The 57,671-nt window shown below is 54.3% G+C and carries 39 protein-coding genes and 4 pseudogenes (1 of these 43 only partly in view); 18 read left to right on the top strand and 25 right to left on the bottom strand.

Going from position 1 to position 57,671, the window contains the following annotated elements:
- From K3762_RS19020 to K3762_RS19005, 4 genes are all read right to left on the bottom strand, one after another.
- On the bottom strand, positions 1 to 2,184 hold the 5' portion of the coding sequence (locus K3762_RS19020; protein WP_260013070.1) for a glycosyltransferase. 195 nt of this gene lie to the left of the window's left edge; only the first 2,184 of its 2,379 coding nucleotides appear in the window; its start codon is at positions 2,182 to 2,184; its stop codon lies off the left edge, out of view.
- Between the two features lies 1 nt (position 2,185).
- Positions 2,186 to 3,211: a bifunctional 2-polyprenyl-6-hydroxyphenol methylase/3-demethylubiquinol 3-O-methyltransferase UbiG gene (locus tag K3762_RS19015; RefSeq protein WP_260013067.1), complete on the bottom strand. Its 1,026-nt coding sequence runs from the start codon at positions 3,209 to 3,211 to the stop codon at positions 2,186 to 2,188.
- 46 nt (positions 3,212 to 3,257) lie between these two features.
- Complete coding sequence (locus K3762_RS19010; RefSeq protein ID WP_260013065.1) at positions 3,258 to 4,586, bottom strand: HlyD family type I secretion periplasmic adaptor subunit; 1,329 nt, start codon at positions 4,584 to 4,586, stop codon at positions 3,258 to 3,260.
- A gap of 109 nt (positions 4,587 to 4,695) precedes the next feature.
- Positions 4,696 to 6,423 carry a type I secretion system permease/ATPase gene (locus tag K3762_RS19005; RefSeq protein WP_260013063.1) on the bottom strand — a complete coding sequence of 576 codons (1,728 nt, stop codon included), beginning with the start codon at positions 6,421 to 6,423 and terminating at the stop codon, positions 4,696 to 4,698.
- Positions 6,424 to 6,943: 520 nt separating this feature from the next.
- On the opposite strand from K3762_RS19005, the gene K3762_RS19000 reads away from it, so the two are divergent.
- Both K3762_RS19000 and K3762_RS18995 read left to right on the top strand, forming a co-directional pair.
- Positions 6,944 to 8,152 carry a DUF4214 domain-containing protein gene (locus tag K3762_RS19000; RefSeq protein ID WP_260013059.1) on the top strand — a complete coding sequence of 403 codons (1,209 nt, stop codon included), beginning with the start codon at positions 6,944 to 6,946 and terminating at the stop codon, positions 8,150 to 8,152.
- A gap of 397 nt (positions 8,153 to 8,549) precedes the next feature.
- Entirely contained in the window at positions 8,550 to 10,241 is a 1,692-nt protein-coding gene (locus K3762_RS18995; protein WP_260013057.1) for a hypothetical protein, read from the top strand.
- Between the two features lie 444 nt (positions 10,242 to 10,685).
- Here K3762_RS18995 and K3762_RS18990 read toward each other — a convergent pair whose 3' ends face one another.
- The 5 genes from K3762_RS18990 to K3762_RS18965 all read right to left on the bottom strand — a co-directional run bounded on the left by K3762_RS18990 (position 10,686) and on the right by K3762_RS18965 (position 13,806).
- Entirely contained in the window at positions 10,686 to 11,105 is a 420-nt protein-coding gene (locus tag K3762_RS18990) for a hypothetical protein (RefSeq protein WP_260013054.1), read from the bottom strand.
- Position 11,106: 1 nt separating this feature from the next.
- On the bottom strand, positions 11,107 to 11,679 hold the full coding sequence (locus tag K3762_RS18985; protein ID WP_260013052.1) for a hypothetical protein: 573 nt from the start codon (positions 11,677 to 11,679) through the stop codon (positions 11,107 to 11,109).
- A 435-nt stretch (positions 11,680 to 12,114) separates the two neighbouring features.
- The gene (locus K3762_RS18975; protein ID WP_260013049.1) at positions 12,115 to 12,507 is read right to left on the bottom strand and encodes a hypothetical protein; all 393 of its coding nucleotides are present in this window, start codon (positions 12,505 to 12,507) and stop codon (positions 12,115 to 12,117) included.
- Between the two features lie 158 nt (positions 12,508 to 12,665).
- Complete coding sequence (locus K3762_RS18970) at positions 12,666 to 13,019, bottom strand: hypothetical protein (protein WP_260013047.1); 354 nt, start codon at positions 13,017 to 13,019, stop codon at positions 12,666 to 12,668.
- A 427-nt stretch (positions 13,020 to 13,446) separates the two neighbouring features.
- On the bottom strand, positions 13,447 to 13,806 hold the full coding sequence (locus K3762_RS18965) for an H-NS histone family protein (protein ID WP_260013044.1): 360 nt from the start codon (positions 13,804 to 13,806) through the stop codon (positions 13,447 to 13,449).
- Between the two features lie 281 nt (positions 13,807 to 14,087).
- On the opposite strand from K3762_RS18965, the gene K3762_RS18960 reads away from it, so the two are divergent.
- The 3 genes from K3762_RS18960 to K3762_RS18950 all read left to right on the top strand — a co-directional run bounded on the left by K3762_RS18960 (position 14,088) and on the right by K3762_RS18950 (position 21,258).
- A complete protein-coding gene (locus tag K3762_RS18960) occupies positions 14,088 to 14,570 on the top strand; it encodes a DUF995 domain-containing protein (protein ID WP_260013043.1) in 483 nt (160 codons plus the stop codon).
- Positions 14,571 to 15,274: 704 nt separating this feature from the next.
- Positions 15,275 to 18,724: a glycosyltransferase gene (locus tag K3762_RS18955; protein ID WP_260013042.1), complete on the top strand. Its 3,450-nt coding sequence runs from the start codon at positions 15,275 to 15,277 to the stop codon at positions 18,722 to 18,724.
- Positions 18,721 to 21,258, top strand: a complete 2,538-nt coding sequence (locus tag K3762_RS18950; RefSeq protein ID WP_260013041.1) for a DUF3131 domain-containing protein — start codon at positions 18,721 to 18,723, stop codon at positions 21,256 to 21,258. The genes K3762_RS18955 and K3762_RS18950 overlap by 4 nt, the downstream gene beginning before the upstream one ends.
- 387 nt (positions 21,259 to 21,645) lie before the next feature.
- On the opposite strand, the gene K3762_RS18945 is transcribed toward K3762_RS18950, so the two are convergent.
- The 5 genes from K3762_RS18945 to K3762_RS18925 form a co-directional block, all read right to left on the bottom strand.
- A complete protein-coding gene (locus K3762_RS18945) occupies positions 21,646 to 21,786 on the bottom strand; it encodes a hypothetical protein (RefSeq protein ID WP_260013040.1) in 141 nt (46 codons plus the stop codon).
- 586 nt (positions 21,787 to 22,372) lie between these two features.
- Positions 22,373 to 23,713, bottom strand: coding sequence for an HlyD family type I secretion periplasmic adaptor subunit (locus K3762_RS18940; protein ID WP_260013038.1), 1,341 nt, complete (start codon positions 23,711 to 23,713; stop codon positions 22,373 to 22,375).
- Positions 23,706 to 25,859 carry a type I secretion system permease/ATPase gene (locus K3762_RS18935; RefSeq protein ID WP_260013366.1) on the bottom strand — a complete coding sequence of 718 codons (2,154 nt, stop codon included), beginning with the start codon at positions 25,857 to 25,859 and terminating at the stop codon, positions 23,706 to 23,708. Before K3762_RS18935 ends, K3762_RS18940 begins: the two co-directional genes overlap by 8 nt.
- Before the next feature lie 147 nt (positions 25,860 to 26,006).
- The gene (locus tag K3762_RS18930; protein ID WP_260013036.1) at positions 26,007 to 28,115 is read right to left on the bottom strand and encodes a type I secretion protein ATPase; all 2,109 of its coding nucleotides are present in this window, start codon (positions 28,113 to 28,115) and stop codon (positions 26,007 to 26,009) included.
- Positions 28,116 to 28,259: 144 nt separating this feature from the next.
- On the bottom strand, positions 28,260 to 29,975 hold the full coding sequence (locus tag K3762_RS18925) for a hypothetical protein (protein WP_260013034.1): 1,716 nt from the start codon (positions 29,973 to 29,975) through the stop codon (positions 28,260 to 28,262).
- Between the two features lie 673 nt (positions 29,976 to 30,648).
- Between K3762_RS18925 and K3762_RS18920 the strand changes: the two genes are divergently transcribed.
- The 6 genes from K3762_RS18920 (at position 30,649) to K3762_RS18895 (ending at position 36,884) form a co-directional block, all read left to right on the top strand.
- Positions 30,649 to 31,410 (top strand): response regulator transcription factor, encoded by a 762-nt coding sequence (locus tag K3762_RS18920; protein WP_260013031.1) that lies wholly within the window; start codon positions 30,649 to 30,651, stop codon positions 31,408 to 31,410.
- Positions 31,410 to 31,913 (top strand): hypothetical protein, encoded by a 504-nt coding sequence (locus tag K3762_RS18915; RefSeq protein WP_260013029.1) that lies wholly within the window; start codon positions 31,410 to 31,412, stop codon positions 31,911 to 31,913. Before K3762_RS18920 ends, K3762_RS18915 begins: the two co-directional genes overlap by 1 nt.
- A gap of 196 nt (positions 31,914 to 32,109) precedes the next feature.
- Complete coding sequence (locus K3762_RS18910; RefSeq protein ID WP_260013027.1) at positions 32,110 to 33,135, top strand: UDP-glucuronic acid decarboxylase family protein; 1,026 nt, start codon at positions 32,110 to 32,112, stop codon at positions 33,133 to 33,135.
- Entirely contained in the window at positions 33,132 to 34,130 is a 999-nt protein-coding gene (gene galE, locus K3762_RS18905; RefSeq protein WP_260013023.1) for a UDP-glucose 4-epimerase GalE, read from the top strand. Before K3762_RS18910 ends, galE begins: the two co-directional genes overlap by 4 nt.
- Positions 34,131 to 34,191: 61 nt before the next feature.
- Complete coding sequence (locus K3762_RS18900; protein ID WP_260013020.1) at positions 34,192 to 35,964, top strand: glycosyltransferase family 2 protein; 1,773 nt, start codon at positions 34,192 to 34,194, stop codon at positions 35,962 to 35,964.
- Positions 35,961 to 36,884: a glycoside hydrolase family 26 protein gene (locus K3762_RS18895; RefSeq protein WP_260013017.1), complete on the top strand. Its 924-nt coding sequence runs from the start codon at positions 35,961 to 35,963 to the stop codon at positions 36,882 to 36,884. The genes K3762_RS18900 and K3762_RS18895 overlap by 4 nt, the downstream gene beginning before the upstream one ends.
- A gap of 670 nt (positions 36,885 to 37,554) precedes the next feature.
- Here the strand turns inward: K3762_RS18895 and K3762_RS18890 are convergent.
- On the bottom strand, positions 37,555 to 38,082 hold the full coding sequence (locus K3762_RS18890; protein ID WP_260013014.1) for a hypothetical protein: 528 nt from the start codon (positions 38,080 to 38,082) through the stop codon (positions 37,555 to 37,557).
- Between the two features lie 424 nt (positions 38,083 to 38,506).
- Here K3762_RS18890 and K3762_RS18885 point away from each other — a divergent pair, with 424 nt between their 5' ends.
- Both K3762_RS18885 and K3762_RS18880 read left to right on the top strand, forming a co-directional pair.
- Positions 38,507 to 38,758: a helix-turn-helix domain-containing protein gene (locus tag K3762_RS18885; protein WP_260013010.1), complete on the top strand. Its 252-nt coding sequence runs from the start codon at positions 38,507 to 38,509 to the stop codon at positions 38,756 to 38,758.
- Positions 38,758 to 40,077 (top strand): type II toxin-antitoxin system HipA family toxin, encoded by a 1,320-nt coding sequence (locus tag K3762_RS18880; protein ID WP_260013009.1) that lies wholly within the window; start codon positions 38,758 to 38,760, stop codon positions 40,075 to 40,077. Before K3762_RS18885 ends, K3762_RS18880 begins: the two co-directional genes overlap by 1 nt.
- A gap of 283 nt (positions 40,078 to 40,360) precedes the next feature.
- Here the strand turns inward: K3762_RS18880 and K3762_RS18875 are convergent.
- Positions 40,361 to 40,549 (bottom strand): annotated as a pseudogene (locus tag K3762_RS18875) (helix-turn-helix domain-containing protein); the annotation flags it as partial.
- 158 nt (positions 40,550 to 40,707) lie between these two features.
- Here K3762_RS18875 and K3762_RS18870 point away from each other — a divergent pair.
- Together K3762_RS18870 and K3762_RS18860 are read left to right on the top strand one after the other, a co-directional pair.
- Positions 40,708 to 41,859 (top strand): annotated as a pseudogene (locus tag K3762_RS18870) (ABC transporter substrate-binding protein).
- Between the two features lie 157 nt (positions 41,860 to 42,016).
- Positions 42,017 to 42,724 carry an IS6 family transposase gene (locus K3762_RS18860; protein ID WP_260013007.1) on the top strand — a complete coding sequence of 236 codons (708 nt, stop codon included), beginning with the start codon at positions 42,017 to 42,019 and terminating at the stop codon, positions 42,722 to 42,724.
- 755 nt (positions 42,725 to 43,479) lie between these two features.
- Here K3762_RS18860 and K3762_RS18855 read toward each other — a convergent pair.
- The 8 genes and pseudogenes from K3762_RS18855 to repA all read right to left on the bottom strand — a co-directional run bounded on the left by K3762_RS18855 (position 43,480) and on the right by repA (position 53,849).
- Positions 43,480 to 44,122 (bottom strand): annotated as a pseudogene (locus K3762_RS18855) (SMC-Scp complex subunit ScpB).
- Between the two features lie 2 nt (positions 44,123 to 44,124).
- Complete coding sequence (locus K3762_RS18850; protein ID WP_260013365.1) at positions 44,125 to 45,009, bottom strand: DUF1403 family protein; 885 nt, start codon at positions 45,007 to 45,009, stop codon at positions 44,125 to 44,127.
- Between the two features lie 145 nt (positions 45,010 to 45,154).
- Positions 45,155 to 46,210, bottom strand: coding sequence for a TniQ family protein (locus K3762_RS18845; RefSeq protein ID WP_260013363.1), 1,056 nt, complete (start codon positions 46,208 to 46,210; stop codon positions 45,155 to 45,157).
- Positions 46,210 to 47,148 carry a TniB family NTP-binding protein gene (locus tag K3762_RS18840; protein ID WP_260013004.1) on the bottom strand — a complete coding sequence of 313 codons (939 nt, stop codon included), beginning with the start codon at positions 47,146 to 47,148 and terminating at the stop codon, positions 46,210 to 46,212. Before K3762_RS18840 ends, K3762_RS18845 begins: the two co-directional genes overlap by 1 nt.
- Entirely contained in the window at positions 47,139 to 48,785 is a 1,647-nt protein-coding gene (locus K3762_RS18835; RefSeq protein WP_260013001.1) for a transposase family protein, read from the bottom strand. Before K3762_RS18835 ends, K3762_RS18840 begins: the two co-directional genes overlap by 10 nt.
- A 1,563-nt stretch (positions 48,786 to 50,348) precedes the next feature.
- Entirely contained in the window at positions 50,349 to 51,476 is a 1,128-nt protein-coding gene (repC, locus tag K3762_RS18830; RefSeq protein ID WP_260013348.1) for a plasmid replication protein RepC, read from the bottom strand.
- A gap of 193 nt (positions 51,477 to 51,669) precedes the next feature.
- Positions 51,670 to 52,647 (bottom strand): plasmid partitioning protein RepB, encoded by a 978-nt coding sequence (gene repB, locus K3762_RS18825; protein ID WP_260013346.1) that lies wholly within the window; start codon positions 52,645 to 52,647, stop codon positions 51,670 to 51,672.
- A complete protein-coding gene (repA, locus tag K3762_RS18820; RefSeq protein WP_260013345.1) occupies positions 52,647 to 53,849 on the bottom strand; it encodes a plasmid partitioning protein RepA in 1,203 nt (400 codons plus the stop codon). Before repA ends, repB begins: the two co-directional genes overlap by 1 nt.
- Before the next feature lie 437 nt (positions 53,850 to 54,286).
- On the opposite strand from repA, the pseudogene K3762_RS18815 reads away from it, so the two are divergent.
- Positions 54,287 to 54,502: pseudogene (locus K3762_RS18815) on the top strand (type II toxin-antitoxin system ParD family antitoxin).
- A gap of 272 nt (positions 54,503 to 54,774) precedes the next feature.
- Here the strand turns inward: K3762_RS18815 and K3762_RS18810 are convergent.
- Entirely contained in the window at positions 54,775 to 55,872 is a 1,098-nt protein-coding gene (locus tag K3762_RS18810) for a tyrosine-type recombinase/integrase (RefSeq protein ID WP_260013344.1), read from the bottom strand.
- A gap of 158 nt (positions 55,873 to 56,030) precedes the next feature.
- Here K3762_RS18810 and K3762_RS18805 point away from each other — a divergent pair, with 158 nt between their 5' ends.
- Positions 56,031 to 56,972: a DUF1403 family protein gene (locus tag K3762_RS18805; RefSeq protein WP_260013343.1), complete on the top strand. Its 942-nt coding sequence runs from the start codon at positions 56,031 to 56,033 to the stop codon at positions 56,970 to 56,972.
- A 2-nt stretch (positions 56,973 to 56,974) separates the two neighbouring features.
- Complete coding sequence (locus K3762_RS18800; protein WP_260013342.1) at positions 56,975 to 57,559, top strand: SMC-Scp complex subunit ScpB; 585 nt, start codon at positions 56,975 to 56,977, stop codon at positions 57,557 to 57,559.
- Positions 57,560 to 57,671 lie beyond the last annotated feature (112 nt).

Genomic DNA, 57,671 nt, shown 5'->3' with positions numbered 1-57,671 from the left:
CAGGGGCAGAATGACATTGGTATGAACTAGATAGCCTGTGTCATTGATCCATTCCGCCAAAAGAGCCGTTGCTTGATTGCCCGCAGCAGGCCACCAACCCGAAGAAGTGTTTTGGGCGGTGATTTGCGTAAGTCCGGTGTCGGCCTCGTCCTTGGTCAGAACCAGTTTACCTGACAGCCGTGCAGGATCGCCGTGATAGAGCCCAGGCGGCGGGGCGCTTGGCACCCCTGTTTTCCGCCCCACAAAGACAATCGTTTCTCCGCGCAGATGTAACGCGTCCTCGCGGGCGATCATGAGAGCTGCGGTCGCTGGATCCACATGAGTGTCATAGACGTCTGCTGTGCCTAAGAAATGGGTTTCAAATCCGGCTCCATGGGCCAGAGCCTCTACCTCACGGGGGGTGTATTCGCGGTTGTGCCGCCCGTAGACCCCGCCGGTAGGGACAAAAAGGCCGAAAGAGTAGGGGGACTCGCGATCAAGCATCTTTCGCACACCGCGGTGGCTGCCGACATTAGGTGTGGTGAGGATGATATGCCCTCCGGGCCGCAACACGCGGGCCGCTTGGGACAGGAAGAAATGCGGATCCAGAGCGAGGTGCTCAAAGATCTCCATGCCCAGCACCATGTCGAACTCTGCATCCCCATAGGGCATTACATCGCGCTCGATGTTGGCAGGGCGCAGCTCGATGTTAAAATCAGGGTAGGCCGGGTTCAGGCTTTTGACCGACTGCGCATAAGGATGTGGTCCTTCCCAGACCCCGCTCATTTTGACGTCTTCAAGCGCGTTGACGACCATAGCCTCAAAGGCCAAAGGCGGGAAGACTCCAACATCCAGAATGTCGCGCGGGGCACAGTCCACAACATGGTGCAAAGTGGTTAAGTAGCGCGTCCAATGGGAGCCCAGATATTGCGCCAATCCAGGTTCAACCGGCGCGGGCCCCGCTCCATTTTCCTGAGGCATGGTGTCAAAAGCATAGGCCTCCAGTACGTCGGTGATGGAGGCAAAAGGCAAGGCCGGCGCGGGCGGCGGCGCCACGGCGGCCTGCACCCGGGCCACCGCTTCTTCGGCCGGCGTGGCCGCGGCTTTCGCTTCAAGGGCCGCGATCTGTGCGGGCCCCGGGGCCGGCTTGGCCGTCTCTCCGGTCAGCGTTTCCACCACATGCTCCCAAGAGATGTTCAGGCTTTGATAGCGCTCGAGCCCGGCCTGGCCCATGGTCTCGGCCAAAGTGGTATCTTCATAAAGGGCGGTGAACGCCTTCGAGAGCGCCTCGGCATCAGGAGCGGTGATCAATCCTTCCTGCTCGTGAGAAATAAACTCTAACGGCCCCCCGGCATCGGTGGTGGTGATCACCGGCTTGCCCGAGAGCATGGCCTCCAGCGTGATATAGCCCAGATCTTCATCTTGCGGCGTAAAGACGACGCCACGGGCCTGGGCATAGTGCCGGATCATCGTGTCATTATCGATGCCGCCTAGCCACTCGACACGCCCCGAAACCCCCAAAGACGCGGCCAAGTTGCGCAATTCGTCTAAATAGGCGGGGTTTTCTGGCACGCCGGCGATGACCAGGCGCATTGGCCCCGGTGTCTTGGCCAATGCACGTAGCATCAGATCGACCCGCTTGGAGGGGTTCAGGCGTCCCGGTGCGAAGAGATAGTCGCCAAACGTGCCTTGGATCATCCGGTCCGCAAGCGGTGGCGGATGGTACAAGGGCGTAGAGGGCAGCCCAAGGTACGTTTCCAGCCGTCCGGCGACATTTTTCGAGTTCGCATAAATGGGGCGCGTGCTGCGTGCGAAAGCTGCGCGGTCTTCCGCCCGGATCATATCTCGCGCCATCATCCCGTCAGAACTGTCCAGCAGATCCGACGTGCCGGCATTCCACATGTCATAGGCCTGCCGATGTTGATGGATCAGCCAAAAGACCGGATTGGGATGTCGTGCGAGATAGGCGGGAAATTTAAGCCCGATCATCATGTCGATGGGCACCCCTTCCGCCTCTGACAGATCCGTCAGTCGCGCGGCGAGGATGCTGTCAGTCAATGTCTCCACAGGATACCATTTGAAGGGCAGGGTGATTTCGCAGGCCTCATGGCCATAGTGGCGCAGAGCGCTCACCAGACCGGCCGCATGACGCTCCGCCCCGCCGGTAACAAAAGGCACTTGGGTCCGGACAACACCAACCCGCATCTTAAGCCTCCTGAAGAGGTTTGTGGCCGAGAACGGCGAGGTCCTGGGCGCCGAACATCAAATTGGCAAGCTCTGGGTCAAATCCTGGCTTGGCCATGAACTCGGCGAGCCTTTCATGGGGGTGCAGTCGGCGCGTTTCGATGGGCTGGAATCCCATAGTTTCGAAGAGAACGGTGAGAACCGGATCGGTCATCGGGTGCAAATGCGTAGGGTCATTGTGAAACGACGTCGCGCCCACCAGAACGTTGCGCACATTGGGTGTCTCGAACAAGAGCAAGCCACCTGGCGCCAGCACACGCATGGCTTCTCGGGTGATCCAGAGAACTTCTTCAAAGGGCAAATGCTCGATTAGGTGGTGCGCGGTGATGCAGGCCAAAGAGTTGTCTTCCGCCTCACTCAGCGCGCTGCGGGCATTCCCCTGCCGCGCATCCAGCCCTTTTTCTTGAGCTTCGCCAATTTGCACCGAATTGGTATCAATACCGATGGCAGTAAGGCCTGCATCGTTCAGCAGTTCCAGCCATTCCCCCCGGCCACAGCCAATGTCCATGACCGGTTTGCCGCCTGTGCGAATGACAGCGCTTTCCACATCAGGCAGATAGACGCGCAACCTGTTGCGGATGTCGGAGACAGAGCCACGGTATTTGTTTTCCAGCCTATGATAGAAACTGTCCATGACAGCCTCAAGGCCCCCTGCCTTTTGGGCGGCCGGGGTGGTGTGTGGGGGCTGGTTTTGCTCACCTTGAGAGGCGAGCAAAACCTGATCTAAGCGCCGAGACAGTTCAACAAAGTTCCGTGCAAGTTCTGCATTGCGGGCCATCAGGACTTGGGTTTCGCCCTGAACCATCTGTTTGATCCCGTCCCGGAGGCGTCGCTCACGGGCTTCCCATCCATTAAGACGTTCTATGCTGCGTTCTATTTCTTGGATACTGCGACGGGCTTCTTTGGCCAGCCGCTCTGTGCGCCCGAGCTTGAAGATTGCCGCTATGTAATCGCCAAAACGTTTGACCCCGCTCACATCATCTCCCATCGACTTTTAGCCTTTTCACTAAGAGTACACCTTCTTTGCTCTGCGGTTACTCTTCGCGCAAACTTTTGAAAATTGCTTCGGACAGCGGGTCTAGCATGTACTGCAACACGGTCCGTTCACCTGTTAGGATCACCACATCTGCAGGCATGCCCGCAGTCAAACCATCGCGTATTTCATCTGTTAGGTTCTCGTCCGGCACCTTGATCCGCGCGAGGTAATAGGGCGCTTCGCTAGGGTCTTTGGTGGTGACCACATCCGTCGAGATCGACAGGACTTCTCCTAACACCAACTTTGACAGGCGGGCCTTAAAGGCCGAAAATCGCACTTCGGTTTCGAGCCCGGGGCGTACGTTGTCCACATCCACAGGTGCGATCTTGGCGTCGATGAGGAGTGTCTCATTGCTGGGGACGATCTCCATCAGGATCTCACCTGAGCGGATCACAGAGCCGCGGGTGGTAACGGCGAGGCTTTGCACCTTGCCGGTCGTAGGGGCCAGAATGGTTGTTCGCCGCATCCGATCAGCGGCCACGGTCAACTTTTCATTGATCTCGGAAAGCTCGGAGCGCGCGGTCTTAAGCTCACTGTTGGCGCGTTCGCTATATTCTTGCTTGAGCTTGAGAATATTGAGACGTGCCTCTCCCGCTGCCGCTTTGACTTGAGCAATATCCGACATGGCCGTCCCAATGCTGGCTTCAATCTGGATCACCTCATCTTGCATCTCAGAGAGGCGGTTGCTTTCGATTACGCCCCGCTCTTCGCCTGTGCGCATCCGTTCGAAAAGCTCGTTGCGCAGCGCATGGCGTCGTTCCACAGCGGCGAGCTGGACCTCATAGCCTTCCGCTTGACCGTTCAGCTGCTCTGCGCGGAACTCGAGAATTTCAGTTTGCGACAAGAAGATTGATCGACGGTCTTCAAAGATGTTGCGTTGAGCTTGCACCGCGCTTTTCACATGAGGATCTTCAGCATTAAGCAAGTCAGGAGAAAAATCGATCTCTTCGGCAAAGGTCTGCTCTGCAACTAACCGAGCGATCAGGGCTTCAGAGGTGGCACGGCGCTGTTCAAGCACCGTTATTTCCGAATTGACCTGAATGTTGTCGAGCACAAGCAAAGGGTCGCCTTGCTCCACAAAATCAGCTTCGCGCACCAAGATCTCCTGGACGATACCGCCCTCAAGGTGCTGGACAACTTTGCGGTCGCTTTCCAGCGCCACCACCCCAGGGGCCACAACCGCGCTGGCGATGATCGCGAAATAAGCCCAGGTGCCCAGGATGCCGAAGGTGATGAACAAGATGACATACCCTGCAAAGGAGTACTTTCGCGGGTTTGCCATTTTTTTCAATTGGCCCGCAATCAGGGTTGATTGTGCTGTTGCCACGGTTGAATCCTAAATCTCTGGTCGCTTTGTGTGAATGAGAGCTGTTTTGTCATTTTGACAAGGATCGGACCAGCGCCACCTGTGGGCCTCGGTCAAATCCTGCCAAAATTTACAGCTTGGCCGTGGACAGCGACATGGTCTGGGGCTGCTGCGGCTTTTGTTGTTGCGGTTGCTGCTGGGGCTGTAACAGCTCCTTTGTGGCCACAAACCGCTGCACCGTTCCTTCCCTCAGGATCAAGGTGAAGTCGGTGGCACTCAGAATATTCGCCTTGTGGGTCACCAAGACAATCGTCTTGCCTTCACTTTTCAGTTGCGTGAGGCAACGTGCCAGGGCTTCTTCGCCTTCACTGTCCAGGTTCGCATTGGGCTCATCAAGCACCACAAGAGAGGGGTTGCCGAAAAGCGCCCGGGCCAGTCCAACCCGCTGCCGTTGACCGCCAGACAAACGGCCGCCGCCACTTCCGATTTGGGTGGCATAGCCGTTGTTCAGCCCGGAAATCATTTCGTGGGCTCCAGCAAGCTTGGCGGCTGCAATAATGTCGTCGTCGGTGGCATCGTCCATAAATCGAGAGATGTTTTCGGCGACGGTGCCCGCGAACAGTTTTACGTCTTGCGGCAGATAGCCGATGGTTTTGCCCAGCTGATTGCGGTCCCAATGGGAAAGTTCCACCTGATCAAGACGGATCGTGCCATTGATCGGGTCGCCTACACCGACCAGATGACGCGCAAGCGTAGACTTTCCCGACCCACTGGGGCCAATAAGAGCCAACGTCTTTCCGGCTGGCAAATCAAAGCTAACGGCCCGTAGGATCGTATCGCGGGTGCCGGGGACAACAGTCGTAACACCTTCAGTACTGAGATGCCCTTTCGGCTGGGGCTGTTGAAGGCGTGTAGGCTCTTCTGCAACAGCTTCAAAGAGCTTTTTCAGTCGTGCATTGGATTGGCGGGCAGCAACGAATTCTTTCCACTGTCCGACGGCCTGCTCAACTGGAGCCAAAGCACGGCCCATCACGATAGAGGCCGCGATCATGACGCCTGCGGAGATCTCCCCTTGCATGGCAAGATAGGCGCCCGTGCCAAGGATCGCGACTTGGAGAGCCATTCTGACGAATTTTGAGCTCGACATGACCGCGCCAGCCCAGTCACTGGCTGTTGCTTGCGAGACGAGCATCCCATTGCGCTTGACCTGCCACCGTTCTGCCAAAGCGTCTTGCATTCCCATTGCACGAATGACTTCCGCATTCTGCATTGTGGCCCCCGCAAATTCGGACGCTTGCTGACCTTCTGTATTGGCCGACTGCAGCGCATTACGGGTCAGATATTCATTGAGGAGCGCGAGGGTGAAGATCACGATCGTACCGCCCGTGGCCACCCATCCCAGCCAGGGATGGAAAGCAAAGCACAGCGCAAGAAAGATCGGGGTCCAAGGTACATCAAAGAAGGCCAAGACGCCTTGCCCGGTAATGAAACTGCGGACCTTGTCTGCATCACCCAGAGCGGTGCGCGCGCCGCTGGTAGGGTTGACCAGCTGCATTCGTGCCACGCGGTCAAACAGAGGCCGTGAGAGGATGCTATCAAACTGTAAACCGGCACGCACCAGCATACGTGAGCGGACAAATTCCAGCGTGCCATAGGTGATGAGAAGGGCCACGGCGATCACGGTGATCACAGCGAGTGTCATCTCGTTTCGGCTGGACAGCACCCGATCATAGATCTGGAGCATATAAAGGGGGCCTACGAACATCAGCAAGTTCACAAAGAAGCTGAACAGGATCGTCGCCCCGAAAATGGCGCGGAACTTCCGATAGGCCTGCTGAAGCGGGTTACTGGCACTCATTGGATAAACATCTTTCACAGCCAAACATGGTCGTCTCGCTATAAACGCTTTTTTAATGAAGGTCACGCCCAGTATACGCGGGCCCGATTACTAGGAAAGGCTTCAATTAAAACCGGAGCAGAAGATGGCGTGGCGCCCAATCCGTTGTATCGTTGGCTTAGACTGGTGTTCGAAAAGGGGGGGGGCGTCGTGATGGGAGTTGCCAGCGTGACCACCAACAAGGCTATCTGAGAGAAGGGAGTTCGCGTCTAGGAGCTTGAGCGCCCGTTAGGCCGCAAGACACTGGGAAACGCTGGATAAATCACGGGTAAAGCCATCGCCATACTTTAATCTCGCAATATAGGCCGATGGAGCAGCAGGATAACTTTCTATATTGGCAGGCAAAGTACCATCACGGCATTGCTTTGAGCTTTTGTGAATAGCGTTGATCGAATCGCTTTCTTATCGGAGAATTCCAAAATTACCGCGGTCCAGCCTGTGAAGGCTCTTAGGCCGAATTTTTATAAAGAGGATTTTATCTATGGCTACCGCAACCGTATTTGTGCCAACCACCATGCCGGATCTTTCAGTCTGGTATGGGGATATTGTGATGGCAACATCCTCAAAAATTATTATTGATGATGGCTATGGCCGAAGGGCGGAGTACACAGGAAGTTTCTCGTATACGTCCTACTCATATGAGGTTTATGGAACACTAGATACTGTCGAGGAATTCCGCAACGGGACAAAGATTTACTCTGTCGATAATATTGGGGCCGATGCCTATCAGATGTATCAGGCTGTGATGGTCTATTCAGATGCCGATCTTGCTGCCCGCCTACTTTTGAACGGGAGCGATGATATCTCCGGGTCCGCGGGAGCGGATATCATCAGTTCTTATGCTGGCAATGATATCATTCGTGGTCTCGGAGGCGATGACAAGCTCTACGGTATGAGGGGCAATGATACGATAGATGGCGGGGCAGGGACCGACAGCGCCCTATATGCTGGTAACTCTAGTAACTTTAAGCTGACTTTATCGGCGTCCACTGTCGTGATTGAAGATAAAAGAGCGAGTCGCGAAGGTGTAGATCAGTTGATTGATGTGGAGCTCCTTGAGTTTGGCGAAACGGGTCAGACAATTAACCTGGCGCAGCTGGACGGTCCAACTGGCTTGTCTGAAGAGGCCTTTGAGAGTTTTATTGAGCTCTACATCGCCTACTTCAATCGCGCCCCAGATGCCCTTGGTTTGAATTTCTGGGGAACCGCTTACGCCAACGGCACCACGCTAGAAGAGATGGCAGGTCTGTTCATCGATCAAGACGAAACGCGCGAAACCTACCCCGCCTCGCTAACGAATGAAGAGTTTGCGACAGCAGTTTACAACAATGTTCTCGGTCGAGTTCCAGACCAAGAAGGGTTTGATTTCTGGGTCGACGTGTTGAACTCGGGCACTCAGGGTCGAGACCAGTTTATTCTTTCTGTTTTGGGCGGCGTGCAAAATGGAAGCCCGGATCGCGCTTATCTTGATGCCAAGATTGACGTCGGTGCTTATTTTGCCGTGCACAAGGGGATGTCTGATGTTGCAAATGCATCTGCGGCAATGGATTATGTTGATGGAACTGACGCCGGGGTCGCAAATGCCGTGGGCGTGATCGACGGTTTCTATCACGATGCTATCGATCCCTATAGCGGAGAATTCATTCTGCAACTGGTTGGTGTTTTGGACAACCCATTCGAGATATCTTGAGGGTCGCCACAATTCGGGGGTATGCGCACAATAGCGTCGGTGAGGCTTATATCTGTGTCCACATCCGGCGAAGACGTTTTGAAATAGATGCTTGTTGTGTTGATTTTGCCATCACGTCCCTTAAGTGAAGCTGGAGAAGAGCCAGAATCTGGTTGGCCGGATGGTCATGGTCGCGCAGGGGGCTGTTTGTTGGCGCGCTGCCACTTTGATGCCCCCCTTTGATCGGCAGTTTTGTGAATGCTGGAACTGCCATTGCTCTCTGCGCATCTCCGCGATTTTACCTATAATCACCTGATTTAACTAAGATTTTCTAAAACATCACGTCTTGCAGAGTTATCCACTATAATATCTTGGACTTTACCCCCAAAATGATATGGTGGCGTAAAGGATTTACTTGATGTCTGATGTTATTCGGTTTCCACGGTCTCTTAGGTCGACTGCTCTGGCCGTCTCTGGTCTGACCGAGGCTGAGGATGCGCCCGGCAACTTCAAGATGTCAGACCTCTATGGCAGAGTAAGAGAAGATGCGGCTGTCGATGATGCCAGCCCTGAGCCTGACACCAACGTTTCCTTTCTCCAACAGCCTAGCAGCCTGCCTGCACCGGTCACAGGGTGGTCCAACCAAGAGTTAGCAGACCTTTACCGTACGCAACGGATACTGGCACTGGCCGGAGTGACGACCCAAGTGGATCGCGGGGTCACCGATGAAGGAGACCCGTGGTTTGTCTTCATGGACAGCCAAGACGAAGTGCTGGTTCATTTCAGCCGTTTCGACGGGGCCTATATGGTTACTAGTCAGATGCAGGACGCCCCCATCAGAGGCGACAGTCTACAAGATCTGGTTGCTGAGTTCTCTCGCCGCGTGAAGCCGGTGACACAGGCCGGACAATTGGGGCAAAATGTCGTCTCGATCGCAAAGCGCAACCGCGATGTGGTTTTCATACACCCTGCAGCGGCTTTGGCAGCATTGGTGTGGTCAATCTACCTGATGTCAGATGAGCTTATTGCGGCAACTTCCATAATTACTGCAGGAGAGGCTGAAGACGTAGGGCTTACTTCCGTGGAAAAGGGCGCAGTTGGTGACCTTGATCCTGTTGCAGATCACGCAAATGAGCTGCCGCCCGTTGCTCAAAAAGCAGCTCTGCTTCCTGCTGACCAAGACCTGACAAAACAGGGGGCAATCGCGTCTTCTAGCCGTGAAAGCTTAGCGTTAGGTTTCTCTGGACATGGCGCTAAAGCTATAGGGGCCAGCCTAAGCCTTGTTGCTCTTGCCGTGGGCCTGCCTTTGCCTGCGAGCAACGCTCTAGAAGTTGCGGATGAGAATGGCGCTTTACAAAAACTAAACTTGGCAAGCCTGTCCGCAGCACTCACTCAGGTTAAAGCCAAAGAAGCTGCCCTTTTGGTGGCCTCAGAGGTCACTCAGTTGCAGCAGCGAGAGATCGATGCGGCAGCACCGCCTGATAGCGAAGGGGAGGCAGAGACGTCTATCATTGAGACGACCGCAGACACGCCTGCGGCGTTCGAGGCCGTACAACCAACGCATAGCACTAAAATTACAATTCTTTCCACTCATGCACCGGAGGTCGCCCCGAGTTCTATGGCGCGCGATGACGTCTCCGCTCAGGCGTTAGAGAGTACTAAAAGAATGAAAGAGGTCACGCCGGCATCTTCTGCAGATACCGCAGGTGAGACTGTTAAAGAAATCAGTTTCCTGCAGAGCTTTGACGCGGCCTTCGAGAGCTTCGAAATCACCAGCCTCGACAAAATTGCTGAAACTGAACTCACTCAATTGTTTGACCCCGAGGACACGAAGGATACGCCAAATCCGCTAAGCCCGATCCAAAGCATCCAGGGCTTTGAGACTTTTGATCAAGATGCGCGGGTTTTCCTAGATTTCTTGCTGCACACCTATAGCAATATCAAAGTCGTCAATTTGGCCACAGAGATCATATTCATCCATATGGATGCCTTTGAGGGAAACGACAGCGCGCATGAAATCTACGCCAAAAGTTGGTCTTTTGATGATGGCGGAACAGTTTCCACCATCGGGTTCAAGAGTGATATGGCTCAATTTGATCTCATCGCCTGAGGGGCGCGGGCCCGAGGCTCCTGCCGAATAAGAAGCAGGCAAGGGTACGTTGTCCCACATTTTTTTCTTTGGGGCAGGTTCTGCCCATTTTGTTGATACATCACAGCCAGCATATCTTATGAGTGAGCAGACGGCGATGCGATCCTCTTCGGTTACATGTGACGGGACAGACATGGTCGACAAACCACAAATCTCAGCCACCGCACTAGAAGATCTGCATCTCCTGCAGAAGCGCGACAGCTTTGTCGGCAGCCAGCAGCAGTGATCACAGCGCAAACTCGTTCTAGTTATTGTCCGCCGGGACAAACGTTGCGACCGGCCATTCATTCTGCCGCAAGCCAGTACGGGCGATCCATCCGATGTCATCCCCAAATTGAGCACCACACCAGACACCATCTGAGGCGAGAAGACATTCACTCACCGTGGTTTTTGCAACACGTGGGATCATCCCGATAACTGGCGCTTCATAGCTGCTCTATTTTTTGGGGCGGGGCTTATAATAGTCGACGTTTCGGCGATCAAGCGCCCCTCATAGATCACGGTAAGGCGCGCTTCGAGACTGTCGAGAGGGCCTCCCCCGAGACTTATTGTGCTGACGTTCTGCGGCGTGCCGTCCATCAGTACAACCTGCGCCGATTGCTGCGTACGTGCGGAGGAGCCGTTCGCTTCGCGCAGTACAGTCAATTCAACGAGGACCGTCTCACCGCCTTTGCCAGCGACAGATGCAAAGAGATTAAGACCCTCTCCGGCGAGCTCAACGCGCAAAATCGGCATCGCAATCACACGGATTTCCTCGGCAACGCCGGCATGCGGAAAAAGCAAGAGCGCGGCCGACAACGGCTTAGCGCTGTGTAAGCGTCCCACGTTAATTTCCGCCGTTTAGAGACTGCCGCATGGTGATGCTGCCGCCGCTGTGGGTCACAACAGAGGCGGGATTGGCCGCCGTTACACCACTGCCGACCACTTCGTAAGTGATATTGGAGCCAGTGGTGGCATCTACATTCAGATCTGAATTGTTGTTGCTACGTTGAATCAACGCTCCAGTAAGGTTGTCACCACTGACGTTTACTAGGCCAATATTCTCACTGTCGATTTGCTGCAGGCCCGCATGTGAGTTAAAGCCAGACACTTCCAAGGTGGCCCGGTTTAAGTCGCCATCTTGATCTAGCTTGGCCAAAAGTGGTGCGCCGCTCGCCCCACCGATCATTTCGATCAAGGCTGTATTGCCGTTTCCCGAGTGAAAAGCCAAAGAAAGCCCTGCGCTACTGGACGCATGCGAGAAACCGCTGACTGCTTCGGAGTGATCAGCGTTCAGCTCATTTACTGAGCCTTTTTGTTCAATATGAATTTTATTATTGAATGTATTTTGAGCCTGCACTGGCGCTGCGAAGAATGCAGCAGAAAGGAGTGCAGAACAGGAAAACCGCCGTCCCACCATGGTAATAATCTCCATAAACTATGGTAAGACTATCATATGCCTTGGGGAACCACTACGCCGTTCTGCTGTGAAAGTGGCGGTGTTTCCTTGACTTGCCTGCAGAAGGGCAGCCTGGTTGAGTTGGCCTTCAAGCAAACCATTGATAGAAATACAAGCGATGTATTAGCTGTGTCGGTGGCGTCGTCGGCGATACTGTTCCTGAGCGGACCTGAGGCCCGCCTCACATTCTCTTTAATGACGACAAACTAGAAGCGCATAGGCAGTGAGCCTCCATAGGCGGCCAAGGAGATGTAGAATAAGCGCGCATTGGGGCAATACCACAACCCTTCTATTGCCTGCCCAAAGATTCTAAGCAGCTGCTGGCCGGTTATTCTGACATGCCGCAAAATCTTATCAACGCAATCGTGAAGGCCAGCCGCACCCGCTCCAATTATATCAGTGCTGCACAAAAGTATGCTTTTTAACGACCCCAAAAAAACTGCAGGTAGGGCCATTAAACTTCGAGCAGCTCTGTTGGGGCATGATTTTTATCAATCCCTGACTCGAATCGCGCAGCACAAGCGCGCAGCGATCTCCATCCAAGTTCTGGCTGAAGATGAGTTGTCCGTCTGATAAGGGTCTCAATTCCCCTTCGATTTTGCCAGAACACTCCTCCCCTCTAATGCGAAGTACCGCTTGGCCCTGGAAAACCTTCAGCGTTCCTGTGCCGCCGTCCTGGTCGGTTTCATAGCTGCCATCTGAAAGCTCAAGCGCCTGAAGGTCTTGGGGCGCGCTCAAAAATACGCAGGCTGCAGCCAGCAGCCCAATGTAAGAAGCGTTAATCTTCATGGTTCACCTTTTTTTGTCCACTAAAGGGGTTAACCCCTTCAGTGAATCGCCTGCTGCTCTTTTTATTAAGTGTGCGGCCAGTTAGATCGTATCAGCCGCATCACGCTCGGCCCCCATGCGCCTTAAGCATGGGGGACAAAGATGCGACCTGACAAGCTCTACATATACAAAATTTTTAGTGATCCATTGAGCGAAGCGCTAAAGACACAATCTTTGTTTCCGTCTTTTGAGGCTTGGCCCCCGAAAACTGACTGTAGAATTTGAGTTTGAAAGGGAGCTTGCAGGTAGATTCCATGCGTTGTCGGGATGGCAGCGATCAACCCGCCATCCCGACTAAAGGCCCCTAGAAAAGGCATCCGTTGAGTGAACGCGTTTGCCGGAGCAAAGGTATCGATCGTACTTCCCTCGTAAAGATCGAGCCAAAAATCGAAACCAGTAGCATCCAGTTGGCTGTTGCCAAGCAGAGCATCATAGGCCGTTTTGGCCAGGCCCGCGCCATCCTCGATGGCCAAAAGAATGTGCTGTCGGTAAACTCAAGACGCTCCAAGCCCACAAGTTTCTAAGGCTCCTGTAGTTTTCAGATCACCAAAACGGCCTATGAAGCAATTCTTGCGGAGCAATTGTCATTCGGATGTGCAGCAGTATATTTGCCACTTGTCGCCCACCTACAACACAGTTGCGCATGCATAAAGCCACTCAAATTATACTCACTGCTTCGGGGCCCCATTTGGCCCCGGTCTATGACGTAATCTGCGCGAAGCTGCGCTTGTCGCGCTATATCCCAGCTTGATCCTCCACCGGGCGAAAAGCTTTGCCGAGCGCGCTTTGAGTGTCGTCTCTTGACCGAGCCTTTGTCTGCTCGTTCAGGCAGCAGGGTCCAAGCCTGAATATATGGCCAGTAAAGTTTTAAAGGCCCTCGCCGTTGCGAGGGCCAAAGCTTCATTGGTTTGCAATGCGCATTGCCTCAGGCGCGGTTCCCGCGGCAATCTGATCGCGGTACCAGTTGGGCTGCCGTCCTTTTCCGGTCCAAGTTTGTGCATTGTTTGCAGGATTGGCAAAGGCGGGTTTTGAAGGCTTTTTCGCGGTTTTTGCCTTTTTCTTTGCTTTCCCAGGCGGCAGGCTTGCAGGTTCTGCAATTTCGCCTAGCGAAAAGCCAAACTCGGCGGCCGCCTTGGAGGCGGCCTTTTTTGCCTCGCGATGATCCTTCGCTTTTGCAGATGTTAAAGCCTTTTGAACATCATTCGAAAGCTTTTCAAGTTCTTTGCGAGACATCTTCCTCAGTTCACTTTTATCGATCATATGTGATTTCCATTTTTCTTTCGAGCTAAACCTCTAACGAACCTTAATATGCAAGCGATTAGGCCTGTTCAAGTTATGACTGTAAAATTAATCCTTTAGGCCTCGAGCTCAGGATTTGCCCAAATGTTGAAAAAGCAGGACTTATGCTATTTTTTCGATCATCAAACACGCATCATGTGCAAAATTATTCGAACAAAAAGCCTGCGGGATAAACATTGACATGAGACCATAAATCCGTTGAGCATATCAATCACGGTTCCTTCTATTGAAAGGGTTCTCCCATGTTTGGTCGAAAATCTTGGCTTGTTTGTTGTGTCATCGCAGCTCTTCCGCTCGGTGTGATGGCAGACCCGTTGCCTTATAAGGCTAAGACCCCCGCACCCAGCCAAGTCATTGCAGCTTATATTGGCAAAACCGAACAATGGGGCGCAGACTGTGACGGTGGCATTTACTTTGGTCCGAACAATCAAGCTCGGGCGTGGTGCGCGCAAAGCAGCGATAGTTTGGGGGCGGGCTCATGGACCGTCGATAGCCAAGGACGCATGTGTCACAACCTCACATGGTACTGGCCCAATAGCGGTCGCGCCGGCAGCTCTCCGGGAGAAAAAAGCTGTATCCAGCATGTAGTTGATCGTTTCGACCGTGTCTGGCGCAGCTATCCAGGAGAGACAGAATGGTGGCCAGTTAAAGGGGACGCGAGTTTAACCCGCGGCTACATATACCAAAATGAAGTCGCTAGGCTCAAAAAGAAGCTTGGAATATAAGGCCCGGTGAGCATTGCTTTCTGCTATCACCTTCGCAGATAAAACTTGGGCCCGGTCGGTGCAGGCGGGTTCGAAGTAATCCACATTGAGAACTAAAAACTCAATGCGGATCATTGCAGGTGCTTGAAAGAGTGCGCTCATCTGACTGAAAATAAAAAACGGCTACAGCCGAAGCTGCAGCCGTCTCTGGGTTAATCGTGTGCTGTAGGGAACACGATCATTTTACAGTTGCTCAAAAAAATTCAATTTGGTCAACGATTCTTAATGAGATGATGGTCTAAAAAAGGCAAAGCCGCGCTGATGGCGGCGAATCGCAAAGCCACCTCTTTTTTAATTGGCATATCCTTCTCAATTTTTTTGTCACCAATTCAGCCCTATAGACTGCAGAGTTCCATGACGGGAAACAATGCCGCAACCTCAAGTTGAAAATCAGGCTAAAACCTGGCAACTTGATGACACACTCTCGCCTTTATCTATAGTTGTTGCTGTATAGATTTTGTGGCTACGTAAAGCATTTGGATTTCGAACGAGTTAGCGCGCGCCTATGCGATATAGGTGATCGCAAGCCAATTAGGATAGCGTCCGACTTGGTCGTGCTCCTTTAACTTTCAAACTCTGATCCGATCCCTCCTGCTTTAGCGCCGGGCTTCGGTCCTGCGCCGCAAAACACTCCTATACGACAGGTTGTAGATGCGAAGGCGTGAATGCGGAATATTTGTCGTCCAAAGAAAAACGCCGATAAGGCCGTGAGGAGCGAGCGAGGCTACCATAAGCCCCGCACGAACCGTGGGCTGTCAGATCGGGTATTTCTGGACCCCAGCCGTCGCAGGAAAACGCGCGTTCTTTTTTCGCTAGGGACTGTTGTTTTCGGTGCCATTGTTTGGCTGATGCTTTTTGCCATGACGGTGGGCTCGGATGGCGGCTTGGAAGCGGCCCTGCCTGAACCTATCAGCGTGTTAAAAGAGCAAAGCATGCGGTCTCACCCGCGACGTCTCCCCATGCAGGGGGACAATGAACCGCCAAACCTTGCAGCGATCGAGCTTCATGCGCAGCAAGAAGGTCTGAGATACCAGTGTTTGACAGGAGATGGCCCGGCGCAAAGGCAAAAGGTTTATGCGGTTGTCCCTGCCAAGCTCCCTTGGGCGGCAAAATCCCTCCGACAAAGCTGCGATACCCTTCATGTGGTCTTGCCCACCTGGTTTCATATCACTGTGGCCGCGGGGGAGGCACAAGTTGTTGGCGTAAGCTCAGGTACCCGTGATCCGCTGCTGGAGTATGTTGAAAAGAGTCCTCGAGTGAGCATTATGCCTCTGCTTCAGCTGGACGCCACCGCGACGAAGTTTTTGACGGCCCCGAACGGACCCATGCAAATGGCTGCGGTTCTGTCAGATTTCTTTGACCGCCCCTCTCAGGATGATGCCGTGACCGGGTATTGCCTGGACGCAAGCTCTTTGGTCCCTTTGACTATCGAAACCTTCAGCACCCTAGGTCGACAAGTAGCGACTGCATTAAGCAGGCAGGGCCTTACATCTTGCGTGAAACTTCCAAGCAGCACCCCGAACAGTCTTTTGGTCTTAGCGAACCGGTTCTTTGATACGGTCATCGTCAATGGCTACCAAGAATATTGGATCGGTTCCGCACCTCAGCCACTGGCAGATAAGAATTGGTTTGCAGCGCATGTGACGTCCCTTCAAAAGCATGTAGTACCTGAGAAGCTGGTCATTGAATTGGGGACCCACGCAGTCGATTGGGTCTCAGGCCGACCTCGGCCGGAGACCCAGTCTTTTGCGCAAACCATGTCTGCGCTGGCGGGAGAGGGGGGGAATGCAGAGTTTGCCCCCCAGGCCGGAAACACCCGGGCAAGCTATATCGATGCTAAGGGATTACAGCACCGGGTCTGGATGCTTGACGCCGCTTCGGTACAAAATCAAGTTCTTACCCTACAAAACCAAGGCGTCACTGCAATTGGTCTCAGTGGGCTCGGGTATGAAGACCCAGGAATTTGGGCGGTTCTCGACCAGACCACGCGCGACGCGGCACTCTCCGGCGAAAGCCTCAAAAACATCGTTCTATCAGACTACGTTGAGCTTTTAGGTCAAGGCCCCTTTGTCGCGCCGATTTCCATGCCACGTGTAGGCAAACGTACCGTGCTGATTGACCCCACCACCCATGAAGTCACCTCTGTAAGTTATAGCGAGATACCGCAGGCAGGGGCGGTGCGGCTTTACGGCGCTGGCGCGCCTAATAAGGTGGTTCTGACCTTTGATGATGGCCCTCATCCTCAGCACACCCCTGCCGCTTTGGATATTTTGCGCGAAACCCAAACGCCCGGCGCATTCTTTGTTCTAGGCAACAGCGCGATCGCCGCTCCAGATTTGGTAAAGCGCATTCTTGCAGAGGGTCATGAGTTGGGTTCGCATACCTATTCACACCCAAATATGGGCGAGGTCTCCGCCTCCCGGGCCCGGGTGGAAGTCAACTCCACGCAGCTATTGATCAACGGCATAACTGGCAAAAACATGCGGCTCTATCGCGAACCCTATATGCGCAGCGGAGGCCCAATTACCTCCAAGGAGGTCGCGTCTCTTATTCCTCTTGAGGATGCCGGATACATTATTGCCGGGATGGATGTTGTGCCGCGCGACTGGATCACTCAAACCGCTGATGAGCTGGCAGATGAGATTATCAGGCAGGTAGAGTTCAATGCTGGGGGCGTCGTGCTGCTTCATGATGGTGGCGGGGATCAGAGCCAAACCGTTGCGGCTCTCCCGCGGGTGATTTCTGAACTGCGGGGGAAAGGCTACACCTTCACCACCCTTGCGGACCTTCTGGGGGTTTCTCCCGACATGTTGCTGCCGGAGGGAAGCCGCGTAACATCGACTTTCGGCAGCATGTCCTTTTTGGCCGTGGGCAATAGCTGGTCTCTTCTTAAAATTACTTTCTGGACCGTATTCGGAATTGGCATTTTCCGCTCAGCTAGTCTTCTCCTTTTGGCGTCAAGACGCCGGCGCCATGTGGCATCCCCTTCAAAGCACGAGCCTTCGGTCACAATCGTGATCCCCGCCTATAACGAAGCGCGCGTTATTGAAAAATGCATCCGCAAAGCCCTTTACTCCGAGTATGGGGACTTTGATATCATCGTGGTGGACGATGGATCGACAGATGACACCTACGAGAAAGCGATCAGCTTTGCGTATCATCCGCTGGTTACCGTCCTAAGGCAGCCCAACCGTGGCAAAGCTGCAGCGCTCAACGCAGCTCTTGATGAGACACAAAGCGAAATCCTGATTTGCATTGATGCGGATTCCCAAATCGCACCTGACGCCGTGGGCTTGCTGGCTGCGCACTTCAAAGACCCTAAAGTGGGGGCCGCGGCCGGTCGTGTGGTGGTGGGCAATCGAGACAACCTCCTCACCCGCCTCCAAGCACTTGAATATATCACGGCTCAAGCTGTTGAGCGCCGGGCCAAAGAATATCTCAACGCCATTACCGTTGTACCCGGAGCGATTGGGGCATGGCGCACGACAGCTCTAATGGAAGCAGGCATCTTCTCCACTGAAACGCTGACAGAAGACGCCGACATGACGATGGCGATGATACGGTCGGACTATGAGGTGATCTATGAAGATCATGCGGTTGCAACAACCGAAACGCCAAGGTCTCTCAGTGCATTGATGACCCAGCGGCTGCGTTGGTCGCTCGGCATGATGCAAGCTGGCTGGAAGCATCTCGGCGCGACAGTAGAGCGTCGCCACTTAGGTCTCGTGGCCTTGCCGGACTTGGCGATTTTCGGGTATTTGATGCCCCTTATTGCGCCTTTGGCAGACCTATTTTTGGTGATCCTCATATTAGAGTTTTTTGCGAACTTTGACGCGACTGATCATGATTTTGCAAGCATCATAGCCAACCCGTTGCTTATCGCCTACTTGGCCCTGCCGGCGTTGGAAATCGCAAGTGCCATCATTGCCTTTCGATTAGACCCTACAGAAGATCGACGTTTGTTGCTCTTGCTTCCGGTGCAGCGGATCTTCTACCGTCAGGTCTTGTATGTCTCAGTCATCCGGGCGCTCTGGCGGGCCGCGACGGGATCTTTGGCCAGTTGGGGACGTGTAACGCGCGTGGGCTTTCAATTTGACCAAGCAAAGTTGACATGATCGAGCGCCGAACCTTTTTAAGGTGGGGAACGGCAGCACCGCTCTTGCTAGTACATCCCTCCGTGGGTCGTGGCGAGGCTGCCACCCCACAGAACACCCTCGTCGTGATCGACGATATGAACAGCGTCACCGACCCTGACCGCGCCGCGATTGTTCTGGACGCCTTTGCCCGCAAAGGATTGCCTGTAAGTTGTCTGGTTGACCCAGCCCCCCTATACGCAGGGCCTTTGGAGCCGGGCAGTGCGCTTTCTCAAACCCTAAGAATACGGCTGCAAAAAACACCCGGTTTGCTTCAGATCGTACCCGTGGTGAAAGATCTTGCGGGCATGACCCCCTACTTCCAGGCGCGCGCGGTCCACAACGCGCTCCATGCTTTGCGCGACGCCGTATGGGGCTCTGCGGATCACTCTCTCTATATAGCTGAAAGCCAAACCATTGCCTGCGATATGATGCCCACGACCATGGCTCCCTCGGGCGTTCGGGTTTCTGGCATTCGTAATGTCTTAATGCGCCCTCAGGTGAGCACTGAAGTCAGGCCTGAGGCTTGGGATGACGGCGTTGTCAGACTGGTTGGTGGTCAGCGCGTCCAACTGCAGCCTGCGCAGAAAACCTATAGCTTCCCCCAATCTCGAGCAGTGGAACGCGTTCTCTACCTTTCTGCGCAAGACTTCTTGACCATCCCCCTGGCAGGGCTTGCTCCCGCGGCCTCTGCTTTTGCGACCCAAGTTTTGCTCCAGACGGGCAATCATTGGGTCAGTCCGATTCTTGCTTCCGACCTCCAATTTCGGGACGCTTATACCTATAAGAGGTACATAGGACTGCATTTTGTTCTAGGGCGGAATGCGGCACCAGAGGACCAAGCCGCTTTGGCGGATTTCCAGCGCGAATTGGCGGCTGAAGGACTACCCTCAAGCTCTGGGCCAGAGACAACCTCAGACGCCGCTTTGGGGTATTGGATTCCTTTGCAGGAGGGGAAACCTTCACCAGGAACCTTAGATACTGTCGCACTCTTTGAGAAAGGGCGGCATTTGACCTCTCAGGCGCCCGCCGATGGCGGCTATGGGATTGCAACTGAACTTACCGAGAAAACCGGAGTAGGGCTAAATTCAAACAACATCTTGGGCCTGCCGACAGTGCACCTTCAAGATGTCGAATCAGCAAAGGAAACCTTGGAAAGGGCCCTTGGGACGACGGACTGTGTCCTCGCTATTTCCACGGAGCTTTTACAAAATCAAGCCTACAGACGTGTTCTCAAAAACGCCCTATACGCGATCGAGAATGACGGCATTTCCCGGCTGGTGTCCCTCCCAGACTATGTCAGGCACCTCGTTCCCACGGGCCCTTACATCACACATTTTCGCAGAACGCAGGCCTATCAGTCGCAACTCTCTAAGGCGCCCGTTGAGCCGAGTGCCGAAAGCCACGCCCGATTGCTGGCAGATGCCAAGGTTGCGTGGTCGTATTTTGAACGATGGACCAATCCAAAAACAGGTCTTTGCCCAGCCACCGTGAACTTTGCTGCTGGCCATCAAAGGCTGCATGAAACCGTGACAATGTGGGATGTGGGCAGCCATATCTTTGCGCTCATGGCGGCGGTAGACCTTGAGCTCATCTCGCCCAAGAAGTTCCAAAGTGCGATCGGACGAATTTTGCCCAACATTGCTGGCCGACGCTCCCAAGGGCGGCTGCTGCCGCAAGGGTGGATTGCGACAGACAAATTCAAATGGGGCAATCGAAACTTTGATGGGTGCGATGCTGGACGGCTGCTGGCAGCTTTATACAACCTCGATCTGCACCCCTTGGTAAAAGAACGCGCGGCCCCCACCGTCGCGCGTTGGGACCTAAAAGACATCGTTCAGGATGGAATCGTCTATTCCGTAGAGAACGGCGTACTGGAAACAACCTTTAGATCACATTGTGCGCACTATGCCGCCTGGGCCTTTCGGACCTGGGGGATTGAAGTGAAATCACCCTACGAAGTATTCCAAGGCAAAAGCACCCCTGATGGACAGATGGCCTTGCTGGAAGTCTGTGGGCGCATTGGGCCTCTTGGTGCGGAACCTCTGCTGATGGAAGCACTCGAGTTCGGCATGTCTCCTGAATCAGCATATCTCGCTGATGTCTTGTTGGCTGCTCAAATCGAAGAGCATAAGGAAACCGGAAGGCTCATCTGCGTCTCAGAAGGGCCTATTAACAACGCGCCTTGGTTCTTATACCAAGGATTGCAATTTGATGCGCAGGGGCGCGCTTGGGCGACCGATACAGTGGCGGGCTTAGACGCTCATCGCACGAAGGCCTTCCGCGATGAGCATCTCTCGATCAGCTCCAAAGCGGCCTACTTGTGGTCTGCGTATAAAGACCATCCGTTTTGCGACAGGCTGCTCACCGTAGTAAGAGCCAAGGCCAAGACCTCTAGTGGCTTTGCATCCAGCATCAACCAAAGGACCGGAGAGCCAAGCAAAACCTATAGCGATATCAATACAAACTCAGTCATCCTCCAATCTATCGCGCATATGTTGAAAGGGGATAGCTAACCCGCATATGTCGCAACCCACAGTCTGCTCCTGAAAAGCCCCCCACCTTCCCGGTTGCTTTCAGCAAAGGTTGGAAGTGAATGTGAGACGACACAGTATAGTGCAACGAGAGCAAATTTTCTTTGAAATTGAACCGGTTTGCGCGTGACGAAAATGGTGCGTTACAGTTGGCTGGGTTGTTGCGACCGCAGCGATTGTGACTTTTCCCCTCCCAAAAAAGACGATCCCACAGCGCCATAGGGCCATGCTACTATGCTAGCATGGCCCTATGTTCTCTCGGGAAAGACGCGGGAACCCCACCAGTTTGAGCGAAACATTCTGTGCAGTGGAAGATTTGAGCACATAGATCCGCTTTATGTCGCGTAGGAGAGATCCAAATGATACCGCTCAATGTTTTTGCTCAGTCACCGCCACTTTTCCATCTGCATTGCGTATGTAGTACTCACGCGCTTCATCTATAAACCCGTATAGCTCAACATATTTTATCAGTGCTTTTTCGAGCATCTTTATCCGTTCAGAGTCGCTCATGGTCCTTTGCCTTTCTGTTCGCGTCCGTTCTTTTATCGTTACCAGCAATGGCATGTTTGGACAGAGCGCGCATAGCTGCAAACCCAAAGAAAGCACCCTCTGCGGCACGCCGAGCCCTTCTTCCGGAACCCACCTCACCAGCCCACTTGCTTTTCCCCAGGCGCGCGCTGGCTTTGGCGCTTTGTTTTCCGGACGTTGAAACAACCCATCTTGGAGATCTCGATAAGTCAATGAGGCGACACTGCGCCCGTACTGCAGAGGGTGGAGACCATGACCCACTGCCTTCACGCCGCGACTGCCTTTAACCCTGACGATGTCCGTCCTGTAGAGTGGGGCATTGCGGTCGAAGAGCCTCCTCTTCCGTGGCCCCCGGTTCGCGCAATAAATCGCGGCCTGGCCGTGGCACGCAGATACCGCCGACGCCTTGTTCCGGCGCGTCAAGTAGATCGCCGGCCACTTCCAACATAAAGCCGGATTGCAGGACAGCGGCGTTCCATCCGAACTGACAGGGCCGATCCCTGCGACACCCATTACAACGAAACACCCTCCCGTGACTGTTTTCGCGCGCACTTTAAGCCTTACTCGTTCACTGTTCGCGGAAGGCGCGGATCATGCTGTCAGTAACGGGCTTCATAAGATACTGGATGAAGGTACGGTCCTGCGTTGTGATCATGATCTCGGCCGGCATGCCCGGCGTCGGGGTAAATCCCCGAACACGGTCGAGCTCTTTCGGTGGGACTGACACGCGGGCCACATAAATCTCTTGGGGGACGTCATTTGCCCGATCCAAAATCGCGTCGGCCGATACATAGTAAACCTGACCTTCTAGGATCGGTGTGGTGCGCTGATTTAGTGCCGTCAGGCGTACCGTTGCCTCCTGGCCTTTGCGTACGACATCAATCTCAGCCCGCGGAATCTGAACTTCGATGATCAGCGGCTCGCCGGTCGGGAGGATCTCTAATATCGCCTTCCCGCTTTCAATAACGCCCCCAGCTGTATGATAGTGTAGGCGCACCACGGTGCCCGAAACGGGTGCCACTATTTCAGCACGATGTAGAATACCTTGAGCTTTGCGCGTTTGCTCTCGAATACTTTCAAGCTCTGATTGCACCACCTGAAGTTCATCGAGAGCCGCCGCTTGCCGCTCATCGATGGTCTGTTCTATTTGAGACTCGTAGCGCATGGAAAGCGCTTGGGTTTCCTTGATTTCAGACTCGAGCCGCCCGATTTGTCCTGTGGCTTCCGCCATAGCGCGTCGCAAGGTGTTGTACTCTGTGCGCCGGATGAGGCCTTTATTTAATAGGGCCTCTTTAGCTTGAGAATCTTCGACTAAGATCTCAAGCTGTATCTTCGTCGCATTGAGCTGTTGTTCGTAGCCTTGGGCCCGCTCTCGCAGGCCATTTATGCTTTGCTGGAGCAGATTAACGTCATTTTGCAGCTGGCGTGTCGCCGCATCAAAAACAATCTCTTGTCCGTCAAGCATCGAAGCGATGTTGAAGTCACTCCGCAGTTGCTCAAGGTGGATAGGATAGATGAGCGCGTCCTTTTGATTGTATTCCGCAAGGATGCGGGCTTCCATGGCTTCTAGCCGCACCTGACGCAAGAACAGCTCCCTTTCTGTAGCTAAGGCAGAAGTTTCGTCTAAAAGCAGAAGAGGTTGGCCTGCCTCGACATCTTGACCTTCTTCGACAAGAATTTCCTTAATGATGCCTCCTTCGAGGTGCTGCACGATCTTGTTGCTACCTGTGGCGACAAAGCTGCCCTGGGAAATAACGGCGGCCGCCAAAGGAGCTTTGAAAGCCCAAAATCCAAAACCTCCAAAAGTAAAAGCCAGCAAGGAAAGCCCGAAAATAACCTGGCGCGTAATGGAGCGTGGTACCTCATCATACCATTCAGGTGGCTCTGAATAGACTACCAATTCACCCATTGCTCGGTCCTCCCTGATGGGGTGCTGGGGGATTGCCGTTGTTGCTCCGCTGGGAAAGTTGCTGGAGCACCTGCTGGCGCTCGCCAAAGAGCGCGATATTGCCGTCAGCCAAAAGCATGATCTTGTCCACGACACTCAGCAAAGATGGTTTTTGGGTAATCACTACGACCGTGATGCCTGCTTCGCCAGCACGGTGAATGGCATTGGCCAAAGCCCGGTCTCCAGCCGTGTCGAGGTTGGAGTTGGGTTCATCTAGCACCAAAAAACGTGGGTTTCCGTAGAAGGCACGCGCAAGAGCAATCCGCTGCTTTTGACCTCCAGAGAGGGGAGAGCCATCTGCTGCGACCATCGTTTCATAGCCGTGGGGCAGGGAAGCAATCATGTCATGCACATCTGCTAAGACAGCGGCGCGGTGAATGTCTTCGTCGCGCGCATCAGATCGCATCCGCGCAATGTTGTTCTTAATGCTGCCGGGAAACAGCTGCACGTCTTGAGGAAGGTATCCAAGGTTCTCGCCGAGCTGCCGGGTATCCCAATTGCGCAAATCCATGAGGTCGAGCCGCACATTACCAGAGGTCGGCAGGATTGATCCAACCAACATCTTGCCCAGAGTAGTCTTGCCAGCCCCGGAGTTGCCGATCACCGCCAGCGAGTCTCCAGGCTGCAGAGAAAAGGTAAGGCCATTAAGAACGACTTGTTTTGTACCTGCAGGCACATAGAGTAAGCGCTCCACATTCAACCGGCCTTCTGGCTGGGGAAGGCGTAACTTTTCAAACTTCTGAACGGCCGTCATCATTAGGTTCGCTACCCGCTGATATGCAGAGCGCGACTGGGAGAAACCGTTCCACCCCTCAATGGAGCCTTCGATCGGTGCGAGCGCGCGGCCTGCAATGATTGAAGCCGCAATCACCATGCCTCCGGTAATTTCTCCTTGGATAGCAAGGAAAGCCCCCCAGCCCAACATTGCGATCTGGGTGAGCAAACGGGCTCCACGAGACACCGCAGCCCAGATGATGTTGCGATCCTGAGCAATAACCTGAGATCGAAGGGAGGACGCCGTGTCCCGCCCCCAAAGCGTGACAGCCTCAGGGACCATTGCAAGAGCGTTAATGATCTGACTGTTGCGGGACATGGAATCGAGATGCATGTTGGCGCGCGCTTGAGCCATATTGGCTTCGGCAAAAGGCTTGGACGTCGCTTTTTGGTTGATCAAAGCAATCACCATTAAGGCTATTGCAGTCGCCACCACGATCATCCCTAGATGCGGGTGCACGAGAAAGATTGCTGCGATGAATAAAGGAGCAAAAGGAACGTCAAGAAAGGAGATCAGTGTGCCGGAAACAAGAAAGCTGCGCAACAATTGGAGATCACCCAGCGTCTGATACTGCCTCCCGTTATCATGGAGCGACGAATGCGCCGCGGCGCTCAACACCGGCCCCCCGAGACGGACCGCGACCTCAACGGCTGTGCGCATCAAAATAAAGCGGCGCACCGCATCGAAGATGGACTGCAAGATCACAGCGCCAGCGATAACCACCGTGAGCATGATCAAGGTGTCGATTGAGCGGCTCGTCAGCACACGGTCGGAGATCTGAAACAGGTAGATGGGGATCGACAGAACCAAGACATTGGTCGCGCAGGTTAAGATCATTACGAAGCCCATATTGCGCCGCACGATCTGCTTGCCCTTCCTAAGTTGCGCTGCGAATTGATCAGGCGCGCCGCGCTTGTGGAAGGTGGGCTTGCCCCCATTCCCACCGCCGCCGCCACCACCCCCGGTTCCACTCGGCGGCTTATTGCCATCACCGGACTTCAAGATCGGGCCAGTATCCCCTTCGATTTGGATGCCACCAAGTGTGGTTTTGCTTGGCTCTGCATGTTTGGCTTTTGCTTCGGCTGGCTGTTCGGGGGCAGCCTTTGCCTCAGCCCCTTGCGCCTCTCCCTCAGGCGCCTTGGGATGACTTTGGCTATGGTTTTGCGCGGAGCTTTGGCCAGCGGCGTCTTTTACAGGCGGGGCGTTTACAGAACTCTGCAAAGCGTCGGGCAGGGCCTCCGCCTGTGGTGCAGGCGAAGGAACTTCTGTTTTTGTCTGCGCGCCCGCATGCATCCTTTTGGCAGGTTCCGGCAGGGGACCCGCACATCGCATCCAAGGTGTCAAAAGAAATGCATTTCTGAACTCTTGCCCTGCAGGGAGTGCAGCCGAATAGCGCGAACGACTATTTGTTTTTAAAGTTTTAGAAGAGAAGGGGGGGACTGGAAAAGGATTGCGGTAATTCATATGCGCTCTGCTCTATCAGGCCAGCATTGTTTGCATCAGATCAGGGGATGCCATGCTTTCCGGTGAGGTTGGAACGATGCCGGGATCGTCCGATGAATGAGAGGGGTTGGTAATCATACCATCGGCGAGAAATAAGACCGCTTCATTTGCCAACGCTGGCATGAAAACCCCGGTGGGGTCAGAAGTCGTATCGATCAGATCCGCCTGATACAGCAGGGCGTCGCTGTAAACATCACCCTGTACGCGCACTTCGGAATCAGCGCCATAAACATTTATAGACGCAGAGTTAATTTCAGCATTCGACCCTGCATAAAGCTTCGCGGGCATGCCCGACTGCGCGGTAAAGGCATCAAGAGCCAAATGAACTTGATCACTGTCGCCCATAATATTGGTCTGCTCGACCCAATTGATGGTTTTAAAATCACCCTCAATATAGAGCACGGTCAGCAGATCATCGCCGGCGAATGCACCATCATGAGCGACATCCCGATCAATGGTCTGCGCGCCTTCTGCAAAAGCCTTGCTCGCGGCTGCGAAGTTTTCGGTCATCGCCCCGTAAGTATTGATGCCCACTGTGGAGATAGAGGCACCATTAAACAGCAAGTTACCACCTACTGAGATCCCGAACGGGGTGGCACCTGCAGCGGTGACACTGTCAAAATCCAGCATCACGTTCATCTGGCTGATCTGGTTGACCGTGATCAAATTGCCGCCAATCATAATGAGATCGTAGCCGTATCCGATCTCCGCAAGACTGGCCAAGTTAACAATGAGGTTCTCGCCCAGGCTGATGTAAGTGTTGGCTCCAGTGATTTGTACATCCGCGCGATCATTGTCAGTCATGAAGCTGTATTGCTGCACCCAGTTTACAGTCAGCACATCCCCTTCAATTCGCGTAACCGCCCAGTTCTTGGGTAATCCGGTGTAAATGTCCTCGCGGCTTTCGACTGCATTTTCAGAATCTGCATCGGAAGCCTCGGCGCCAGAAACCTGGGAGGTGTAGGACATCATTGCGATGTTGAAGGTGGCTGAAAGACTGTCCTGCATCACACCGTTAAAAGTGGCATGTTCTGCGAGCACATTGACCTGGCTGATCAAGTTCAACTCTACAACATCTCCCATGACAGATATAACGGGAGCATCGAGCCAAGAGACGTTCATGACCGCTTCATTGAGCATCTTATTGCCGCCGGTCACCACTTGGTGGCCATTATCGAGGCCAAAGAACTCAGCCTCATCAGAGGGTGCATTTAAACCCTCAAACGGGTCTTTATCTTCAATCCGCTCGCGACCATCTGGCGCTTGCGTATTCACTTCTGGTGACAGATCGAGATCGCTTGTGCGAACATTCGATGAGGTCCCGCTATCTTCATCCTCGACATCGTCATCGGCTCGTAAGAACTCAGGCATAACGTCTTCCAGCAAAGGCAGGGTGTCGACGGGCTCCCCCCCGACAAACATGCCGTAGGCCTCCGGTCCATGCAGCACCGCCACTTTTTCCCCAAGGCGGGACGTCTCGTCCGTCTGCCCCATAAGACCATGCAATGTTATAAAGGACGCAGCATCGTTGCCGTTGAAATCCAAAGTCGATTCCACTGTTAGGACACCCAAGATCTGTGCAGCTTCCTGAAGACCAGCCAAGGCGGCAATGTATACTGACGGATCATTGAACTCGGCACAGACACTGTTCATCCGAAGATGATCATTATCCTCCATCCAAGCGCGTTGCGCGCTCACCGTGACCACACTTCCCGGGGGTTCAAGGACCAGTAAAGGGCGTGCTGCGGGGAAGAAGGAAGAGTACCCCTGTTCGACATAGAGCTGAGGAAAGGCGTCCATCTGCCCGGGAACATACAGATCTCGCAGATTGATCGGGTCCGCATTTGCCAGCCAGATTTTGACCGGGGTTTCATAAGAAAGGGGAGTGTACTTTAACTCTGGATCAAAGTCCCTGAGCGTGTAGCGCAAATCAAAATGGACAGGCGCAATCTCCAGATCATCAAGCTCAGATTGAAGCTGCTGATATTTAAAGTCTCCATAAGCGTCGCGCAATCTTTCCGCTTCGACCGTGGTATGGAAAATACCAATTAGATGAGAAATGATTTCGGTAAATTTGTCTAACATCCTGCCAGTTCCATTTCTGCCATGTAAACAGTTGCGACACTGGGTTCCTTGTTAGTGCGGCAAGATGACGGAATGCGCAGCCCCCATCTTGGAATTAAAAACCGGGGCCCAACAAACGCTGAGCCCCGGAACCGTCATTTAAACCTATGCCCCATCGCCATCGTCGCCGATGTAGCTGGAGCTGAAGCCGCCGCCGACAACGGTCATATCAACAGTGTTGCCAAGCACGTTGGCACCCTGAACGATCGACATGTTGAAGGCTGTGGTGTCGATCTGCGAGGCAGCCGAGGCGAAGGATTCACCGGTCACGAAACCATCGTCGCCGTTGCCCGAACCCCATTGACCTGCGTTGCCACCAGCACCGCCGGCACCGCTGTACGCGTTACCGCCGGCACCACCGGTGCCGCCACCGGCTTGGACGCCACCGACAGTCGCTTGACCACCAAAGGCATTCCCAGTGTCTCCACCCCAAGAGTGCCCGCCGTAGCCTTCACCGCCGGCACCCGAATTGGCAGTATTGATGCCGCCGTTGCCTTGGGCATTATTCAATGCCGCAGACCATGCGCCTGCATCACCGCCGTCACCACCGTTGGCATTCCCACCGGCACCGTTACCAGCGCCTGAGCTGTTGGCGAGTCCAATTGAACCGGCATCACCGCCGTCTCCACTGTGACCAAGACCAAGACCAATACCGCCGCCGAAGGCATCAGCATCTGCAGTTCCAGTGGTGCCGCCGCCTGCGATGGGAATACCAAAGAGGCTTCCCGCGGAGCCACCATCAGCGTCGCTGGAATCTGCATCAGCGCCTCCTAGACCGACACCGACGCCAATGCCACCCGCATCACCGGAGTCACCTCCAGTTGCACCAGACCCTGCACCGGCCAGCCCGAGACCGAGGCCTGCACCGATCGAGGTTGCATCACCGCCGTCGTCACCATCAGCATCACTGTCAGAATCAGCACTGCCGAGACCGAGGCCGAGACCAAGCGCCGCAGCATCACCACCGGCTGCACCGGCACCACCGGCTGCGGACGACCCACCGCCGGCACCGCTTTGACCGCCACCGGCAGTCGCCGCGCCTGCGATACCAAGACCACCCAGGGCTCCAGCGCCGTTTGCTGCGCCACCTTGACCACTATTGCCACCAGCAGCACCCGCATCAATACCGTCCGCGGCAGTCGCATTGCCGCCGGCTGAGTCATTGTCTTGGTTGATCGTACCGCTGTTCTGAACGTTGCTCAGATTGTCGTTGTCATTGAGGTTGTTGGATTGGGCATTGACCGTACCCGCATCATTCCCTTCACCATTCAGGGCGTCATTGAGAATATCATCTAGGTCAAGATCATTGCCCGGATTGTAGTCAATATCCCCCTTGGCCATGATGAAATCATTCGCCGATGCCTGGTGCAGGTCAATGTCAGCAAAGTCGTCATCGTTGGGCATATACCCTTCCATGTTCATGCCGACCTCGACCCCAACAGTTGTCGTGCTGTTGTTGGTCATACCAGTGGTATTAGTTGTCGCGCTGTTGTTACTGGTCGTACTGTTGTTATTGGTATTGCTGTTGTTGTTGGTATTGCTATCGTTCGTCATCGTGTTGTCTGAATGATTACCATTGTGGTTGCCGTTCAGACCGAGATTGGCGTTTAGGTTGCCATTCCCGTTGCCATTGCCATTCCAGTTCTCAGAGGTCTGATCTTGGGTGGAGGTTTGATCTTGCTCTTGATCAGAGATCTGGCCTTGGCCTTGCGCCTGCAGGCCAAGCTGGCCTTGACCTTGCGCCTGCAGCTGGTCCTGCTCCTGATCTTGAGTGCCGCCGCCAAAATGGAAAATATTTCCGAAATTATTCTTGGTGCTCATTGTATTTCTCCCGTGGGGCACATGCCGGGTCGCTGCTCATTTCAAAAGCGACCATAGGGCTGTGCGTTTCTGTTGGATAATGGTTTGGCCAAGCATGAACCCTAAATCGGTCCAGGCACGGCACAGTAGTCGTCTCTGTTTTGGATGATGGTACCTCCCTTTTATTGCCTTTGCTTCAAATCGCGGGAGTGACATGACCTCTGATTCGGAACCTGAGGCACTCAAAACCGCCAACGCGCTCTGAACGGGGCGCGCGTCATCACAAAAAGATGACACGGAGAAATATCTTCAAAAAATAGGGAAAAACCTATCTAGCCATTAGAGCTAGATAAGGCGCATAAGAAGCCAGAGGTTTGATTCATAACCATATTTAACTATTTGCAAGCTGCAGCTTATGCGCATTCTGAACCTTCTAACTTAGAGCCCATATACCTTTCGATAGGAAATAAATCTGGAGACTATCAACCTAAGGTTGAAGTAAGCTCCCTGGCCCAAAATATGCGTAAATTTGTCTTAAATGTGTTATAGTCTAGGCCTAAAGGCGTATAATACGGCCACTTTCCGTGTGCTTTTAGTTGATAAGTGAATTAAGCCGCCATCTATATGGTGAGCAAATTAAACTGCGGCGAGGCAGACAGGCATAGAACGTTGTAACCTTATTAGGAACAATGCTATGCGCGATTTTGAATATACTATATCTGATAAAATTTCATGCTTCTTCATTGGGAACTCTCACGATTTTTCAGATACTTTGGTAAAGTTGGCTGAAGCGAACCTTGAAGATATTACCTTCTACCGATTAGCTTCCATCGAAGCTTTGCTTGCGTTGCCGATAGATCGAACTGATAGAGTTCGAAGCATTATCTTGAACCAGTCTATGATAGAGGCTTTAAAGGCAGAGCATTCTTCGCTTCTTGAGCGTTTTCCCAATGCGGCAATTGCATTAGCTTACCGGCAACCTAAGTGCGCGCAGAATGCGCTGAGGGAGATAAGGGAACACCGACCACAAGCGGACCTTTCTTTCCTACCAATGAACCGGGATGTAGATCGTTGGTTAACCCTATTACAACTTTTGATCTGCGGTGAGAACTACATCCCTTCTGAACTTTATGTACCGATACAAACCGATCAACTTAAAACTGAAGAAGGTAGCCCTCGCTCTCAGACTTTGCTGAATGCAGCAGTTCAAGAGAGGCTGAACCTTCCTGACCCAACCCTTAGACCTGTAAAAGATGGGCTGACTTGCCGGGAAATGCAGGTGCTCACCTGTGTTGCTGAGGGCAAGCAAAACAAAATTATCGCGGATCGGCTGGGCCTTTCAGAGCATACGGTAAAGCTTCATATACATCACGTCATTTCAAAACTCGGTGTCAACAACCGCACAGAAGCGGCAGTATGGTTTTTAGAGCAAGCTAAGTCCGAGCTAAGGCCATAATGATGGAGGAAGCAGGCCAACATGTTCAGTTTGACGATTTCCTGCTGCTTGTCGGAAAGCTCAACTACACATGGACAAATACCGAGAGTCTGTTGATCCACTTCATCGCCGGATTATCACGCGTTGATAAAGAGACTGCTACTGTTATATTTCTAACGCTAAACACCACACGTGCTCGGATCGACCTGGTTGAACGTTTGTCAAAGCTGGACAAAATATCCGGGGACCAAAGGTCCGCGGTTTTAGATATTACCAGTCGGCTTTTAGGGCAGGCAAAGCTACGGAACCGGTATAATCATTGCATTTATGCATTCGATGCGGAGGGAGGAAGCCCTCGCACGATCCTCATGCGTATCGCCGATCGTAAAGAAACCTTAAAGATGGGACAGTCTCACCCTCTTAACGATGCTGCTGCCGAGGATATCGAAGTAGCGATCAATGAGCTCACGCACATTAACCATGCGATTTGGCAGGTGATTCAACGCTTTGACTTCCCCCGTTAGACTTACTCAGGCAGTGCGAGCCTATGCTAACCTTATTGTTAGCTTCACAGGTAAGATTTTGATTTTAAACTAGTATCATCGACTTCGGCCGACACACAGAAGGGTACGGCCTTTGAGAGTCAAGTAGATCGATTTAGGGCGGGTCAGGTCACTAAAACGGCTTTGACCAACCAATGGTTTGATACTGGAGGACATCATGATCCCGCAGACGCCTCAGCTTCACGTAAGAGATTCCAGCGGCAGGCCCAATCCCTGTCGGCGGATCTTGGTTGCAGGAGGCGCAGGGTTTCTCGGAAGCCATTTGTGCCACACACTATTGCATGAAGAACATATTGTCATCTGCATGGACAATTTTACGACGGGCCGAATGTCGAACATCGCGCTCATGCTAAACGATCCGAATTTTATCTTGGTCCGGCACGATATAGTTAATCCCCTCCCGGATATCGGCCTTGTCGATGAAATCTACAACCTTGCTTGTGTTGCCTCTCCTAAAAAATATCAAATTGATCCCATTCATACATTCAAGACCAATATCTGGGGTGCGATGCACCTTTTGGAACTTGCGGTGGCCTGTAACGCTAAAATTCTGCAGTCGTCCACTTCAGAAATATACGGGGACCCGCAGATCACTCCTCAGCCCGAGAGCTACCGAGGCTGTGTTAACACAATGGGACCTCGGTCGTGTTATGATGAGGGCAAACGTGCCGCCGAAGCTCTGTTTTACGATTACTGCAAGACACAGGACGCTAGAATATGTGTGGCACGTATATTTAACACCTATGGCCCATCCATGTGCCCAGCTGATGGCAGAGTGATTTCAAATTTCGTAGTTCAGGCTTTGTCTGGCGCCCCTCTCACTATTTACGGCGACGGAAATCAGACGCGGTCATTCTGCTACGTCAGTGATATGATAGCGGGCTTGATGGCGCTAATGGCCGCACCGGATACTCAAACCGGCCCTTATAATCTAGGGAACCCAGAAGAGTTCACTATAAACGAACTGGCTCATCAGATTATCGAACTTCTCGGCCTCTCCCCGGTGGTGTGTTATGTGGAACTCCCACAGGATGACCCCAAACAGCGCTGTCCCGACATCACAAAAGCCCAAAAAGATCTACACTGGTCTCCACGCATTTCTTTGGCAGAAGGGCTGCTTCACACAGTACCTTACTTTGAGACTGAGCTCGGCCAGGTAACAGATCTTCTGGTCGCAGAATGACCTCTCCGGTGGATATATGTGTGACAGGCGGCGCCGGCTATATTGGAAGCCACGCCTGCTATGCGCTCGGTCGCCAAGGGCGCCCTGCGCTTGTGCTCGACAACCTTTCTACCGGGAACCGCGGCGCTGTTCGATGGGGCCCTTTGGCTGAGATCGATCTGCGAGATACCGCAGGACTTACAGAAGCTCTGCGAGAGCATAGGATTAAAACAGTCCTGCATTTTGCCGCTTCAGCCTATGTCGGAGAATCCATCCAAGACCCAATAAAATACTATGATAACAACGTCGGGGGTATGATATCTCTGCTTAAAGCTTGCGCAATGACTGAGGTGCGCCACTTCATTCTGTCGAGCAGCTGTGCTACTTACGGTATCCCTCAAAGCAGTCCAGTCACCGAGACAGCGTTACAGCGCCCTATCAGCCCGTATGGGCAAAGCAAATTGGCCTGTGAAGTCATGTTGCGCGACATTGCAGGGCAGACCGGAATGGCTTTTGCGATCTTGAGATACTTCAACGCCGCGGGGGCTGACCCAAGTGGCGCCTTGCGCGAAACACATGACCCCGAAACCCACCTAATTCCTCTAGCGCTTTCAGCCACCCAAGGTGCGCAACTCGCTCTGTTTGGGACGGATTACGACACACCTGACGGAACTTGCCTACGCGACTACATCCATGTGGATGATTTGGTGCAGGGGCATCTCCTAGCTTTAAAGCACCTAAAGAAATTCGGCGGTGACCTCACCCTGAACCTCGGCAGCGGGAAAGGGGTTTCCAACAAGCAAGTCATCTCCCTCGTGGAAGAAATAACAGGCGCTTGCGTGAACTTGCGCCTCGCGCCCCGACGCCCAGGTGACCCGCCCGCTTTGACGGCCGATATCACTAAAGCCCGCCAAATCTTAGGCTTTGAACCGGGCCGTTCGGATATTTACACCATTGTAGCGGACGCTGCGCGCAGCTTTGGACTGTTAAAGGTGCAAGATGCGAAAAGCGCTTAACTACAAGTCCAGTGACTTCCGACAACCTCTCTTGGAAGGACCTTTAAAGAGGCGTTATAGGTTGTTAGCCATCCTGTGGCTGCTTGCCTCTGTATTCTTTTGGCATTGGTGGCTCCAGCCGGAACATTACACAATCTGGTATCTTTATATTCCCGTAACCTTATGTGTGACTTGGATTTTTTTCATCCAAGCTTACTTCATTTGCCTTTTCTTACGCTCGCATCAAACCACCGGCACACTGGCACATCTTGGCCCGTGCCGGGTCGCGATGGTGGTGACAAAAGCACCGTCAGAACCTTTTGAAATCGTTAAGACCACACTCAAAGCTATGCTTGCCCAAACCGTGATCCATGACACTTGGTTGGCGGACGAAGACCCCGATCCGGAAACCCTAGACTGGTGCCGCGCCAAAGGCGTCCATGTATCCACTCGCAAAGGGATGAATGCCTATCACAATAAGAGTTGGCCGCGCCGGACACGATGTAAAGAAGGTAACCTCGCTTATTTTTATGATCATTATGGCTATGAGCGATATGATATTGTCTCCCAACTCGATGCCGACCATGTCCCACATCCCGAATACCTGCATGAAATGCTCAAGCCTTTTGCTGACCCCGAAATTGGCTATGTCAGCGCTCCCAGTATTTGCTCGCGCAATGCACCACACAGTTGGGCTGCAAGGAGCAGGTTGCATACCGAGGCCGTCTTTCATGGGGTCGTGCAAGCTGGATATGCGAATGGCTGGGCACCTATGTGTATTGGCTCACATTATGCTGTGCGAACCAAAGCACTGCGCGCGGTCGGTGGGCTTGGACCTGAACTTGCCGAAGACCACTCGACATCCATGATCCTCAATGCCGGCGGCTGGAAAGGCATGCACGCAATCAATGCGATTGCCGAGGGGGAAGGTCCACCCACCGTCGCTGATCTCATCGTGCAAGAGTTTCAATGGTCGCGCAGCTTAATGACTATCTTGCTGCAACATACGCCTCGCTACTTTGCGCGCCTATCCGCAAAGCAAAAATTGCAGTTCGTTTTCTGCCAGCTATGGTACCCGCTCCTTGCAAGCTTTATGGCGCTGATGTTCGCCCTGCCAATAATCGCACTGGTCTTTGATGTGCGCTATGCAGACCTTACCTTTCCCGCCTTCCTACTTCACGTCTGGCCCTCGATCATTATTATGATTGCCCTTGTCTCTTGCGTACGGGCTGATGGGTTTTTCCGGCCGCACGATGCCAAAGTGCTCGGATGGGAGAAAATGCTCTTTGCGCTTATCCAATGGCCTTGGGTGATCTTGGGAAGTTTAATGGCTGTACGCGATACGCTCACCGGCAGCTTTGTAGATTTTCGTGTGACACCAAAGGGCGGACAAGATGTGCAGATGTTAGGCTGGGCAGCGCTGCTCCCCTATCTCGGCCTAGCACTTATCTCCGTCTTTCCCGTGTTGCTGGTAAAGCAAGCAGACGAGGCAGCTGGTTTCTATATTTTCGCTTTAATCAACGCCGCACTCTATACGGCAGTGTTCATGGTGATCCTGTTCAAGCACCTAAACGAGAACGAATTGAACATTGAGGGCTGCACCCGTCGAACACTCGCGCAATTTACCTGCGTGGTGCTCACAGCAACATGCATCGTTTTTGCCGCGGGAGAACGCGGCAATGCTGGTCTGATTGCTCTTACTGAGACGCGCAGCACAGTCCGCATCTTCACACCCACCTATGTTGTGACTGGCGCAGGGCAGGGCGGCGACGGCTCCCCTTATGTCATGGTCTACAATCACAGCTGGTGGTCGCAATTACTCAATGCAGTTACCCTGAAAGGAGGCACGAAATGAAATCTCTTCGTATGTTCACCCCCAAATGGACATCTGCACCTAAAGCAGCATCACTTCTTTGTGCTCTTATCTTGGGAACTACGTTGCCTGCACAAACCGTCCCTCCAGGGGATCTCCCGTTCGGCGTCTATGACCCGAATGGCGACTTTTCGGAGTTGAAAGGAGTCTCAATTGAACACCTGTTCCTCCCTTGGGAAGACGTACTGCTGCCTAGCTTGTTTGAAGCAGAAACCTACGCAAAAGAGCGCAACCGGACTCTGTTGGTAACAATTGAGCCTTGGACATGGTCGCGCGATGATCGCAATAGCCCCACAGTCCTGCGCGAGGGCATTCAAAATGGCACCTACGATGCCACGATGCAAAACGTCTGCTCTGCTTTGGGTCAGCTTGATATCCCGATGACGATCCGTTGGGCGCAAGAGATGGAGGACCCCAGTGGCCAGTTCATCTGGTCTAATTGGCGCCCGGAAGACTATATCTCCGCGTTCCGCCGGATGAACGCCATTTGCCGCGGCAACGCACCAACCGCCCGCTACATGTGGTCCCCGCTCGGATATGAAAACCTCGCAGACTATTATCCCGGAGACGATGTCGTAGATGTTGTGGGGCTCTCGGTGTTCAGCTTCGAGCCGTGGGAGGAGGCAATACTCGACCAAGCACAAACCTTCGAAGATATTTTCGGCCCCCGATATGAGCGGGCAGTGACCTTTGGCAAACCTATCATGGTCGCAGAGCTTGGGTTTTCTGGTGATGCGGAACATGTCGCACAGTGGAACGCCGATATTCGGACAATGAGTGCGTCTTATCCAGAACTCGAAGCGGTCGTCTATTTTGCGCAAAAGGAAGTTTATCCTTGGCCGGACGGCTTTGGTTATCCCGATTGGCGGCAAACCGCCCATGTCTTGCCAGGGGGGCGCTAAGTAGCTTGGGAAATACTCTCCTTATAACGACTTAAAGAGCTCTTCTCCTAAGCCCACAGCGCTCTGAAGGCGCTACTTGCCTCCGTAAAATGCCGGTCCCAAGTACAAGCTGCATAGACCAGACGCATGGGCGCCTTGACCGTAAACATCATATCCGCATAGTTGCTCCACTGTCATTCGAGGCAAGCCAACATCAGAAAGGCTTGCCCGAGTTTGAGGAGAGCAGTTGTGAACAGGAACTTGGCACGCCGGTCCCGGCGCGGTATTTTTGCATTTTCAGCGATGTTAGCAGTCGTTTTCGGCACCGGTTTTGCCGAGCACGCAATGGCGCAGGCAACTAAGACAGCGTCCGCTGCTTCCGGCACGGGCGGCTATATTTGCACCCCCGCAGGCTTTGGTCAAAAATCTAAATGTTATCGCCGCTAACACGGCAATAAACTGAAGACATTCATGAATGTCCTACTGCTTTCCAGGAAAAGACTTCTTGGAAGCGGGTTAAACAGTACTGCGATGGTATCAACGCTAGCATCAACTTGGCGTGCAGCGCTCAATTGAGTTCCGATACGATGCTCAACCATCAAAAGGCAAAAAAGGAAGACGCAGGCCTTGGGGGAAGGCCCGCGCCATTTCTCAGCCTAGTGGTGAGAGGCCGCCAGAGAAAATATCGCGTTTAGGGGTCAATCTTGTTCCCAGAAGTGTTCACGTTGGTCAGGCTCTCTGCCACGACATCCGCAAAAGTTGAAACCATTGCAACATAGAAATCAGTCTCTGTAGGCAGTATGTTAACAAAACCTTCAGGCGCGATCGTATCACCGGTGTAGGCCGAAATTCTTACCGGAAAACTTAGTCCTGCATTCTCTCCCGTAGGGCTGGTTATATTAACAATACCCTCCAGTTCATTGAACTCTCTGCTTTCAGGAAGCATCGTCGCACCATTCAGTGCAATCTTACGGATGTCGATCCTGATTTGCGGATCGGCGCCATCGCTGCTCAATGGTACACGTTGAGCGACCTCCCCGCGCAAATCCTCTTCGATGTTGGGATAGAAATCTAACGCGTTGCTCTCGGAAGCAGTTGCGACAGTAGCCTCAACATCAATCTTAGAAATACGAAGGTCTTCTGAGGCATATGCGGCCGCGCTGAGCGCGAGAGTGCTGACACTGGCTGCAAAAACAATAGTCTTAAGCTGAGCAAACATGATGTACTCCTGAATGCAGTTTATTGCCGCAGGCCATTCCTGAAGCAGTAGGTACTCATTGGAGAACCTCCAAATCCATAAGTAGTTCCCCTTAAAAGACCTGAACGCTCACAGTGCACTGTGCCTCACTCTTAAGCATTGTCGTTAGTGATATAGTTGCTGACAACCTTTAAGATGCATCACGAAGTCATAGCCGAGGGTAAGGGAAGACACGGCGGCGCGAAGAGGAAAAGCTATCGATCCTCGGTTAGATCAGCCTAATGGCACAACAGTCAGCGATGTCGCGCGAGCGCCCATAGCATTACACGCCAGCATGTCTATCAGTAGCCCCAAGGTATTTCTAACTTATACACTTAAGTGCACAACCAATATATGCGCTGTGGCGAATATTGACCCATAATGCGCTTAAGCGTATATTGCCTGCATGAATGATTTAGCGCGCACCCCAAGACAGATCGGTTCCATCATCCAGCGGGCACGCAAGAAGCGCGCTTGGTCGCAGATGAAGCTTGGCGAGCAGGCAGGCCTCCGTCAGGCGACCGTTTCGACGATAGAGAACGGAGAAAAACCCGCCAAGCTAGAAACCATCCTCGCTATCCTTGCAGCTCTCGATCTCGAACTCAGGATCGGACAGCGCTCTAAGGGCCATGGCAGGGATATCGAGGAATTGTTCTGATGGGCCGACGTCCGGCCTATGCGCCCTTGCATGTATATATGAATAATCGCTGCGTTGGAATGCTGACGCGCCAGCCGAACGGTGCCATCGAGTATGCATACGACACGGACTGGCTAGATTGGGAACATGCCATACCGCTCTCTTTGTCTCTGCCGCTGCGGGAAACGCCCTATCGCGGCGAACCCGTCTCTGCCGTCTTCGAGAACCTGCTGCCAGATTCAGACAAGCTCCGACGCCTCGTCGCCGAAAGGGTCGGCGCGCGGGGGACGGACGCCTACAGCATGCTGACCAAGATCGGCCATGACTGCGTGGGGGCACTTCAGTTCATTGCAGGAGACGAGGAAGTACCTGACGCTGCCGGCAAGATCAAAGGTGAAGCGATCAATGAGGCTACCATTGAAAAAATCCTGAACCGGTTGAGCCAAGCCCCGCTTGGCCTCACCAGCGACGACGCCTTCAGGATTTCAGTTGCGGGGGCGCAAGAAAAGACAGCCCTGCTTTGGCATGACGGTCAGTGGATCAAACCCCACGGCACGACGCCGACCACCCACCTGATCAAGACGCAAATTGGAAAGCTGCCCGAGGGTATCGACCTTTCAGATAGCGTCGAGAACGAATACTATTGCTTGAAACTCATCGCTGCGTTTGGCCTGCCGGTGAATACAGCCACCATCGAAACCTTTGGCGAAACCAAGGCTCTGGTCATTGAGCGCTTTGATCGCCGCTGGACGAAAGACGGGCGAGTGTTGCGTCTGCCTCAGGAAGATTGCTGTCAGGCACTCTCTGTCCCACCAACGCTAAAGTACCAGAACGAGGGTGGGCCCGGCATGATCGATGTTCTGGGCTTGCTCAATGGCAGCGATACACCGATCGAGGATCAGAACATTTTCCTCAAAGCACAGCTCATCTTCTGGCTGATGGGGGCGACAGACGCTCATGCCAAAAACTTCAGCGTATTCCTAGGCCCTCGCGGCAGCTATCGCATGACCCCCCTCTATGACATCGTGACAGCGCAAGGCGCACTACACGCCGGCCAAATCGAGCGCAAACAGATGAAAATGGCGATGTCGGTTGGAAATAGCCGGCACTATCGGTTTGATCAAATTCACGGACGGCATTTTGTGCAAACGGCCATACGCGCCGGTCTCTCAAAAAAGCGGGTGACGGACATCATCGAGGGGATCGTGGCAAGAGCGCCCGAAGCGCTTGATAATGCCGCCCAAACCCTGCCTAAAGGCTTTCCTCAAGTCATTGTCGATATCGTAAGTAAAGCAATCCTAGAACGGCTTGATGGCCTCAGGCTGCCTAACAGTGCGTAAGGTATAAGGTCTCAAAAACCTTAGCTTATCCCTAGCATCACGAATATTCCCCGCCAGGTGTTTACCAACATAACGGTTCTTCCACCAGCACAGCACATCAGCCAGCCGGTGCGCTACTGTGAACTCACGGTGAAGTGCAGTTCTTGATATCTCGTTTTACTCCAACCGGTTCTGTATTTCCATCAGGTTGCTTTCAAACACCTCAGCGGGGCGTCCGGTAGCCAAAGCATTTGCGCGGCGTGGCGTTGAGGCGGTGGCAAATCGACCTCAAATATCGATTTGTCAGCGCTGTCGGTGCGGTTGATCTTGGCAGGTCGTCGTCCGTGTACCGATTACGCTTAATGTCTCGGTAGATCGTGGCCGGGTCGCGACCCAGTCGATCCGCGATCTCTAAAATCGACATTTTGGCTTCAAGCCACTTTGCAAGCTTGCGACGTTCGTCCAGCTTCAGGTGACAGTAGTGGGTTCCCATTCTTCATACTCCATGCAACTATCTGTATTCGTACAGAATTTGCACTTCGTTTGTGAATCCACCCGGCTACACTGTGAACACCTATAATCCGTCTTATGTGATATTATTAGTTGGAAGTCATACGGGGAAGCTTCAACTGCTTGAACCAATATGTTTAAATGCCTTCGCGCGACAAATCAGTAAAACCGACTAGTCACGGTATTCTTGCGCAGGTTCGCAGTTCCGCCCCGCCCTTAAGGAACGAAAGAAATAATAATCGGGAGAATGCTACAATGCACAACTTCAAAATCTGGCTCTCAGCCGCGGCTATCGCCGGAGCCGCCCCCACCATTGCCGCCGCCGAATGTGGCGAAGTCAGCATCACCGAGATGACCTTCTCATCCGCGATCATCACAACAGAGATTGCGACCTTTTTGATGGAACAGGGCTACGGCTGCACAGTCACGCGTGTGCCCTCTGACACGATCCCTGCTCTTACATCGCTCGCCGAGAATAACGAGCCGGATATCGTCACTGAGCTTTGGGTTAACTCTGCGGGCAACGCCTAAGAGAAGCTAAAAGAAGACGGCGTCATCCAGGATATGACGAAAGTTTTGCAGCCCGGTGGCCTCGAGGCTTGGTGGATCCCAACCTATCTTGCAGAAGAGCACCCAGAGCTCAAAACCATCCAAGGCATTCTGGATAACCCCGAACTGGTCGGAAATCGCTTCAACAACTGCCCGACAGGCGGTTGGGTCTGCAGCACGATCAACCGCAACATCGCCCGCGCCTATGGTTTTGATGAGGCCGGAATTGAGGTTTTTGATCATGGTGGCGGTGAAACATTGGCCGCCTCTCTTGCCTCCGCCTACGAAGCCAAGGAGCCGTCGTTCGGTTATTACTGGGAGCCGACGGCGCTCATGGGGCGGCTTGATATGACCATGGTGGATATCGGTGACGTCGACCTCGACGCCCACGCGGCCAACCTAAGCCCCGACGTCACCAATCCAGAGCCAAGTTCCTATCCCCCGAGCCTTGTTTACACGGTCGCAACCACCAACTTTGCGGAAAAGTACCCTGAAGTTGCCGAATTGATGAGCAATATCAGTTTTGAAACCAGCGAGATGAGCGCTCTTCTGGCTTGGAAGGATGCGAACAAAGCCTCTACCGAAGAAGCGGCCGTACACTTCTTGATGAACAACAAGGATGTCTGGCGCGGTTGGCTAAACAAGACGCGCGCAAGAAATTGTCGGCGGTTCTGGAAGATAGGTAATGATATGGGCCCGACCAAAGTGTCTGGCCAGTATTGCCAAGTTGATGACCCGATTTGATCATCTATGTCGGCCTCATGAGCTTTCCAACCCAAATGCCGCGCCTGAAAGGCCTCCGCAATCCCCGAGAGATCATCGCCTACACGGTGTGGGCGTATCACTGCTTCGGGCACTGTAAACTTAATGCGGTCGCTCGCATAAAATGCGATATAGCGGTATGACCGACGCTCTCCTTTATCGCCGCCACCGTTTTCCGCCCGACGTGATTGCCCATGCCGTCTGGCTGTATTTCCGGTTTTCCCTGAGCCTGCGGATGGTTGAAGACCTCCTGGCGGAGCGCGGCATCATCGTGTCGCACCAGACGGTGCGCTCGTGGGCCGAAAAATTCGGGCGGGAATTCTCGAAAACCATCCGTCGCCGGTCGGATGGCAAACTTGGCGATAAATGGCATCTGGATGAAGTTGTTATCTCGATCGGCGGCCGCAAGCACTGGCTTTGGCGGGCTGTCGATCAGGAGGGGTTCGTGCTGGATGTTCTGGTTCAAGCCCGCCGCGACCGGCAGGCCACCCTTCGGCTGATGCGGAAGCTGTTGTCACGGCACAACCGCCTCCCGCGGGTTTTGATCACTGACAAACTTCGTTCATATTCCGCGGCAAAACGAGAGCTCATGCCGGGGATCGAGCATCGCTCGCACAAAGGCTTGAATAACCGGGCTGAGAATTCACACCAACCTACCCGAAGGCGTGAGCGCATCATGAAACGCTTCAAGTCGCCTCGGCAATTGCAGCGTTTCGTTTCCATCCATGACCCAATTGCCAATTTGTTTCATCTGCCACGCCACGAAATAACATCCGAAGACTTTCGCGAACTCCGCGCCGCCGCCATGGTTGCGTGGCGCGACATCGCTCAACTCGAAGCCGCATGAACACCGAAGCCCGTCCAATTTTTGTACATGGCCGGTTAACTTTACGGTGCCCTATCATCTGACCGTTTGCATCAACAGCCCTCCACAGATAGCGCCATTTGCCGCCGACGCGGATGTAGGTCTAATCGACATGCCAGTCGACGCTGGCCCGGCGCAAATGTTTCTCGGTTCGCTTGGTCAGTTCGGGGGCCAAACTTCTGGACCCAGCGATACACGGTCGATCGGTCGACTACTACGCCGCGCTCTTCCAACAGTTCGACAACATCTTGGTAAGAAAGTGGATATCACAGATACCAGCGTACGGCACGTAGGATGACCTCACGTAGAAAGCGTGATGCTTGAACGGCGATTTGCGCGGCATACTCGACCTCAAAAACAGTAATCTTCCCATGGACTGGCAGTAACGCAACAGTCTCATCCAGACTGACCTTTGGCTTTTTCGGCCTCCACTTTTGCCGAAAACTCTAAGCTGTTCCCGCCCCGTCCTATATCCACCCGTTAAAATAAGACCCAATGGAGCGCCTACGGGTTCCAAACCGGCGTAGATGATTGTTAAAACACGTGGTACGCAAAGTTATCTAAGAAAAAAAATACTTTGTAGTAACTTTACACTTAAAGCTGTTTATGACAGAATCCACTCAACCTTAAAGTGAATAAACACCGCTGTCGCGTTTTCAGAACCCGGTCGCGCCGCCCCAATGCAATGGCATCCATCCCAAGCTTCTTCAAAACTCAAGAAGCACCCATAAAGACCTTCACGATTGTGCCACACAGGGTTCTTGAACCCACCGTGCGCCTCCAGACGACGCAACACCAAGTCCCGCGTCGTCGAGCTGCTCCCGATCCGGGAAGATCGCGCAGGCTCTTCAGATCAAAGGCGACCAGGAACTGCTCTGTGGTAACAAAGGTATAGGGCGCGCCGCGACGGGGTGCCCTTGGCCCGATCCCGATCAGGTTGCGCGCACGTAACCTCCCAATCAGGTCCCGGCTAATCTCTTTGCCGAAGATGTTCTTCAACCCATCGCGGGTGATTGGTTGATGATAGGCGACGGCGGCGAGGACTGCGACGTCGAACGCATTCAGGTCCGTAAGCTGATCATCTACGTCCGCAGCAAGACGGATCGCTGGAGCATAAGCGGCCCGCGTCCGAAACGTCCACCCACCGGCAACTTGAGCAATTTCAAAAGACCGTTCCTCGAGATCTCCGGAAAGGTCCTCGACCAGCAGATCGACCGACGCCCCCTGCCCCACCACCCGCGCCAAATCATCGCGTCCAACAGGCGACGCACTGGCGAACAGCACCACCTCAATCCGGCGCATCCACTCGCGCCAGCGTAGCTCGGCCGGAAGGTCGGTAAGCTCGCGGTCGAGCTCTGACGCGGGGCGATCTTTTGCCATACCTAAACCCCGTAGAGCCGAAACGTTTCACGACCGGTCAATTCACGCACCGCACCGAGATCAATCAAACGATCACACAGCCGCCGCGCCGCCCGATTTGGCAATGGCAATGCGGACGGCGTCACAGCGTCACGGGTTAAAAAAATCTCCACCGCCTCCTTTGCTGCCTTGGCCCGGAGCTTCGGGACGACTGCTCTTAGATGCGCCGTCCGACGCGCAAGGTCGGCGGAGAACCGCACGGCCTCCGCCGCCGACGAGGCGACTGCGCGATGACAGGCCAGTCGCAGGTCTTCCCCGCGCTTTCCGAAGTCAGTAAGGTTCAGGCCTTGGGCCAGCAACGGCACAAGATAATCCCAGCCGAGCGCCTGCGCGAGGGCCGCATCCGTCAAGATAAGCGCCGACAGCTCGTCCCGCGGCGCATCGGTCAGGACCACCTCCAACACCATGGCCGCGCGAGAGACCGGCGCCCCCTGCCCCGCATCGAGCCACATCGCGATCTGCTCCTGCTCGAGGGTCGGTACGGCGCGGCTCAGAGACTTAATAGACACCGGCCGCTCGGCTGCGCGACGCCAAGCCAGGTAGTCCCCCCCTGCCGGTCCCGGTAGATCACCCGGGCGCAATAAGTGAACCGCGTCCCGCAATTCTCGAGCTCGCTCAGAACGGCCAGAAAACGTCACACTTGCCTCAGCGGCACGCAGCGCGAGACGTTCCCGCAACAGAGCTTTGGGAACTTCATTTCGTGCCAGCACCTGATCCAGGTGGGCAAGCGCCGCACCCGACGAAAACGCCACATCTTCAGGGGTTTCGGCACGCCCTGAGGTGACCCAGTCTGGCGTCCGGGGTAGCGTGGCAAGACACTCGATTGAATGCGCGCGGGCAAAGGTCATGCGCGAAGCATACATTGATACGGCGCTTGTCTCCAGAAAATAGCGACAAAACCGCCGCATCTTGCCGGTCAAAGTTATGTCCAATAAGTTTACATTATCGGACACGAAAAGATATGCTGCAGCGCAGTCGCATGTCGTTTTAGTTTCATGGGTGGATTCGGCCAAAATCGCCTCTCTCGTCGAGGAAATTTCCATTAAACCGGTGGACTGGCCTCTTGCTCAATCTGTGGAATCGTTCCGCTCGAGCGTCAATACCACGCTGTCCTTTGCCGGCCCGCGTGCCTCGCCCCTCTGACAGCCACGGCAATGGGGCCGCTCGCTGGAACAGAACGAGGGCGGCCTCCGGCAGGACAGCGCCGGGCACCAGATCTGCTCCAAAGAGATCATGCAAGATCACCAGCGTCAGAGCCCGCCAGCGCACTGTTAGGTGTTGAAGAGGCGCAGGCCGACCGACGGCCGCACGGGCCTCGTAAGGACAATTCCAACCCGGTTCATCGTACCAGAGCGCGAGAACGGGCCGGGCCGCCCCGCCGCGGTCGAGCGGCGCCCACAGAGTGCGAATTCCACGCTCGAGTCGATCGAGACAGCCAACGTCACCCCTGACGATTCTGCTGATCTGGCGTTGGAGGTCGAGGACACCTGCGGCGAAATCCACAATCAAAAGGTCCTCTGTCTCCCCTCCCCCACCGGTCAGAACGGCGTCGCACTTGCGGCAGAAGGGGCGCAGCAGGCCATTCAACATGCGAAGGGAAAGCCTTAGGTGACCGCGACAAGCGGGGCAGCGATCGAGGAGCATGGTCCGATGTACCGGGCAAACCACATGCTCCGTCAATCGCCAATGCCCCCGAAGATAGGCATCGCGACCGGCAGCAACATCCGCATCGAAACAGGCAAGGCAGACCGGCACTGTCTCAGTCAGACACCAATCCCGCGGCTGAGCAGGATATCGGGACGCCAGCGACCTGCGACGAAGCCGTTCCGGATCGATCCTACAGGCCTTCGCCCAAAGCATGAGTAGCCCCATATCCGGCGCCACATCGTCAACCTGCCGCGCGCCTGCGTACCTCCCCCCCTGCCCCGCCAGGTACACCATCAGCTCAAGGGGCTCCGCCCCGTAGCGCGCGGCAACCCGCGCCACCCAGGACGAAAGCAGTTCGTCCCGGAACGGACGCGGCGCGACAGGCAGTCTGGCCGGCACCATCATGCCCCGACCCGCTGTTGCACAGGCTTCCCCCGCCGCCGAGCAGCCTGGGTCATCGAGACCAGCGGCAGCACCAGATTGTCGCCAAAACTATCCGCGTCGAGGCGCTCCTTACCCGACCGAACCGCATCTTCCGCCGCCGTCTCTATCAGGCGGAAGATGCGCGCCGTCACACCGGAGGTCAGCTTGTGCATCCGCTCTCTGGCCTCCCCGCTGATCAGATCGGATGCCTCGCGCAAGGGCAGGATGCGCTCGAAGCTTTTCAAGAGCCCTGCGAAGGCGGCATCGTTCTGCCAGGGTTTGAGATAGAACGCCTCGAAGCGCTCGGCCAGTTGTGCATCGGTCAGCAGTGCCTGCCGGGCCAGATCCGTGCCGGCACACACCAGTGGAATCCGAAGGTCATTGGCCAGAAACCGGATCGCATTGAGAAAAATCCGCTGTTGCCGGAAAGTTCCGGCCAGCATGCCGTTCACCTCGTCGAGAATGATCATCTTCGCCTCTACGGTCCGCAACAGTGACCGGCAGATATCCTTCTCACGGGCGAGCGTGCCGCCTGTCATCGCCGGCGCGCCCATGCTGGCCAGAAGTTCGCGGTAAAGATCGCGCTCGATGGGTTCGGATGGCACTTGCGCAACAACCACCGGGCGGTGGTCAACGCCGGTGATCTGGCTGAACTTCGGGGGGTGGTCGCGTTCAAACTTGCGGACGATCTTGGTCTTGCCCATTCCGGTGTCACCGTAGATCAGCAGGCATGGCATCCGGTCACGCGGTGGATAGGTCAACAGGTTCTCCAGACGTGCCAGAGCGGCCCCGGACTGATCGAATCCAATCCAACGATCGGCCCTGATCCAGGAAATGCGCTCATCATCCGGCAGCGCCGCAAACCGACGGTAGGTCGGATCGAGATGTGCAAATGCGCAACCTTCGGTCACGACCATTCCTCAACTTCGAACCCCGGGTGGTCACTGAGCACATTCTCGCTTTCCTTGGGCTCCGGACCGGCATCTACAGCCTCGTAGGCTCCTACCCCATCAAGCGCTCGGTCCCGTCGCTCGGAAAACCGCCTGGCCTCCCGTGTCCTGCTACTGGCAGCATCAATCAGGGCGCGCTGTTCCTCGATCACCGCGAATATGAGGTCTTCGTCCTCGAGCGCGCGCCCGCGCTCGCGCAAAATTGCCTGCGCACGGCGGTGCTCCGCAAGGGTGATCGACGGATGGCGCAGGTCCGCAAACCGAACAGGATAACGTTGGCCCTGAGGGCTCCGGACAAAAACCATGGAGAGGTCACGAGGATCGTAGAACACGCGCAATTGGCGGTCCTGCCGACCCGCCCAGAGGCTCAGGACATCGTCCCAATAGCGCAGGCCGAAGAGATGGATGCCATCGCGGCGCACCATGCGTTCCGTGCTCGGCAGGAAGTCGATCCGGAACCCCTCCGGATCGTAAGGCCGGCGCAAAAGTGTCTCGCGCCGCCCATAGGCCTCGTTCCAGGCCGCAACTGGCGGAATCCCGAGCGAGCAGTGCCGTTCAGCATGATAGCGGGTGATTTCCAGCGTCAACCAGTGCTCCAGCTCGTCGAGCGTCATCGCCGACTTGCCCACGGAATCGTAGTCGCCACGGTCCTTGATGCTGCTGAAGGTCGATCCCGGCAGCAGGTGGACCGCCCCCATCATTGTGCCGATCAGCCGCTCGATGTGACCGCCGTAATGTGGTGCCCCAATCGGACGGTACTGTAGCGAAATCCCGTGCTCCTCGGCGCCCCGCTTCATCGCCTTCGAGCGGAATTCCTTGGCATTGTCGACGTGAATGGTCTCCGGCAATCCCTCTGCTGGCCAGTCCGCATCGATCCCCAGGCTGTCCAACCAGTCGAATTTGGGCTGCACCAGGTGTTGAATGGCCAGTGCAACGGACAAGGCCGATGGCGGCTCCAGCGTCAGATAGAATCCCGCCACCATGCGGCTTGCGACGTCGATGGCGAGCGTCAGCCAGGGCCGTTGCAAAGGCTTCCGATGAACCCGGTCCACAACGATGACATCCACCAGCGTGTGGTCAATCTGAACCACCTCATAGGCTTGTTCGACCTGATAGCTGCCCGGCACTGGTTGATGGCGCTGGCGAGAGGCCTTAGCGCCCTCACGCGCCGCCGTGAGTTCCGCCGGATCGATCGCTGCCACACGGTCCCGAAGCGTGGTCCAGCACGGGGGACGTAGACCCCTCTGACTGCACCGCCTGCGCACCTCCTTTTGGAGGGCGTTGATGCTTGGCTTCTGGAGAGACTTGTAGAACTCCTCGATCGCGCCAGAAATCACCGTTTCGATCTCGTCAGGCAGCCGGCGGCTACCCGTCGGTGTCCCAACCTGAGCCGCCAGTAAGGAGCTGGTGACCGGGCGCGTCTTGTACGCTGAGATCAACTCGTAGAGGCGAGAGCGCTTGAGACCAAGATCACAGCATGCCTTAAGGAATTCTGCTCGGTTCGGCGGTGTCTTGCTGGCAAGCCGACGGATCACAGCTTCTCGCGCGACCGCCTGTTCCCACGCAGCATCGTCGACGGCGTTGATGTCTGATCGATCCACCATGGCCAAACCCGGAAAATAGGTATCTTATGTCCGATAATGAAACTATAATCCGGGAATGAAACAAGAACATGAACACAATGATATCAATACGTTAGTGTCCACTCATGGAACAAGAACGACAAGCAGTTTGATCGCCAGATCCTATCAGCTGACCGAAATTCTCAAGATCCAACCGCTTCCAGAAAAAACGAGCCATGGCTCGTGAGAATCTGTACTAGTATTTATAAGACAGGCGCTGTCTCAGGGCTTTCTTCCAGATTGGTAAGTTCTTTAGTTGCGCTCAGCGCGCCAGAACCGGGCCGAGATGCGTCGCCTCAGCGAGAGGGGTCATGGGCAAATCGCCTGCCGGGCCCTTCCCTGTCCCTCCGCATCGCTCACGAGCATGACTAATATCGGCCATTTGACCGTATCCTCCATGATCCGCCCGTTATTGCAAAACACTGCAACAGCGAGCCCTGCGCCAGGGCGTGGTGACCGGGGCGCACCAACTTGGCAAGGACTGGCGCCACCTGAAAGTATTCGGGAACGACGACCGTCAATGCTTGCCGGTGGATCGGCGTGGACAGAAAATCATGATTATCCCACCGTTCTTTCAGGGACATTCGGGGCTGCTCGCCACCGCTCGGCGGCGAGGCGTGGCGATGCCATGCCATTAGTACCTGAAGCACTTCTGGCGCTTTCAGGTCTCGCTGCCCCGCGCCGCGCGCCCAAGCTTCGAGATGCGCTGCACTGACCTCGGCATGCCCTTCAAATTTATTGAACCAATCCCTACCGAACCGGTCGGACGGGTCTCCCTTGGGGCGTTTCGAAACTCCCCACCAAGCACCTGGAAGCGAAATCGCCGCGGCAGTGTAGCCGCTTTGCAATGCAGACCTTCGGGATAGTACAGACGCGAACACCAGCTTTTTCGTGCGATCATCATGCGGGCCGCAGCCCTCAACTCCAGGAATGTCATGGCTTGCATCGTTATAGCGAAAGATTGGTCCGAGCCGCGATTAGAGCCCCCTGCCCTTCCGAAAGACGCCATTCCAAGTCAAACACATCATGCCCTGTTAGACCGAGCGCGGCGACGAATTCCGAAGCCGTCATGGTGTAGAACTGGGCCATGTGCGTGGGCCCGAAAGTCAGACGTCATCGACCTCGTGTAGATAGACAACCGGTAGGCGCCCGCTCGCTGTCACACCGGCGCTTTCAGGACCGCTTACAACTGGTCGCCGCCGAGGATGTCACAGGAGAGGATGCGTTCCCCGCCTCTTTCAATGGTGGTGATCGGTAACTGCGACAGGAGCGAAAAGGTGCCAGGAGTGATGTCGCCGGTCACCTTGATCATTCGCGTCGAAGAAGTGGCGTGAACGCAGTCATCATTCCGTTTAGATCCTCGCGCTGTCGCCAGGGCGGGAGTGCAAAGGCCTCGAAGTGGCGCATCAGCTGGTCATCGGTGCGGCGCGCGTTGCCAAGAATGGGCAGCATGTCCCGGAATTGCGCCTGTTCGCGGTATTGATCGCCATGAAGGACTTTTTAATGGCATTACAGTAAGGAAATTGTCCGCGGACAATTGCTGGTTCATGCCGGATAGCTCTGAACCTTGGCAAGACGCCGTATTAACCTTTCTGGGCTAAAATCGGCACTCTTCGAACCAGTGGTGATTGATCGAAAGTATGCTCCCACTGCTCGAATCTTGTCATGGAACTGCATAATCGCCCAAACTGTCGCTGCGGCTCTTAAAGCGCCGAGGCGTTTATGTGCTGCTTCATAGCTTTGGGTGGTGATTCCAATCATTGGTGCAAGGGTTCGAGCGTGGCTTACGACATCGTGAATGGTCTCGACGCGTTTCAGTGAAAATTCAGCAGCGTTGGGGCAAGCGGATAACAACTCTGGGATGGATATTGGAGCGTCTGAAGATGAAGGTAACTTTTCGTTTTTTAGAACAACCTTCTCTTTATCAATAAGTTCTTTATTTGACTTATGATGGTGTCGGACAAATTGACCGTCACTGGCGGTCATAGTTGTTGTCAAACTAGAACTTGGATCATTTGTAGACTCGGCTGCGATCTCAGAGATTACCAGTTCTGAGAGGATCCGTTCACAGTCTTCGAGGGATAACTTACGACGTAGGATACGTAAGGTGCTGAGGGCCATTTCATCGCTTGGATTTTCGGTTAGACATTCGTTCGCCGCTGCGCGGATTTTGGCGCGCAGGTAATCAACTTGTTCTCGCTCTTGCATCACCTCTGCTGCCAATGCCGCAATCTCATGCAGGCGATCAAAGAGTGGTGTTAGGTCAAATCCGAACCGCAACGTTTTGCCTTCATGGCTGCTGTGTTTTGTGAAGCGTTTTCGATTTGCGCTATCGTGGCGAACAAGCAGTCCGATCTCTTGTAACGTTGCTGCGTGGCGCCGGATCGTCCGGTCTGAGATGCCATTGCGTCTAAATGTGAGTGTTGCGTTCGATGCAAACACTGTGTGGTGGTTGCGCTTAGGTGCAAGACACGAAAGCATCGCGTCTAAGGTTGAAATCACAGATGCGCTGAGACCCAAGCGGGGGGCAGCTTTCCGCAGTGTTGCAACAATGATGTGGCGCTCTGGAATGGAGTTGTCCGCGGACAATAGTTCACCGGTCCGCAACCCGGAGGGTGCAGTTGCTTGTCTAAATGCCATGTTTTTTTCACGACAACCTGATGTGAAAGGCACCAATATCCCTGAAAATCAGAAAAAAGGCCGCAAATCTTCAGCAACCGAATCGGTTGTTGTTGACTGGCGCGGAGAAGCTGCTAAATCTGAAAGTGCAAAGAACAGATCGGGCTCTCCTAGGGAAACCTTGGGGGGCTCTTTCTTTTTAGGCTGTTGGTGTGCTCCTTTTTTGGTGTATCTGCTCGGTTAATAATCAGTCAGGCTTTCGCTTTGACTGCCACGCCTCGTAAAGACGTGTAAGCTCCGCATCTGCGTTGTTACGCATCCACTGAGCAAATTCTGGGGCTTCAGCCTTCGACAGCTTAACTGTCAAAGCACGGGCCGTTTCTTTCACCTCTGCTAAAACCGTCCCATCACCAAGCTTGATGGAGAGAGTCGGGGAGGGAACGGGTTTACTAGTTGCCTTAGGTTTCAGCACCTGACTAACGGCGTCACAGATCATGCTAAAGCGATCGTCGGGACTTTTAGTCGCATCAAGCTCAAGTGCTGCGGTAACCTGTTCAAGATCGATGCTGTCGTTAAGCGACTGGTCCGCAAGTTCTTCCCAGCGTCTTCGTCCAATGCCATGAGCGGATCCTATCTTCTCAATGACTGACTTTGGAATGGACCGCGCTACTTTGGTCATTCTAGACAACATTGGTTTGTCCACCGCGAGGGCATCAAGAATGATGGCCTGTTCGTAGCCACTTGCGTAAAGTTCAGCCGCGAAGAGAGCTTTTTCAATGAAGCTGGGATCCAAACGCTGGGAATTTTCCTGTCCCTGGGCGAGGATGGCTTCCTCGTCAGAAAGAGACCTAACAAGTGCTTTCGCGGGGATACCGAGCGAACGTAAAGCCCGTAATCTACGGCGACCATAGACGATCTTATAGTGTCCGGGTTTGTCCGAAATTGGACGCACCATGATAGGCACTTGTTGGCCGTGAGCCTTAATGCTCTCAGCTAGCTTTAAAACATCAGCATCGCTGAAAGAGAGTCGGTCCTTAGGGCCACTCTCTTCTATGACATTAACCGAGATTTCTCTGACAGCGTTGCTCGCCACATCCTTCAAAGTGGACTTCACGCCGCTCATCGCCCCAGTATTAGGAAAACGTACCTTTTGCTCACCAGCTGGAACCGCCGAATTGTCTGCGTCAGGTGGGGGAGGAGGCTGGAATAGGTTTCGACGGGCCATTAGTCAGTTTCCCTTCCCCAAGCTTGCTGTATTGTGCTTTCGAATTCATCAGCGACACCATTAACGGATTCCAATATTCGGGTTAGAGTCTTCTTCACGACCTGAGAGGGGTCCAATTCATAGATGGTTTGCTGCGTCATCCCAGCGTCTGAGATCGCGGTGGATTTAAGCATTGGTGTGGTCAACACTTGATCCAGAAGTATAGATCTCAAAAAACCTGCCATTTGTGATTGTGGTACGTCGGTCGGCTCATATCGAGCAATCAAGAATTTAAGGAAATTCCAATCGATAGGTCCGGTTGCCTCCTCAAGGGTCTGGACAGTTTCTCCAGCCATTTCAAGGAATTGCGCCATTGAAGCGACATCCAGCATGCTGGGAACGACTGTGATCAGAAGGCCTGTAGACGCCAACAAAGCTGTCATGGTTGTAAAGCCTAGCTGAGGCGGGCAATCGATGATGACAAGATCGTAGTGGCTCTCGATCTCGTCGATGGCGATCGCAAGACGTTGAGTAAAGGGCGGATCAACCTTGTGCTGAAGCGCGTAGGCTGTTTCAGTCTCGTACTCCGATAACAACAGGCCGGCAGGAGCGAGATCAAGATTGTGAAAGTAAGTCTTTCGAATGATTTGGCTCAGCGGCACCGGATCTTCGTACTTTAGCGCGTCGTAAACCGTACCGCTTTCCGCGAACTCTATCTCCGGACGGTATCCGAACATCGTGGTTAAGCTGGCCTGTGGGTCCATGTCGATCGCAAGTACACGATAGCCTCGCAAAGCGTACCGTTGGGCCAAGTGGATGGCGCTGGTTGTCTTGCTAGAGCCGCCTTTAAAGTTGACGATAGAAATCACTTGAAGGGCGTCGTTCTCTCGCCGACCGGGAAGATATGTTTCACCGTTCCGACCAGTCTTCGCCATCACATGGCGGATCTGGTCGATCTCTTGGGCTGTGTAGAGCCTGCGACCTCTGGAATCAGTCTCTACATCGGGAAAATCGCCCTCCTGATGCCGCGTTCGAAGGTTCGACATGCTGATCCCAGTAAGCTCTGAAACTTCCGCGGGATGAAATTTACGCAGCGCCTTTCTACTATCGGGCTGAAAGCTATTGCGCATATGATTGTTAAGCGCCTCTGACAGGCGGGCAGCGTTCGACGCAATAGATGCGGCGATAGAGTTGGTTTGAACGATATCTGCGTTTGAATTCATGCTGCCCTCACGACCTCTTAGTGGGCCATCTGTGTTTCGTCGCTAAATCGCGTGATTTACGTCAAACTGCGACAACTGAACTCATGACACGCAACTTAACCTCAGGCAACAATTTTTTGCAGTATACTGCTTAAGCAAATGATGACCCAATATCATGTTTTCTCATGTTATGACGCTAAGAACATGTTAATGTGGGATAAAATTACCAGCGAGCAAAGTTAAACAAGATGTTGTGGGATCTTCTTCGCAACTCTCAACAAGTTGATGCACTGCGTCCATATCGAATCGGTATTTGTCCCAACTTCGGCAAACCCGTTGGATGCGGGGACGAAACCCCTTAATTTTATCCTTCGCTTTGCAGTTGGGGCTGGCTTACATTGCTAAGCGGGAGATGATTGGTTGCGCGCAATGTGGTACTGACAGAATCTCAAGATTAGCTGGTTCAAGACCTGATTTCATCTGGACGTTATTAAAATGCGAGCGAAGCCCTTCGTGTAGGCTTGCGACTGCTTGAACGCGAAGAAGCCGGTTTGGCTGAACTCCGAAGCAGCTTGATGCAGGGGCTCGCACAGGCGGAAAATGACGAGTTGGTTGATGGTACAGATTCTGATGCCATTCGACGTGCCTTTGACAGAGCCCGCTCGCTAGCGTGAAACGATCATTTCGCCTCAGGCGACGCGCAGAAGACAGTCTGGTCGATATCGCGAGATGAGGGGGTGTCTCAAAGTTGTGCAGTCCTGCTCGATGACGAAGCGGACCTGCGCTACGCAAGGGCAGGGGACCAATTTGTTGTGCTTCTGGAATGCGCCACAGAGGTATTGATCGTGGATTTCTTGCATTCGCACAGCGATCTACCCCGCCAAATCGCAGCTTGGGGGCACTCAAGAACGACGAGTCGGACAAGAGCTAGCGTCAGGCAAATACCCTACAGGCCCGCAGCCTTGGTCAGGTTCACGCGGAACCGATCGCGGCGTCGCTGATATCGCCGTGTCATCTCGGCCAAAGCGTGTCCGAGCTGCTTCTGGACAAAGCGTTCATCAACCTCTGCCGAACTGGCAAGGCCGGCACGCAGCGAATGACCGGAAAACAGGGCCATGCGGTCTTCTTCGGGAAGGTCCGAACGGATACCTGCGCTCTGAACTGTCTGCTTGATGAGCCGAGCGACATGCTTATCCGTCAGCCGGGCCTCCAGCGGCTTTTTGCCATCGCGCGACGTTCTGACAAAGATTGGACCGAAGTCGATCTTGGAAAAATGCAGCCAATTCTCCAGCGCATGAACCGGGCAAGTCTGGTCCGACGATCCGCGGCCGATCTCGACCTCGCGCCAACCGTTTTTTGCGTTCAATGTAAGAAGCGCTCCATCATTTAGGATTTCGGTCCAGCCGCGAGAGTCCGGCGTGTCATCTTTACCGTAGTCGAGGCTGACGATTTCGGAGCGGCGCAGACCCCCCGCGTATCCCAACAGCAGGATCGCGCGGTCCCGCAACCCACGCAGATCGAAGGGAAGGCTACCCACCATAGCGAGTATATCGTCGGCCATGATTGCTTCTTTCCGAACCGGCGGTCGCGCGTGCCTGCGCTTGATCCCGGCAAGCACGGTGGCGATGTGGCGGTTCTTGCGATCGAGGTTGAAGCCGCGCTGAGTGTAGTTCCAGCCAAGTCCAGAAAGACGGCGCTCGATTGTCGAGACTGAGAGGGCAGGGGCCTTTCCCGTGGGTGCCGCCAGGTTAGCGAGGTAGAGCCCGATCATCTCAGGTGAAGGCGGCAAAGGGTCCGTTCCCTTCAGTCTGCACCAGCGGGTAAAGTGCCCCCAGTCTTTCGCATAGGCCTTCAGGGTGTTCTCAGAAGCCGCCTGCTTTGCATAGCTGCGTGCGGTTTCTACCAGCTGATCGAGGGTGCCTGAACCAGCCACATGCGAGGGCAAGGTGATGCCATCTCTTTTCTCTTGATCGCTCTCGTCAACCTCAGCATCATCGGATGTACTAGCGCGTGCTGAGCTTAACTTCTTGTCCTCTGTGGCCATGTTCCCCCCGAAAATCTGCTAGTATTGAGACTGAGCTGCGACAGTATCTCGTAATGTCCGATAATGTAAACTTATTGGACATAACTTTGACCGGCAAGATGCGGCGGTTCACGCGCTATTATCTGGAAATAAGCGCCGCGTAGGTTTAGTCTGTTAGGATGAACCCGACCGCTAAACTTATTATAAGCGATACCATGAGCCTACAGCTTCTGCCCCGTTGGATCACTCTGCAAAGAGATGAAGACCCTGAAACTGTTGCTTTTTTATCTGGTGCGGCGCTGGCTACGCTAGATGCGGTGTTACGCGACCCAAACAGTACATTGCCCTGTGCCTTGTTGCGGGATCGAATGGCTCTGGATTCTGCTGTGGCTTGCTTAAAGCTCGAGGGTCGCAATGAATCCGGGTCCGATATCCGTGACGCGGTGTGTTTAGCGCGGGCAGGAGATCGGCTGGGGCCTGCGGGCGAGATGTTTATGGGGTGGCGTAAGCTGGCGCGGATCAACTTGGGTGTCAGTGGATGGAAGGGGCGGGTGGAGAATGCGCTACCAACAGCGCTGGCCCATGAGGCTGTGTCCATGCTTGGATCTCCATCAGGAACACCGGCGGGACAAGCAAGCGACACCTTAGCAGAGCTGTTGCCCCGGTTCCCACGAGAAGAAGCGGGAGCATTGATGTTGGCGGATGTTGCTTTGGCCCGTGCGGTCGGTTGGGTTCGGCCTGTGCCATTATTGGGGGCGCATATGGCGCGCAGGGATATCCGCGCGATTGCGACTGGGGCGGTTGAACCTAGGCTTTTTCTACATCGTGCGATGGTAGCTGCTTGCGACAATGCCATCCGTTTGGCGGCGGACCTAGACCTGCGCGTTGCCAAGTTGCGGTCCGTTGCGCCAAAACTTCGGGCCAAAGGATCAGACGCTGCGTTGGCTTTGTTCCTGAGCCACGATGCGGTGTCACCGTCAGGCATGTTAAGCCCGGTAGTCCAAGGCACATTGATGCCGATGACGGATCGCGCGGCGCGCCGTCTGTGTGACCGTTTGGTGGAACTGGGCGTCGTGCGGGAACTGACTGGCAGGCCGACGTTCCGACTGTACGGGGTATAAGCATGGCCAAGGAAACCTCAGTGTTAGACACTGAATTAGAAGACCTACCCCCGGAATTGCGCTGGCGTGAATGGATGGGCCGGATTGAAGCGGTGATTTTTGCGAGCGCTTCGCCAGTGCCGCGAGGGGACTTGGCGCGTGTTGTGGGACAGGGGGCCTCGGTTGATCTGTTGATTGAGGATATTCAGGCCGATTTAGACGATCGGCCCTATGAGTTGGTCGCCGTAGCAGACGGCTGGTTGATGCGAACGCGGACGCGATTTGCTGATGCCATTCACGCGGCGGCCGATGTGGGCGACCAGCATCTGGATTTGGACGAATTTGAAGTCGCTGTGCTCGCATCGATTGCCTATCACCAGCCGCTGACGCGGGATGGGTTGAAGGATATTTTTGGCAAAGACATCAGCCGTGATTTGATCGGAAGGTTAAGGGCGCAGGAGTTGATCGCCACGGGTCCGCGTAGTCCGAGGGCGGGGGCACCCTATACCTATGTGACGACGCAGAAGTTCTTGATGGCGTTTGGGATGGAAAGTCTCCGTGATTTGCCCGACGGCGGCGAGCTAGAGGACGCTGGCTTGGCAAGTTGATCCACCAAAAGTCCATGTAGGGCGCAAAGGGTGAGGCTACTAATAAGCGAATGGTGGGGTCTCTAATAAGCAACCATGGGCAAGGAACCTGACCTCTCATACGAGATGCGTT

The sequence above is a fragment of the Sulfitobacter sp. W074 genome (assembly GCF_025142275.1).
Lineage (GTDB): Bacteria > Pseudomonadota > Alphaproteobacteria > Rhodobacterales > Rhodobacteraceae > Sulfitobacter > Sulfitobacter profundi.
The sequence above is the reverse complement of the archived record's forward strand: the minus strand, read 5'-3'. Positions and strand labels throughout refer to the sequence as shown.

Excerpts from the sequence above, each read along its gene's own strand:
- K3762_RS19015 (WP_260013067.1), bottom strand. The coding sequence starts at position 3,211 with ATGGGAGATGATGTGAGCGGGGTCAAACGTTTTGGCGATTACATAGCG.
- K3762_RS19005 (WP_260013063.1), bottom strand. The coding sequence starts at position 6,423 with ATGAGTGCCAGTAACCCGCTTCAGCAGGCCTATCGGAAGTTCCGCGCC.
- K3762_RS19000 (WP_260013059.1), top strand. The coding sequence starts at position 6,944 with ATGGCTACCGCAACCGTATTTGTGCCAACCACCATGCCGGATCTTTCA.
- K3762_RS18995 (WP_260013057.1), top strand. The coding sequence starts at position 8,550 with ATGTCTGATGTTATTCGGTTTCCACGGTCTCTTAGGTCGACTGCTCTG.
- K3762_RS18985 (WP_260013052.1), bottom strand. The coding sequence starts at position 11,679 with ATGGTGGGACGGCGGTTTTCCTGTTCTGCACTCCTTTCTGCTGCATTC.
- K3762_RS18975 (WP_260013049.1), bottom strand. The coding sequence starts at position 12,507 with ATGAAGATTAACGCTTCTTACATTGGGCTGCTGGCTGCAGCCTGCGTA.
- K3762_RS18965 (WP_260013044.1), bottom strand. The coding sequence starts at position 13,806 with ATGATCGATAAAAGTGAACTGAGGAAGATGTCTCGCAAAGAACTTGAA.
- K3762_RS18960 (WP_260013043.1), top strand. The coding sequence starts at position 14,088 with ATGTTTGGTCGAAAATCTTGGCTTGTTTGTTGTGTCATCGCAGCTCTT.
- K3762_RS18955 (WP_260013042.1), top strand. The coding sequence starts at position 15,275 with ATGCGGAATATTTGTCGTCCAAAGAAAAACGCCGATAAGGCCGTGAGG.
- K3762_RS18950 (WP_260013041.1), top strand. The coding sequence starts at position 18,721 with ATGATCGAGCGCCGAACCTTTTTAAGGTGGGGAACGGCAGCACCGCTC.
- K3762_RS18945 (WP_260013040.1), bottom strand. The coding sequence starts at position 21,786 with ATGAGCGACTCTGAACGGATAAAGATGCTCGAAAAAGCACTGATAAAA.
- K3762_RS18940 (WP_260013038.1), bottom strand. The coding sequence starts at position 23,713 with ATGGGTGAATTGGTAGTCTATTCAGAGCCACCTGAATGGTATGATGAG.
- K3762_RS18935 (WP_260013366.1), bottom strand. The coding sequence starts at position 25,859 with ATGCGATGTGCGGGTCCCCTGCCGGAACCTGCCAAAAGGATGCATGCG.
- K3762_RS18930 (WP_260013036.1), bottom strand. The coding sequence starts at position 28,115 with ATGTTAGACAAATTTACCGAAATCATTTCTCATCTAATTGGTATTTTC.
- K3762_RS18925 (WP_260013034.1), bottom strand. The coding sequence starts at position 29,975 with ATGAGCACCAAGAATAATTTCGGAAATATTTTCCATTTTGGCGGCGGC.
- K3762_RS18920 (WP_260013031.1), top strand. The coding sequence starts at position 30,649 with ATGCGCGATTTTGAATATACTATATCTGATAAAATTTCATGCTTCTTC.
- K3762_RS18915 (WP_260013029.1), top strand. The coding sequence starts at position 31,410 with ATGATGGAGGAAGCAGGCCAACATGTTCAGTTTGACGATTTCCTGCTG.
- K3762_RS18910 (WP_260013027.1), top strand. The coding sequence starts at position 32,110 with ATGATCCCGCAGACGCCTCAGCTTCACGTAAGAGATTCCAGCGGCAGG.
- galE (WP_260013023.1), top strand. The coding sequence starts at position 33,132 with ATGACCTCTCCGGTGGATATATGTGTGACAGGCGGCGCCGGCTATATT.
- K3762_RS18895 (WP_260013017.1), top strand. The coding sequence starts at position 35,961 with ATGAAATCTCTTCGTATGTTCACCCCCAAATGGACATCTGCACCTAAA.
- K3762_RS18890 (WP_260013014.1), bottom strand. The coding sequence starts at position 38,082 with ATGTTTGCTCAGCTTAAGACTATTGTTTTTGCAGCCAGTGTCAGCACT.
- K3762_RS18885 (WP_260013010.1), top strand. The coding sequence starts at position 38,507 with ATGAATGATTTAGCGCGCACCCCAAGACAGATCGGTTCCATCATCCAG.
- K3762_RS18880 (WP_260013009.1), top strand. The coding sequence starts at position 38,758 with ATGGGCCGACGTCCGGCCTATGCGCCCTTGCATGTATATATGAATAAT.
- K3762_RS18860 (WP_260013007.1), top strand. The coding sequence starts at position 42,017 with ATGACCGACGCTCTCCTTTATCGCCGCCACCGTTTTCCGCCCGACGTG.
- K3762_RS18850 (WP_260013365.1), bottom strand. The coding sequence starts at position 45,009 with ATGACCTTTGCCCGCGCGCATTCAATCGAGTGTCTTGCCACGCTACCC.
- K3762_RS18845 (WP_260013363.1), bottom strand. The coding sequence starts at position 46,210 with ATGGTGCCGGCCAGACTGCCTGTCGCGCCGCGTCCGTTCCGGGACGAA.
- K3762_RS18840 (WP_260013004.1), bottom strand. The coding sequence starts at position 47,148 with ATGGTCGTGACCGAAGGTTGCGCATTTGCACATCTCGATCCGACCTAC.
- K3762_RS18835 (WP_260013001.1), bottom strand. The coding sequence starts at position 48,785 with ATGGTGGATCGATCAGACATCAACGCCGTCGACGATGCTGCGTGGGAA.
- repB (WP_260013346.1), bottom strand. The coding sequence starts at position 52,647 with ATGGCCCGTCGAAACCTATTCCAGCCTCCTCCCCCACCTGACGCAGAC.
- repA (WP_260013345.1), bottom strand. The coding sequence starts at position 53,849 with ATGAATTCAAACGCAGATATCGTTCAAACCAACTCTATCGCCGCATCT.
- K3762_RS18810 (WP_260013344.1), bottom strand. The coding sequence starts at position 55,872 with ATGGCCACAGAGGACAAGAAGTTAAGCTCAGCACGCGCTAGTACATCC.
- K3762_RS18805 (WP_260013343.1), top strand. The coding sequence starts at position 56,031 with ATGAACCCGACCGCTAAACTTATTATAAGCGATACCATGAGCCTACAG.
- K3762_RS18800 (WP_260013342.1), top strand. The coding sequence starts at position 56,975 with ATGGCCAAGGAAACCTCAGTGTTAGACACTGAATTAGAAGACCTACCC.